The sequence below is a fragment of the Sulfurimonas sp. genome (genome assembly GCF_041583195.1).
GTDB lineage: Bacteria > Campylobacterota > Campylobacteria > Campylobacterales > Sulfurimonadaceae > Sulfurimonas.
Genome location: NZ_JBFHGL010000002.1, coordinates 288358 through 329961, shown reverse-complemented (window position 1 = coordinate 329961; position 41604 = coordinate 288358). Strand labels below are relative to the sequence as shown.

Here is a 41604-nt window from a genome sequence, read left to right as displayed (position 1 = left end):
ACAGATGTAGATACTGACACAGATACAGATTCTGACAGCGATACAGATACAGATACAGACACTGACACAGACACAGACACTGATACAGACACTGATACAGATTCTGACAGCGATACAGATACAGATACTGACACAGACACTGATACAGACACTGATACAGATTCTGACAGCGATACAGATACAGATACAGACACTGACACAGATACTGACACAGATACTGATGCGGATTCAGATACTGACACTGACAGCGACACAGACACAGATACTGATGCGGATTCAGATACTGACACTGACAGCGACACAGACACAGACACTGATACAGACACTGATACAGATTCTGACAGCGACACAGACACAGATGTAGATACTGATACAGACACTGACACAGATACTGACACAGATGATGATGACACAGAAGCACCAGATAGCTCTAAATTAGAAATCACTGATATAGTAGATGAAAAAGGTAATCACAAAGAGATTACAATGCACGGTAAAGGTGCTGAACCAGGAAACACTGTAAATATCTACGATGAAGATGGTGAAGTAGTAGCGAGTGCTGAAGTTCAAGACGATGGTTCATGGTCTGCGGATATCTCAAATCTTGACGGTACACCTGTAAATGATAACGAGTTCTTTAGTGTAAGTGAAACGGATTCAGCTGGTAATGAAACAGCACAAGTTGATACTACTCACTTTAATGCATTTAACTGGAAAGATGCTGAAACAGAAAGTACTGATGACTTTAATATGGCAGGAACTGGTAAAGATACTATATCTGTAAATGACAATGATGATAACGACTTTGTTGTGATTGATGGTGGAAATGGAAAAGATACAGCTGTATTTGATGGTAACTTTGATGACTACACAATCACTAAAGACGAAGATGGAAATATCATTGTAACTGAAAATGTATCTTCAGATAGTGATGGAGACGGTATAGGTGATGTTAACGAGTTAAGAAATATTGAAACTCTTGAATTTGCTGATGGCCAATATGATGTTAAAGATCTTGACTTTGGTGATGATGTAGATGACAAGTCAGACAAATCTGACAAGTCAGACAAGTCTGATAAGTCTGATAAGTCTGATAAGTCTGATAAGTCTGATAAGTCTGATAAGTCTGATAAGTCTGATAAGTCTGATAAAGACGACAATGAAAATGCACCAAGCAAAGATGAGAAAGATGATAACTCTGATGCAAACGGTAAAGGTGGAAACAAACACGACCGTGAAGACAAAGACAGTGATGCACAAGAAAATGCAGAAAACAAAAAATCAGATGATGAATCAGATGGTGATTTATGTGGACTAGCTGACCATGGTGAAGGTGGTTTCGCAGGTATGTTTGGCGGTATGATGGATGCTGCTAAAGATGCAATGTCAAATATGGGTGATAAATCTGATGGAGACGATTCTTTAGATATAGGTGGTATCTTAGATGGTGATTCTGCTGAAGATTCAGAACTTTCTTCTATGCTGGATTCTGCAACTAAGAAAGATGAGTCAAAAGATGACTCTCATGAACAAGGACATGGTAAAGGTCACCAAGTTAGAAATCAATTCAAACTAGGTGATTTTGATCCTGAAGAAAGCTCATCTAGCGATAGTTGTGATAAAGACTACGAAAGAGGTGATAGCGGTACTGATATGATGGATGAACACAATATAGATCCAGATATCTGTTAGATTTAAGTCTGCTTTTTTAGCAGGCTTTTAAAACAAAGTTGCATATATGATAAAATGGTTTATAGAAAATTATTCGGAATATGTAACTCAAATGAGAGAATGTTCTTATCATTCAAATAACTACACAAACCTGCATCATCTAGAAGGTGATGTTTGGTCTCACACAATGCTTTCTTTTTCAAAGGGTTTAAACTTTGAAGTATCAAAAGTTATTTTATTGTCATTGTTTTTTCATGATATAGGTAGAATAAAAACTCGTCATATCAATAAAGATGGTTCGCTTTCGTTTGGCGATTTTGAAGGTGTGTCTTGTTTTATTGCAGTTGAAATGTTAAATAAACTAGATTTATCGGAGAATGAAAAAGTAAAGATACTAAAGATAATAATGTATCAGTACAATGTAATTGATTTTGTAAAATATGATGATATATCATGGGAAAAGTTTGTTGAAAAATATAAGTATGATGAAGAGTTAGTTAAGGACTTGTTTTCTTATGTAAAATGCGATTTGTTTGGTCGTTTTATAGATAAAAGTAAGGCGAAGTATTATAATCTTAACAAAATTCTTACATATGAAAAAAAAGCTTCTAGTTTAAATATTCAGATTCCACAAAAAGATATTGCTAAAAAAGATGTTTATATACTTGTAGGTTTACCGTGTGCAGGAAAAAGTACATGGATAGAGCAAAATTTTCCAAACTCTCATGTAATTAGCAGGGATGATACTGTAAGTGAAATAGGAAAAAGACACAATGTTTATACTTATGATGAATCTTCGTACCTTGAAGATACAAATGAAGATATTTCAAGAGAAGTAGATGCTCTTTATAATCAACTTATAAAAGAAAGTTTTGAAATAAATCTACCTGTAATAATAGATAATACAAGTGTTACAATAAGCAAGCGTAAAAAATGGATAGATAAGTATAAAGATACACATAATGTATATGCAGTAGTTTTTTTGAAGTCTTACCAACAAGTTATAGATTGTAACACAAAACGTACTAAATCTGAAAATAAAACAGTAGATCATGAAACTATTTTAAAACAGATGATTAATTTTAGAATTCCAATGTTAAATGAAGGCTTCTGTGAAGTAAAATATGTTTTTAATTAGTCAATAAGTTTATAGAAATCAAGAATCTCTTTGTTATTACTTGGACATGTTTTTGTCATAGTATTCTGTAAAGCTTTAAAAATAAAAGGGTTATTCTTAGGACTTTTTTGATCTTTTTCAAGCCAGTTCATTTTTTTATAATTAAATTTTTTCTCAATCTTTTCATCTTGTAAAGAGAGCTCTTTTAAAAATACTTTAATAAAATTATCTTTTTTGCAAATCTCATCAAAACGTTTAAAGTATGAGGCATTTTTATATTTTTGTAAGAGCATAACATTTAATTCATAAGTATTAGAAGGTAACCTAATGCTCTTTGTTGTTTTATTTCGCATTAATTCTTCTAAAAGCCTCGCAATTCCCTCTGTAACCCATCTATTTTTTATTTTTGTGTATCCGTTTTGATATATATGAATTAATTCGTGTAAAGGTGTTAGATTTGTTTTTGATAACTTATTAGACAGTGACATGCTTATAGAAGAAGAGTTGTTTTTAAAAAATTTGTAGTCATATTTTATTATTGCGTCACCTGCAAGTCCATTATTGTTTAAACTAAGAATATGTACATCTATATAGCTTGCTTTATTTTTGTAGTTTTTGTTTAGCAATGGTTCAATGAAGTTTTTTTCATTTACAAGCATTTTATTTCCAGTACTTAATTGATCAGCTATATTATCAATATAATCAGGCACATTATTGTTATTGAGATCTCTATAATGTATAAGTTTATTTTTCCCTGATAAAGAATAAAAGATTCTAAAAGGCTTTTCAATGTAGAAATGTTCTAAACTTTCTCTATCAGTTTTCCAGTTTGCGTAAAGAAAGCTAGAAAGTAAAGAAATGATAATAAGATATTTCATTTTATATGACTTTATATAGCCTAGAAAAAAAACAAGCCGCATGTTGGACAGAATCAACTCTAACCCACTGACGTGTCAGTTTAAATCTAAAGCTGTGAAGTGCTTTGTTCGGCTCTATATGCGCATAGGTTGAAACTTCATCATGAAAAGTTTTCATAAGCCCTTTTGCACTTAAGTGCATGTTATCCATAACCCATTTTGCTTTGTTTTCATCTTTTAAATATTTGGCTAAATAGTATGCACTTACAACACCCTCGCATCTGGAAGCATCATGATATACATGATCACCGTATTCATAAAAGAAACCACCTATGTAGTCTTTGTTGTTAGCAAGTGTATTTTGTTCTGTATACATATGATCAAACATAGCTTTTGTATCGTTAAAAACGAAGTCAATATAGCTTTGCTTTTTAAGTCCTTCAACTTTAACCCATTCTTCGATCGCTTGCATAAGCCATGCATCTGCTGGAAGCGGATCAAACATATAGTCGTATTTTATAGGGCGTATATCTACTAAAAAATCTAGTGCCATTTCAGATTTTTTTCGAATATCTTCTTGAAGTTTATTATCTATATCTTTTATATGAAGATAATACAATGCAAGACCAAGAAGAGCTTCACCTGGATAGTAAAAAGAGAAGAGCTCTTTTTTATCATCTTCACTTACTTTTGTAAGAGCTTTAGAGTTATTAAATTTTGGATGTATATAGTATCCGATCATCTCTCCATCAGGCTCTATACGGCTTAATATATGTCTTACCAGTCCATCGATCTCTTTGCGGTACACTTCACTACCTGTATGGATATAATAATGCATTAGTGCAACAAGTCCTATACCTGCACCGCCAAGCTTAGATTTTTTGTTAAAAAAAGGGTAGCAGGCATATTGCTTTTTATATTTGTGTTCTCTAAATGTTGAGATTAAAAAACCTAAAGAATCTTTTGCTTTGTCTAAATAAAGTTGCTTTTTTGTAAGCTCATAACCTCTAAGAAGAGATATAGTACCACCACTATGGCGTAAAATATTATTGTAAAGCGGATCTATCATATTTGGGTGCATATCATCTATTATTGTATTTTTATATGGGTCATAGTAGTATAAAAAACTCCCATCATCATTCATGTTTTCTACTAGCCAGTCTATACTTTTTAAGGTTTTATCCAAAATAATGTCTTTACTAAATTCAACGGGAGTAGGGTACCCTCTTTCTAATAGATAAACATTTTTAGAGTCACTTAAATATGCAAGAGATTCTATAAGAGTGTAATCAATATTCTCTCTACGCATAATATGCACACGCTCACTTATTTTATTTGTTCTTTTTGATATTCCACATTGCTTTGAGAGATAATTTAAAAGTTGTTTTACGCTCATAATTGATTTAGTATAACCATCAGTCGGCATAAAAAAACGTGTTTGTCCTTCATAAATATACTTTAAACCGTTAACACCAGGTTCAAATCTATTTGGAGATTTCATACGCATAGTTGTAAGGTTTCTAATATTGCATGGGTACTCTTTAGTTACAATCTCAAAAAGTATGAAACAACTACTTAAATCGAAGTTTTTTATATATGGGTTAAGTTTTAGTTTACTGACAATTCTTTGTATTGTTAGGCTCAGTGTATCTCTTCTTGAACCCCACCTTATTGATTTGTTACCATCTTGAAAAAGTGTAATATATATTTGAGTATAATTTTTGTCATATTCAAAAGGCAGTGTGATGTTTTCTACATCTATAGCAGAATTTGTTAAAAAAGAATCTCTAATCTGCTCTAAAAGAGTTAGAATATTTTTATCCATTTATTTTAATAAAAGCACCAAAGAAATTCTGTCGTTTACGTGAAGTTTTGAAAATATTGAACTGATATGAGCTTTAACAGTTCTTGTAGTGATGTCTAATTCATTCGCTATTGCATCATTTGTAAAACCATCAAGAACTAATAAGACTACATCTTTTTCTTTATCTGTAAGTCTTGAATCTATAAGCTCTTGAGCATCTTTATTAAGTGGAGCTTTTCTTGTTGACTTTACTAAAGCTGCCGTAAGATCTGGGTATGTCCAGGTATTGTCATTTGAGACCGTATCTATTAACTGAGTAAAGTGTTTAGCAAGCATTTTAGAATTACCATACGCTCTAATACCGTTTTTAATAAGGATTTTACCTGTAGCAATAGCAGGTGATCTCTCTAAAACAACCGTATAGTTAGGTAGCTTTTTTGAAGATATGAGAGTATTTAAACTATTAGCTACACTATCATAGTCACATACTAATATAAACTTCTCTAGATTAGAAATTTCATTTTCATAAGACTCTAAATCATAACACTCTGATGCTGCATCTAAGCTGTATTTTTCAATCCATTCATTTATAGTATTAGTATCTGAGCTAAATAAAATTATCTTCATCATTTACCTTTCAGAAAAAACATATTGTTTAGACTTTAATATCGGCTTTAAAATATATTGCATAACAGTTTTCTTACCAGTTACAATATCTACATTTACAGTCATACCCGGAATAATTTTCATAGGGTTTTCTTTAGTTCCTAAATAATTTTTTTCCGTTTCTATATATATAAGATAAAAAGTATTGTCTTCTTTATCTGTAATAGTATCAGGAGAAATATTTACAACTTTTCCAATTAGACCACCGTGAATTGCATAATCGTAAGCTGAGATTTTAACTTTTGCTTCTGCTCCAGGGTGAATAAATGCTATGTCACTAGGCTTTATTTTAACCTCTAAATAAAGTTTTTCGTTTGTCGGTACTATTTCTACCAGATCTGCACCAGGTTTTATAACACCGCCTAAAGTGTTTACATATAGTTTTTGAACAATACCGTCTACCGGTGAAGTAACAATAGTTCTTTGTACCTCGTCACTATATGCAACTTGTTGAGTTTTTAACCTTAACAGTTCAGCACTAACTTCGTTAAGCTCTTTTTTAGCGGTATTTATAAACAGCTGCTTATTTTCTATTCGTTTTTGTCTAGCTTCTCTAATGGCAGCTTTTAGTCTTGGCAGTGAAAGTTTGGCAGCTTCAATATCATTTTCAATTCCGTTGGCTTCACGTTTTAGTTTTAAAAAGTCAACTTTACTTTTAACACCTTGTCTTACCATTGGTGCTGTCATCTCTATTTCTTGAGATACATATTCTAAAGATTTAGATAGTGACTTGATATTTGCTGCGGCTTCTTTGTATTCTTGCTTTTTTTGTTCAACTTGTTGTAAAAGAGCATTGTCTTTTGCCATAAACTCTATTTTGTTTGATCTATATAGATCTTTGGCCATTTTTATATGTTTTACAAGCTCCGGATTGTCAGTTTCTTCACTTATAAACTCAGTTTGATTCGCTTGAGCTTCTAGGCGGTATTTTTTAGCTAAAAGTTCTTCATATTTAATTTTATTTGTTTCTGATTTTGAGATCGATTGGGCATTGTTGATCTTTAAAATCACATCACCTTTTTTGATCATCTGGCCCTCATGAACTAAGATTGATTCAACTATACCACCTTCAAGGTTTTGTATTTTTTGGTTTTGTCCATAAGGTACTACGTCTCCATCGCCACGTGTAATTTCATCTATCTCTGCCAAAGATGCCCAAATAACTGCAAGCAGTATGGTTACCAACCATATTTTTATAACACGACTTACTTTTGTCGGGGTCTGTTCAAGTATAGCAGAGCTAAGACTCTGCATAAATTCAAAGTCTTTATTGTTGTACTCTATAGGTTGTTTATTATTTCTGCTCAACTTTTTTACCTCCCCCTTGTAGTTTTAGTAATGCTTCCTCTTTTGGAGCATCGATAAAGAGCTTACCTTCATTCATAACTATTACTCTTTCTACAATTCTAAGTAGTGCCATTTTTTGTGTAACTAAAATTGATGTTTTCTCTTTAAGGTTTTCTTCTAATTTGTCAAGTAATTTTGCTTCTGTAATTTGGTCCATAGCATTACTAGGCTCATCCATAAGCATAATCGGTGCATCAAGTAAAAATGCACGGGCAATACCTATACTTTGTCTTTGTCCACCTGAGAGACCTTGTCCACGCTCACCAACTGGCATCTCATAACCTTGAGGGTGTTTTTTTATAAACTCTGATGTTCCACTTATCTCAGCTGCTCTAATCATGGATACATCACTAGCATGTGATGCTCTAAAAATAATATTGTCTTTAACAGTACCACGAAATAGCATTACATCTTGAGATACATAACCCATATTTTTTCTAAGATCAGCCGGATCAATCTGTTTTATATCTATACCATCTATTAATATTTGACCAGAATCAGGCTCATAGAGTCCAAGTAATAGTTTTTGAATAGTACTTTTACCACTACCGATACGACCAATGAAGGCAACTTTTTCACCAGGCTGAATCTCAAATGAAACGTTTTTAAGTGCAGGAATCTCAGTATGAGGGTATGTAAACGTTACATCTACGAACTCAATATGACCACTGAATTCAGGTCTCTCAACAAATTTTTTACCGCTTGGACGCTCAGCAGGTTTTGATAAAATTTCATTTAGTGTCTCATAAGATGTTTTAGTATCTTCATAGTTTGTTAAAAGTGCTGCCACTTGTCCCATTGGTGCCAGTGTACGTGATGTTAAAATTACAATTGCAATCAATCCACCCATAGATAGTTCAAAATCTTGTATTAGATAAACACCGTATATAATGATCATGACCGTATTTAACTGAATTAGAAGCTGAGTGATCGTCGGAATAGACGATGATAAAAGACGTGATCTTAGACTTCTTTGTGCTATCTCACCAGTAGACTCTTCCCATTTGTACTGAACTTGGTTTAAAGTACCTAGTGTTTTGAGGGTCTCTATATTGTTTAAAGTCTCAATTAGTATGGAGTTCTTTTTAGCACTAGCCTCATGTGTACTTTCAATACTCTTTTTTAGAGGGTTTTTAATTAAAAATGCATATAGTAAAATAAGTCCCATAGTAAGCATAGGTATTAAAACTATACTCCCTCCAATATATAAAATAACAAGTAAAAATATAATTGTAAATGGTAGATCGACAACAGCTGCCATAGTGGCATTTGTTAAAAAGCTTCTGATAGAATCAAAATCTTTTAAGTTAGATGAAAATGAACCAACCGAAGCAGGGTGGTGAGCCATTTTTAAATCTAATACTTTTTCAAATATAATAGAGGACATAATTATGTCACTCTTTTTAGCAGCACTCTCTAGTAAGAAGGAACGTGTAAATTTGAGTGAAGTGTCTATAATATATACTATTGCCACACCGATAGCAAAAACCCATAAAGTTTCAATTGCATTATTTGGTATAACTCTGTCGTAAACATTCATCGTAAATAAAGGTGCCGCAAGTACAAACATATTGATTAGTAAAGAAGCATACAGTACATCTTTATATATTGGAAGTGAAAGTTTTAACGTGCTCCAAAACCAATGCTTTTGTGTTAAATGAAGGGTCCGGGAATTATCATCTGTATATTCATATGCTTTTTTTACCATAAAACCAAAGCCGATATACTCATCCTCAAGTACATCTATATCTACCCATTGCTCAACAGCATCTTCACCCGGCATAATAATTTTTGCCTGCTCATCATCCTCGCTGAATTTTTCTAAAATACATGCAGTTTGGTTTGAGAGCAAAATGATCATTGGTAACTGTAAAGGTGAAATCTGTGATAGAGGACGGTTGGTTAGTGATGACTTTAGTCCTGCACGTTCAGCTGCACGAGAGAATAAACCTTTTGCATTATTAATGGAAAAAAGTTCAGGTGTCTCATGCCCAGGTTCTGTTGGAAGCCCAGCCGATAGGGCTTCAGCTGAAAATGGTTTATGATAGAGTTTTGTAAATAGTACTAAACAATCTAAGAGGGAATCCATTCTTAGATTTTCAGCTTCTGCTATTAGCATTATTTTCCTTTAGTAACTTATTGCTTGTGTAGTTTTTTAACTACTATATCAGCACGATTGTTTTTATCAATTGATTCGTCTGACTCTCTACTATACATAGGTGCTTTATCAGAGTTTGCATGAATAGTTATGTTTTCCTCTTTTGCACCAGCTTGGATCAACATATCTCTTACATATATCGCTCTTTGTTTTGAAAGCTCAAGTTTGTCAACATCACTCATCTCTTCATCATCAACATTACCCATAACATCAAATTTTAGATAGCTAAACCCATATGGTGTTAATTGTTTAACAAGCCCATCTAGTTTTAAAGAACCTTCTTCACTTAGTGAAGCGGCGTTGTCACTATCGGTATCATTGAAGTAAAAACCTGAATATCTCTCAATCTTAGCAGTGTCTTCAAATGTGAATTTACATCCGTAAATATTTCTCATCTCATTTTTTAAAGAGTTGCTACATAGATCGTATTCATCAACTACTAAATCTAAATCTTTGTCATAATGTACAGGTAGCGTATCCATATTTTCAGGTGCCTGACCTAACAGTCCAACTTTAGAATATACTATATCAGTATCTCCAAGAACAGTTTGAACAAGTGTTCCCATAGCATCTAGAATTCTATATTTTGCAAATAACATTGCATATTCTGTATTTATTATTTGTTGTTTTGCACTTATAAAATCACTTTGAGCAGAAAGCAGATCAAGTAATGAACGACGACCTAAATCATATTCTTTTGAATAAAGTGTTAATGTTTTAAGTGCGAACTTTTTATATTCATTCAGATGTTCTAGCTGATCACCTAGTTTTTCATTAGCAGCCCAAGAAAGGTTCATCCCCTCTAAGACTTGTCTTCTCAGATCATTTTTACTTTCAATCTCTTGATGTATCTTTGAAACGTTTTGTTGGATCGATGCTTTGTCTGAAAAACCGTTAAAGAAGTTATATTTGAGATAAGCCATAGCGCTAAGTCTTTCATCTTTACCCTCTGTACCTGAAAGATTTTTATTCATTTGCTGAGATATTTCAATATCTAATGATGGATAGTATGAAGATTTTGACTCTTTATATTGAGACTGTGCCATTTTAACATTATAAGCAGCTACCAAAAGGGAAGGGTTGTTTTTTAAAGCATATTGTGCAGCATCTTCTAATGATCCTGGAAGAGCCACGTTTAGTACAGGTTTACTCATTTTTTCAACATCTAAATAACGTCCCAATACCCTTTGCATATTATATGTAACATCTAAAAGAGTGTTTTCCTGAACTACATAGTTAGACTTTGCCAAAGATAATGATGATTCTATTTTATTTACTTCAGATAATGTTGTTAAACCAGCATCATATAGTTTTTGAACTTTTTTAAATATCTCTTCATTAATGTCTACATTTGCCTGTGCATTTTCAAGAAGATCTCGATTACGCATAACTTGCAGATAAGTGTCTACCATTTTAAAAGCCATATCATTTGCATTTTCTATATAGCTATATGCTGCAGATACAGTAGCATGTTCTTGTGTATCAATTTGGTGTGTTGTAGAAAAGCCGTTAAAAATATTCTGAGTGTATGTAAGTGAATTTTGATATACACTAAAACTTGTACTATCTTTAAGATTACCACTTTCTCTTAATGTAGTTGTTCCTGCATAATCAGTTCTTTTTTGGTTTTTCTCAATACCGATACCAATAGAAAGATCTAGTGTCGGATAATATCCTGCTTTTGCTATAGCTATATCTTCTTTAGTAACGTTATAGTTTTTTAAACGCTCAAGTACAGTTGGGTTTGTCTCTATTACTTCTGCTACACTCGTTTTCATATCTTGTGCTAAAAGTGTAGAAGCTACACCTAAAGCTAAGAAGATTGATTTTTTATTCATTGCTTCCCTTTCCTTGTTATTGAAGAAGTTCAACTTCTATGCGGCGGTTTAGTGCACGGCCTTCTTTAGTTGCATTGTCACCTATTGGATTTAACTCACCTTTACCTATAGCAGTAAGTCTGGTTTCACTAATGCCATAACGTGTTAGTGCTTCTTTTACAGAGTTCGCTCTGTTTTGAGATAAAGTTTTATTTGCTGCTGCTTTTCCTAAACTGTCAGTATATCCATATATAATTACATCGTAACCTTTGTTTTCTTTTAGGAACAACGCAAAATTTTGAAGATCATCAATCAGTTTTTGATCTATATCCCATCTTCCTGATTTAAAAGTAACGTTAATAGTTGCTGTTTGAGGACATCCGTAACCATCAACCACAAAATCTTTAGATGTATCAGGACACTGATCTTTTGAATCAGGTATACCATCATCATCACTATCTAACTCACAACCTCTGTAGTCTACTTTTTGTCCTTCAAGGGTATTTGGACATTTATCATCAGCATCAGGTACACCGTCTTTATCTGCATCAGGTTTGATCAGACAACCAAATTCATCAACTTCTTCACCGTCTTTAGTATTAGGACATCTGTCAACTTCATCCAAAACACCGTCACCGTCTTTATCAGTAGATTCAAGTTCAGCGATTTTTTCAACAGGTGCTTCTTCAATTGCAATAGGTTTAACAAATTGGTATTCACTTACGACTTCATTTGCTTGTGTTATCTCCTCTGCAGTTAAAGGCAGAGTTAATAATAAAGCGATTAAAAAGCTTGCTTTAGTTTTCATATTTTTAATTTCCCTATTAATTATTTTTTTTAAGTTAAAGATGGTTAAATTATATCTATAATCGGCGAAATTGCAAAGCTTTTTATGTTATAATCGCGAAATTTGTATAGAAAATGCATAACAAAAATGTGATATAAATGGTTAATTTTTTTAAGTTTTTATAAAATTACTTAAATATGATTTTTTATCACAAAAATGTAATAAATGGGCAAAATAGACAATGAAGCATTCAGAAGTTGAAAAAATTTTAAATAATAAAGATAATTTGTTAACTCAGACATATTTTGAACTTCAAGAATTTTTTGAAAATAAATATGGCACAGATACTGTAGTATTTATGGAGATTGGTACTTTTTTTGAAGTATATGAAGTAAATAACGACGATGTACAGATCGGTAAAGCAAAAGAGATAGCTGAACTTCTAAATATTCAACTTACCAAAAAAAATAAAAACATAGTAGAAAACTCTGAAAAAAATCCACTTTTAGCCGGTGTGCCTGCTGTTTCATTTGAAAGGTATTTATCCCGCCTAATAAGTGAGCAAAAATATACGATTATAGTTGTAAAACAAAAGGGAAATCCACCTAAAATATCTCGTTATATTTCACAAATAGTATCACCTGGGACTAATTTTGATTATATTGTAGATAATGATGATAACTATATAGTATCGCTTTTAATTGATAAACATCGTGATATATATACGGTTGGTTATTCAGCTATAGACGTAACAACCGGAAAAACATGGCTGTATGAAACACACGGTACCAGTGAAGACCCGTCTTATGCATTAGATGAGATATTTAACCTTTTGAATGTATATAGAACAAGTGAGATTGTTATAACATTTTTAGATGGTATAGATGATCAGCGCCATGTTATGCAGTACCTGGAGATCTCTGAACATTACCACTATAGTGTAAACAACAATAGGGTTAAAATAGATTTTCAAAATGAACTTTTTAAAGAGGTTTATCAGATACAGTCTCTTTTATCACCAATCGAGCATTTAGATCTAGAACGCTCACCAATGATTACAGAGTCTTTGGCTATTTTAATTAACTTTGTAATAGAGCATGATTATCATATAGTTCAAAAACTATCAATGCCAAAAACTATTGACAACCGACGTTTTATGTATCTTGGAAATAATGCGCTTGAGCAGATGGGGATCATCTCTAAAGATAGACGTGAGTTTACACTTCTAAAGATGATGGACAAAAGCTCAACGGCAATAGGGCGACGTCTGTTAAAAGAGAGACTACTAAATCCTATAATGGAGCGTGAAGAGTTAGAACGTAGATATAATTTGATCGACAGAGTAAATTCACATGTGAGATTTTTGGATGAAACTATGCGTGGAATATATGATCTTGAAAGGCTTGCAAGAAGACTAAATCTAAGTAGACTTCACCCTTTTGAGATGAACCATATATATGATTCTGTTTTATGTGTAAAAGAGTTGATGGCTTATGTTAAAAAGCATAAGATTCAAAAAACACCTTTTTCCGAATTTGAGATAGATGAGTTCTTACGAGATATTGAAAAAAGTATAGATTTGGACGTATCACGCCGTTTTACAAATGCAACGGTAGATGAGAATTTTTTAATGAACGGAGTTGATGAAGCGATCGACACGCTCGTAAAAGAAAATTCTGTAATGCTTATAGCTTTTGATGATATTATGTCTAAAATAGAGGGGATGTTAAAAGAAGCAAATGCATCTAGTTCAAATCGTCTTGTAACTTTGGGACTTTTAGAGAAAGAGGGTTATTATATTTCACTCTCAAAAACACGTTTTTCTATGATCGAGACTGAATTTAAAAAAGATGAAGAGTTTAGTAAATTTAATGTAAAAAAACTTACAAATAATGTAAAAATAAGTTCTGAATTTACAGATAACTTATCTGACCAGATAATGAAAAACAGACGTAAGATTATCTCTCTTGTAAAAGAAAGATACATTCAGCTTCAAAGTTTGTATGAGCGCCGTTATGCACTTTTATTTGATCGTATAATATCGTATGTAGCTGACTTGGATGTTGGTGTGAGTTCATCAAAAGTAGCACAAGATTATAACCATGCCCGCCCTATGATAGTAGATGTAAAGGATGATGAGAATTTTATGCAGTTAATGCAGCTTCGTCACCCACTTATTGAGCTTCAAGAAAGAGGCGGACTTTATGTGCCAAACGATGTAGTTATGGGAAATAGGGATTATTTGGATCTTCCACACCCGACAACGGTTATGCTTGACGTGAGTGTACACGACGGACATGATGTTAACGGTGTACTGTTATACGGTATAAACTCTAGCGGTAAAAGTTCATTGATGAAAAGTATAGGTATTGCTGTACTTATGGCTCAAAGCGGATTTTTTGTCTCGGCTTCAGTAATGAAGTTTTCTTTGTTTGATTCACTTTTCACGCGTATAGTATCTAAGGATAATTTGGCAAAGGGACTTTCAACTTTTGCGGTAGAGATGCTTGAGATGAAAAACATATTTAATCGTGCAACACTGCGATCACTTGTTTTGGGTGATGAGATTAGTCACGGTACAGAGACACTATCAGGTGTATCTATAGTAGCGTCTGCAATAATGAAGCTGGCTAAAATCCGCTCACTTTTCTTATTTGCAACACACCTTCATCAACTCTCAACCATGAAAGAGATTACTTCACTTGATAATGTAGTAGATCTGCATCTGAGTGTGGAATATGATGAAGAAAAAGATGCCCTTGTATTTAACAGGGTATTGCAGTCTGGAAGCGGTAGCAGTATATACGGACTTGAATTTGCAAAATCTTTACATATGGATGATGAGTTCTTAGATACTGCAAATAAGATCAGAAAACGTCTTGCAAAAGATTTTGACGAGCTTGAACTTCTTGTAAAGAAAAAAACATCTAAATACAATAAAGATTTATACGTTACTAAGTGTGTAATCTGTGGAGCCATGGCAGAAGACGTTCATCATATTAATAACCAAAGTCTTGCAAATCAGGCCGGATTTATCGATCACTTTCATAAAGATTCAAAACATAACTTGGTTCCACTTTGTAAAGATCATCACAGAGAGATACATGATGGAAAAATCCGTGTTGATGGTTTTGTTATGACATCAAACGGACTCGCACTAAAATATGAAGAGCAGATGAAAAAGCCTCTACAGAAGAAAGTTGACGATCCTGAAATAAATGAAAACCAAAAGGTAGAAAAAAAGGAAAACACAGAACCTAAAGGTTTTGTACTAGATGATTGGGATTAAGATTCATTATTTAACGGTATTGATATAGTAAAACAACAACCGTCATTTGTATTTTTAACCCAGATATTACCTTTCATTCTTGACTCTATAATATTTTTTGCTATATATAAACCTATGCCTGTTCCGTTTGCATTGTGCTTGGTTGAAAAATAAGGGTTGAAAATTGACTCAATAATATCACTTTCTATCCCGCCTCCATTATCACAGATTTTTATTATCCCGAAGTTATTTTGAGATGTAATTTGAATATTTATTCTTCCCTCAAAATCATGTTGTTGTTTTCGTTGTAATTTTATCGCATCTTTTGAGTTGTTTAATAAAATTATAATTACCTGTTTAAACTCGTTTTCAACACCTTTAAAATGTATTTTGCTTCCATTGTTAAGAATATATTTAATATTATAATTTTTTAATTGCGCGTCTAATATACCCAAAACATCTTCTATACTGTTTGTAGCTTCAAAGTTGCTCATTGTTTTTTTAGGGTTTAAAAAATCTCTGAAATCATCAATTGTATCTGACATATAGTTTATATTTTTTGAAATAACATCCATTTTTTCATGAAAGTTTTTATCATCAATTTGTCCAAGTGCATATTGAGTTTCCAGATTAACAGTAGCAAGTCCAATTATATTTAAAGGTTGTCTCCATTGATGTGCAATAGACTCAATCATCTCTCCCATTGCAGCTTGACGTGATTGATGGATCATCATTTTTTCTTGGTTTTGCTGTTTTTCTATCTCTTCTTTAACTCTTTTTTCAAGTTTGATATTAAAAGATTCTAATTGCTTTAGATACTCCGCTATATTGATAAACATCTCATTTGCAACATTTGCTATTGTTGAGATCTCGATACTTCTACTAGATTGTAATATTTTTTTCGTAGTTTTTGTTTTTGAATATTCCTTTAGTGCATTGGCTATATTTTTTAGAGCTACCAAATCGTAACGTATATAGAAGAAGACCAGTAAAAAAACTAGAAGAGAAGATAGAAAAGTAGTTGCTAAAATAATTACTATTCTATCATTGAAATGTTGCATATGTTTGTTTGAATAGTAAATATATAGATCAGCTACTTTTGTATTAGAAATAGTATCTAGAATTGTAGTTTTGTGTTCTGATAGTTTATTAAGGCAAATATCGTCTAGACTTTTATTAAAAAGTTCATCTCCGTTTTTAGACAAAAGTTTTATAGACTTAATATCATCGTGTTCAAACATATTGTTTAAAAGTTCATGTAGTTGTTTCTTCTGATCTAAAAAAATATGTATTGAAATTATAGGTTTAAGTGTTTTTAGTGTAATTGTTATTTTTTCTTGTTCAGATTTTTTTATAATCTCTTTAAACTGATAATTACTAAAATAATATATAGGTACGGTGACAATAAAGAAAAAAAGCCAAAAGAAAAATATAAATTTTCCTATAAATGATTTGAACATAAAACTACTCACTTATTTTTAAAAGTTATATGATAACAATTTTTTCCTTGTTTAATATAATTAAATATTTATATTAAATAATTGTATGTATAATGCTACTCTTTAAGAAGGAAATATTATGAAAAAAATTTTTATTTTAACTACTTTATCTTTTGCATTATTTTTTAGCGGGTGTACTCAAGAAACTCAAAATAAAATTGGACGTTCTATCCAAAACTGGACTGGTACAAACGGTGTATTGGATATATATATGGGTGGTAAACTCGTACAAAGATTTATAAAAATAGACAAACTATCAACTGCACAGTCTACTCAAGGAGATGTAGCAAGAAATTATCGTTACGGATATGGAGTGTTGGATGAAAACCAAAACTTTAAAGTAGATCCGGGTGAGAAAAAACTATATTTTGAGATCAGCGATTATGCTACGCCATATATATTTTACGACAATCCAAGAGGTTAATTTTTTATGCAAATATTAGATCTTTTTAAAAAACTTGTAGAATCAAAAAGTGAAACACCGGATGATGGAGGACTTTTAGATTTTATAGAATCTTATCTACCTGGCTTTACTGCAAAAAGAATCGATATAGAGGATACTAAAAATTTATTTATATATAAAAAGTTTGGTGAAGGTGATCATCTATGTTTTGCAGGACATGTAGATGTAGTACCTGCAGGTGAGGGCTGGGATAGTGATCCATATACCTTGACAGAGAAAGACGGTTATCTTTACGGCCGCGGTACTCAAGATATGAAAAGCGGAGTTGCTGCATTTGTACAAGCTGTAAGTGAAACAAAAGAGTTTAACGGGACTCTATCGCTTTTACTAACAAGTGATGAAGAGGGTGAAGCTACATATGGAACTATCAAAGTTCTTGAATATCTTAAAGAGATAGATTTTCTGCCTAATTCTGTAGTAGTAGCAGAACCAACTTGTGAAGATGAATTTGGAGATGCGATCAAAGTTGGACGCCGCGGTTCTATAAACGGATACATTACACTAAAAGGTAAGCAGGGTCATGCGGCATATCCTGAAAAAGCTATTAATCCTATTCATAACATAGCTTCTGTACTACATAATTTAGCAGGTGTAAACATTGATGAGGGTGATGAGTTCTTCAGCCCCTCAAAGTTTGTAGTAACAGACATAAGAAGCGGTATGCAGGTTACAAATGTAACTCCTAATGAGCTTAAAATGATGTTTAATGTACGCAACACTACACTCACTACTCAAAAAGAGGTTCGTGAATTTGTAGATGCACAGCTTAAAGAATTTGATTATGAACTAAAGCTGACACAAGGCTCATACCCTTTTTGTACAGATACAGATACAAAGATTGTAAAAAATATAGGTAATGCTATTAAAGAAGTAACTGGAATTAATCCTAAACACTCAACTGCAGGCGGAACAAGTGATGCCCGCTTTGTCGCTCAGTTTGGCGTAGATGTTATAGAGTTTGGGGTAAAAAATGATACTATACACGCAGTAAATGAAAGAACCTCGGCTAAAGAAGTTGAAGGTTTATACAGAGTGTTTAAAAAACTTATAGAGAATTGGGAGTAAGATGAAAAATATATTAATAGTTTTGTTGTTTGTAAGTTCACTTTTTGCTGAACAGATTGGCGACTTAAATTTTTCAAATGACTATAAAAAGATTATGGCTCAGGCAAAAAAGGAAAACAGGCGTGTATATATGCTTATAACTAGCAGTTCTTGCGGTTGGTGTAGAAAGTTTGAAAATGAAACTCTTACTGACTGGACAGTAGCTGAAAAACTTGAAGACTATCTTCTTTTACATTTAGACAGAGATAAAGATTACCTGCCTTCAACGTATAAATCAAAAAGAGTACCTAGACATTATATATTAACACCTGATGCTCAAGTGATCTATACATTTTTAGGTTATTGGAATGTAGAAGATTTTACTTCTTATTTAAATGATGTAGATTGGCAATATATTGATAAAAAGAAAAAAGGATTAATAAAATGATGAAATTAACTCAAACAGAGAAAGCACCATCAGCAATAGGACCATACTCTCAAGCAGTAGTTGTAAATGGTATGGTATATACTTCAGGTCAAATAGCATTATTACCAGATGGTAGTGAAGATCTTTTAAAAGACGGAGTTGCTCCACAAACAAAACAGGTTTTAGAAAATTTAAAAGCTGTTTTAGAAGCTTCAGGCAGTTCAATGGATAAGGTAATTAAGACTACTATATTTTTATCATGTATGGATGATTTTACAACTGTGAATGGTATGTATGCTGAAGCTTTTGGAGAACATAAGCCTGCTCGCTCAACCGTAGCTGTAAAAACTTTACCAAAAAATGCACTCGTAGAAATTGACGCAATTGCAATAGTGTAATTTTTATAAAACCATAATCTCAATGTTTCAATTTTGTAACATAGTATAAACATAAGTTATATTAAAGTTTTATTGTCTTAAAATCACTTTAAAGATTATTCTAGTTTAGGATAGTTAAAAAATCTGAAAGGGTGGATTATGGTTGAAAGAAGAGAAGCTTTAGCAAAAATGTTTACAGCTAAGGGATCTAAAGTTAATACTAACCGTGGGGCTGAGTATTATGATTCTTTATTTGATACAATGACTAAAAGACTTAATGAACTTGAACAAACTGAGGTTGCTACTAAAAATTCAATAGCGAATGTTTTAGAAGCAGAGGGTCTTACTAGAAGAGATTTTATGAAATGGGCAAGTGCTACCTGTGCAGCATTAATGCTTCCTTCTAACTTTACTCCACTTGTAGCAAAAGCAGCGGAACTTATGAACCGTGTTCCTGTTATTTGGCTTGAACTTCAAGATTGTGCCGGAAACTCCGAAGCAATTCTAAGAAGTGATGCACCTACTATCGATGAACTTATCCTAGAAGTAATTTCACTAGAATTTAACGAAACAATTATGGTTGCAGCCGGTCATCAGGCTGAAGAGCATTTAGAAGAAGCTATGAAAACATTTAAGGGTAGATACTTATGTGTTGTTGAAGGTTCTATTCCTGTAGGTCCAGGACGTGAGTGGTGTACAATTGGAGCTAAAGGTGAAACTTTTGAAGAACATTTAAAACATGTGTCTCATAATGCTGCTGCATTAGTTGCAGTTGGTACTTGTGCTACATTCGGTGGTGTTCCGGCAGCTGCTCCAAACCCAACTGGTGCTGTTGGTGTTCAAGATGTAATTACAGGTAAACCTGTAATTAATATCCCTGCATGTCCTGCAAACCCTGCAAACATTACTGGTACTATCTTACACTTTGTATTAACTGGTCAAATTCCTGAACTTGATCATCTAAACCGTCCAAAATTTGCATTTGGATACAGAATTCATGATAACTGTGAAAGACGTGCTCACTTTGATGCAGGTGAATTTGTTGAAGAGTGGGGTGATATAGGTGCTCAAAACAATTTCTGTTTATATAAAATGGGATGTAAAGGTCCTATGACGTTTAACAACTGTTCTATAGTTAGATACAACGAGGGTGTTAACTGGCCGATTGGTGCAGGGCATGGTTGTATCGGATGTTCTGAGCCTCAGTTCTGGGATAAATATGCATATGAGCGTCCAATGGCAGATGCAAATATCAAAGCACCAACTGGTGGAGTTGAAAAAACAGTAGATGAATTTGGTCTTGGTTTATTAACAGCAGCAGGTGTTGGTATAGGTATTCATGCAGTTGCTAGTGCAGTTGGTGGTAAAAAAGAAGAATGTAAAGAAGGAGCTGAGTAATGTCAAAACAACATATAATAGTTGATCCTATTACTAGGATTGAAGGACACTTAAGAGTTGAAGCTGTAATTGATGAGAACAATATTATTACAGATGCATACGCATCTTCTACAATGTTTAGAGGGATTGAGACAATTTTAAAAGGTCGTGATCCACGTGACGCTGGTCTTTTAGCTATGCGTATTTGTGGTGTTTGTACAGGTACACACTATCAAAGAAGTATAGAAGCCGTTGAAGATGCTTTTGATATTACTATTCCTAAAAATGCTAGACTTGTAAGAAACCTGATCCAGGGTGCTCTTTATATCCATGACCACGTTGTACACTTTTATCACCTTCATGGTCTTGACTGGGTTGATTTAGTTGATGCACTAAAAGGTGACCCTAAAAAAGCACAAGAAGAGTCTTTTAAATGGTGTAAAACTCCATACGGTGTTAGTGAATCAGACCTAATTCAAGTAAAAGAGCGTTTAACTAAGTTTGTAAAACAAGGTCGTTTAGGGATTTTCTCAAACGCATATTGGGGAAGCAAAGCTTATAAACTAACACCTGAGCAAAACCTTATTGCAACTGCTCACTACCTTCAGGCACTTGATCTTCAACGTGATGCTGCAAAACTTATGGCGATTTTCGGTGGTAAGATGCCTCACCCACAGTCACTTGTAGTTGGTGGTGTAACTTGTGTTCAAGATATTCAAAACCCTGCTCGTATAGCTCAGTTTAAAACTCTTCTTAAAAAGTTTACACACTTTATTAAAACTGCATATCTACCAGATTTAGCAATGGCTGGTGTTAAGTATGTTGATGAAGCACTTGATGGTACAGGAGCTGGACTTAAAAACTTTATGACTTACGGTGACTTTAGACTTGATGATACAGGTTTTTACAATTCTAAGTTACTATTTCCTGCAGGTGTAGTTTTAAACGGTGATTTAAGTACACTTCACCCGTTTGACCAAAGTAAAGTTGCAGAAGATGTAACTCACTCTTGGTATACAGGTGATAAGCCTCTACACCCTTATGATGGTGAAACTAATCCTAACTATACTGGTTTAGAGAAAAAAGCTGATGGTTTTGCATATATAAAACCTGATGAAAAATACTCTTGGATCAAGTCTCCAATCTACGATGACAACCGTGTTGAGGTTGGACCATTAGCACGTATGGTTGTCGGTGTAGCTGCAGGTGATGAGCGTATTACTAAATACGTTACTAACTTCTTAGCACTTTTAGGTGATAAACTAGGACTTGGTAAACCAGCTCCTACTGCTGCTCTTTTCTCTACCGTAGGGCGTACAGCTGCTCGTGCTATTGAGACTGAGCTTATGGCTGATGTTATGATTGAATGGGTAGATGAATTAGCTGCAAATGTTGCTTCAGGTGATTTAAGTACTTGGACAGAGTTTGATTTTGACAAAGTAAGTAAAGATGCTAAAGGTCACGGTTTAGCTGAGGCTCCACGTGGAGGTCTTGGTCACTGGGTGAAAATCAAAGATGGTAAGATTGAGAACTATCAAGCGGTAGTTCCTTCAACTTGGAATGCGGCACCAAGAGATCATAAAAACAGAATGGGTGCATATGAAGCAGCACTAATCGGTACTAAAGTTGCAGATGTAAATCAACCGATTGAGATTTTAAAAACTGTACACAGTTTTGATCCATGTATAGCATGTGCAGTTCATATAGTAGATACAAAAGGTAAAGAGCTTAGCAAGTTCAAAGTAAATACAAGCTGTTCTATTTAAGGGGTCAGTTATGAGTTATAAAAGAATAAGACGTATGACGATATGGATGCGTTGGAACCATTGGCTAAATGTTTTTTGTATGATTGCAGCAATTGCAACGGGGCTATACATAGCTCATCCTTACTATCAAACATTTATAGCTGATCCTGCGGTAGACAAGTATGTTATGGCTTGGAACAGATGGGGTCACCTTATGGTGGCTATCATATTTGATGTTAGTAGTATAGTGATTGCGTATCTTTATTATTTTTCAAGATTTGATAAAGCATATAAAAAAGTTATACCAAACCAGCAAAATATAAAAGAGTTTTTTGAAGTTTTTAAGAATTTAATTACATTAAATCGTACTAAAAACTTTAGTTCAGAACATGCAGACAGTTATAACTCTGTGTTCTTTTTAATATTCCATCTATTGTTAATTTGGATGTTACTTACAGGACTGCAGTTATATGTACATGGATTAGCGCATGGACAAAGTTCTATTGGTACTTGGTGGCCGTGGTTACTACACTTTGCTACTGACTGGACAGTTGTTGTAACTGGCGGTACATATATGGATGTGAGAATATCTCACCACCAAACGATGTATTTATTAATCGGTTGGGTTATGTTTCATGTGTACTATCAAATATGGCGTACAATGTTCTGGCAAGAGGGTGATATTAATATCGTAGTTGGCGGAAGTAAGTTTGTGAAAGAAGACAAATAATGAGAGTTGCCATTGTAGGTGCCGGTACAATCATCTTTAAAGATGAAGGTGTCGGTGTTTATGCTCAAAAATATATTGATAATAATTATGAGTTTGAAAGCGATGTAACTCTAGTTGATGGCGGAGTTCTAGGATTTCAGCTTATGACATATTATCAAGACTATGATAAAGTCTTGATTCTTGACACTATTACCATGGAAGATGAAGTAGGTTCTATATACAATCTTCCCGCAAATGAGATGCTTGGTCTTGGAAGTTACAAACAAACAGCCCATGAGGTTGAGATCGTTGAGATGCTTGAGATCTGTTCAGTTCTTGAAAAGATGGCAGAAGTTAATATTATAGGTATTATTCCAGAAGACATAATAAGTGTTCATATAGGTTTGAGTGATAAAATGAAAGAGAAGTTTTTTCAGTTTGTAGATGCAGCTATGGCAGAACTAGATCGAGCAGGAATAAAATACAAAAGAAAAGATGAAGAGTATCCTTTAGAAGATATCATATTATCTTATTCAAATCCGCAAAGTGAGTACAAAAATGGCCATCAAGCAAACTATCAATTATAACTCAGATTCTGAGTATTTTGCAGGTTTTTTACAACATATTATAGATATAAGTGAACTTGACGCATATGTTAGTATTGGAAAGAATAATCTGACACTAATGTTGGATGATTCAGATTTAGAAGCACTTGAGAGATTTTCTCAAAATACCCAAAAGTATTTACCTCATTCAATATTTTTAGGTGATATAGATACTCAAAGTGTAGATGATATAGTTCAAAAAAAAACATTAAAATCTAAAAGCTACAAAATATCGCTGTGTCCACAGTGCTTGAATAATCTTACTAATCCTTCAAGCCAGTCCTATTTGGATGATTCTATAGTTTGTGATCATTATTCCAATGAAGATACTCTAAAAATAGAAGACAATCATACATATTCAGCTAACTACAGTGAAGGCGATGCGGTTTTAGTAGTAGACAGTTCAAAAATAAATAAACTTTTTTTAGTAACAGAAGATGAGATAAAAGCACTTCTATCTATTGAAAAACCTACAATAAAAGTAACTATTAAAGATGAAGAGTTAAAAAATATAACTGGTAAAAACTTTATAAACATAAAATCTCCAAGTAGTATGAAAGCTACATTAAGCGCTTTAAATGCAAAAGAGAGTGGGTTAGAATATCTATTTTTCAAAGAAGAAGAAAGTTTTAAAGTAAGTACTATTCAAAATCAAATTCTAATTATAAAAGATACTCTAAACATATCTAATATATTAGACGAACTACATCAAGACAGAGTTAAAAACAGGTTCCTAAACATAGCAAAAGAAGCAGGTATAAGTAGAGCTATAGGCGTTAACCTAAGTGTAGATAACGGTATTACATTTTTAGCTACAGATAAAGGTGAGACATCAACTGTTTTAAGACTTGGTTTTTTTATACTTGGAGATGTATTAAAGAGTATGAAAAATGATGCTAAGAAGCAAAAACTTTTAGAAAACTTTCAAAAAGCATATCCTGATATTATAAAAGAGTTTGAAGAAAATCCAGAGTATACGCTTTTTGAATCTCTCTCGGTTATACTGCAACTAAATGGTAGAAGTTATCAGAGTGTGAGTGATAAGTCCTTAGAGTTTCATGGAAACGGCGGACTTACAATAGATACCTTTTTTAAAGAAGACGGATTTGATTATATGTCATTTTTAGGTTCTGTTATGAGTTTTAAATTAGCTGGTGCTGAGGATCATTATATTGCATATTCTATATTTGAAGCACTTGGTGATATGAGTATCTCTGTAATGAATCAGTTAAAAGACAAACACAAAATAAGTAACTTTATTATGATGGGTAGTATGTTTGAGAACTCAGTATTACATAGTCGTATAATGTCAAAATTTTCACAATCTAATCCATACTTCTCTAAGGCTTTTGCTTTAGATGATTAGAAAAAGGTATTTTATAGAGGGTGTGATCCAAGGTGTTGGATTTCGACCTTTTGTATATAAAATAGCTGTATCCTTAGGACTTGCAGGTTTTGTCAAAAACACTCCTAAAGGGGTTGAGATTGAACTTCAAGGCTGTATAGAAACTATTAAGGAATTTGATAAAATATTTTTAGAAAATTTTCCACCTCTAGCCCATGTAGATAAGATAGAATCTTTACATATAAAAACTATACAAAATAATAAAGAATTTGAAATTATTCAAAGTGAAAATAACGAGCAAATAACAACACTTATTTCTCCTGATATAGCTGTATGTGATGATTGTTTAGATGATCTTAAACATGGTAGATTTAGAGATTATTTTGCTACAAATTGTACAAACTGCGGACCTAGATACTCCATAATAAATACACTTCCATATGATAGACAAAATACATCAATGAGTGAATTTAAAATGTGTGATGAGTGTGAAAAAGATTACAACGATCCTTTAAATAGACGCTATCATGCACAACCAATTTCATGTAAAAATTGCGGTCCACAACTTAGTGAAACAATAGAAGATACAATCAAGCATATAAAAGCCGGAAATATCATAGCTATTAAAGGTATAGGCGGTTTTCATATAGTTTGTGATGCAAGTAATTTTGAGGCTGTAAGTAAACTTCGTCAATTTAAGAATCGTCCTTCAAAACCTTTTGCCATTATGTGTAAAGATTTAGAGCAAATTGAAAGTTTAGCTTTTGTAAGTAATAAGGAAAGAGAACTGTTAGAGTCTAACAAGAGACCAATTATAGTTTTAAACAAAAAGAAAAATACACTGGTATCTGAGAGTATAGCTCCAAATATAGACAGAATAGGATGTATGTTGCCTTATACACCTTTGCATTATGTATTATTTGAACATCTAGACTCTCCAATAGTAGCTACAAGTGCAAATCTTGGAGGAGAACCCATAATCACTACAAAGGAGATTATAGAAGAGAAACTCCCATTTATAGATTTTATATTGGATTTCAACAGGGAAATTGTAAATGCTGTAGATGATTCTGTTATTCAAGTTGTAGATGATTATGAGCAAATTTTAAGGCTTGCTCGCTCTTACGCACCAAAAGTTATAAAATTACCATTCAAAGTAAATAAAAAGATTTTGGCAGTAGGGGCAAATCAAAAAAGTACGATATCGATTTGTTTTGATGATACTATTATTGTATCTGCACATATTGGAGATTTAGACTCTTTAATGAGTTTAGAATATTTCAATAGAACAATAGAAACATTTAAGCGTTTTTACGATTTTAAACCTGATATTATAATTCATGATAAACACCCGTCTTATGAGAGTACAAAATGGGCTAAACAGCAAGGTATAGAGCTTGTTGAAGCATCCCATCATCTATCACATATATATGCTGCAAAGGCAGAGTTTGGATTAGATGAAGAGTATTTAGGATTTAGTTTTGACGGAACAGGTTTTGGAGACGACAGAAACCTTTGGGGTGGGGAGATTTTTGTAGGTGATCTGAGAAAGTATTATTTTAAACCGATAAAACTTTTAGGCGGTGAAAAAGCTGTTAAAGAACCTAGACGCATCGCATTGAGTTTGCTTTTCCAGAAGTATGATTTGGATGAAGTTCTAGAATTAGATTTAGCATGTGTTAAAGAATTTTCGTCATCAAATATTAAAATGCTTCATCAAAGTTATGTAAAAAATTTAAATGCACCGACTAGTTCATCTGTAGGAAGGTTGTTTGACGGGCTCGCTTCTTTGGCTGATCTGATTCAAGTTCAGTCATATGAGGGTGAAGCAGGACTTATATGTGAGATGAATTATGATCAAAATGTAGATGAAAGTTTTAAATACAATATAGATGATAATGGTGCAATTGAGATTGAGTATGATTTTTTTGATGAAAATCTCGTTTCAAAATTTATAAATACACTTGTAAAAATTGTGATAGATATATCTAAAAAAGAAAAATTAGATGTAATATTAAGCGGTGGAGTATTTCAAAATAAAACATTATTAGAACTAATAATTAAGGGGCTTAAAAAAGAAAAAATAAAATATTATTATCAACAAGATACACCTATCAATGATGGAGGTATATCACTAGGACAAATATATTATTATATTTTAAAGTTAATTTAATTATAATTTACAAAAATTAATAAGGATAGTTGTTTGAAAATATATATTGTTATATGTTTATTTATCACAAACTTATTAATTGCACAAGATATAGACGTTCTTCTTCAAGAATATGAAACTACTACGAAAAAATCTCTAAATACAGTTGATGAAAAGCTTGGAAACGTAACCATATATTCCCAAAAAGAGATTCAATTTATGCAATATACGACTTTAAGCGATCTGCTTAAAGAGATCCCTATTAGTAATCTAAATAAAAATAGATTCGGTGTATCGAACTTGTCACTACCGGGAAGTAAAACAGATGTAAGCGGTTTTTTCAGAATATTTATAAATGGACATGAATTAAGTTCAAACTATACAATGAGTCCATCTGCTCCATGGATGGAGTTTCCTATGGATATTGTAGATTATGTGGAGATTTATAGAGGAAACAGCTCTTTTTCTTTAGGTAGCGGAAACGGTATATTTTTTATAAGGATTTATACTAAAAAAGGTTCAAAAGAAAATTCTTCCAAGCTCTTTGCACATGTTACAGATAAAGGATCTAATGCAGAGGCTGTAGCTCATTCAGATATTTTAGAAAATGGCTGGTCATACTTAGCCTATGCTAGTAATGTAAAGGTAAACGATGATAGAAATTACAATTTTAAAAAATTTAAAAACGATTCAGATTCCAAATATCTTTATGTAAATTTAGAGAAAGAAAGTACAGCATTAAATATAGGATACGGATATGTTGATAAAGATAATTTTGCAGGTATGTCTTTAGATGCAAATCCTGATGATGCAAAGTATCTATCTGAAGATATGTTTGTAGATTTTTCAAGTTCTTTTTTAGATGATAATTCACTAAAGTTAAATCTATCATATGATTTAAACAGGCTAAATTACGATGAACTTAACAATGAAGGTTTAGCATTAATACCTGTAATTGACTTTGCCAATGCAGGTTTAACAATACCAAAAGAGTATCATAGTGATATTAAAGTGAATAAAAGCAGTGCTTTAGTTTCAAAGAGTTTTTCTACACAAAACAATAATCTTCTTATTGGATTAAATACACAATACAAAAAATATAGTCTAGATAACAGTTATAGTGTAAACTTTTTAAACAACATAAATTATATAGATAAATTATCAAATTTCAAATCTGAGAAAAGATACAGTGCATTTCTGCAGGACGATTATAGAATAGCTGATAATTTTTTAGTTGTGTTAAATTTAAAACGTGATAAATATGATAGAGATAGTAATTTAGTAAAATTAAAAAATGAACACTATAGAGTTGGCGCTATATATACTGCAAATGATAATATAGGTTTTAAAACTTTTTATACAAAAACAAGTATTATGCCTTCTTTTTATAATGTGGATTTTTCAAGTAAATCTGCGCCTGAATTAAAAAATCAAAAATATAAGTATTACTATATTGAAAGTGTGTATGCAGATGATGACCTAAGGTTAAGTGTACTTTTTAACAATATAAAAATAGAAGACTTTATATATTATACCCCTATCGGTTTTATAAATGTAAACCATACAATAGAAGTAGATAACTGGGTTTTTGATCTAAAATATGATTTTTTTGACAAACACACACTGCATCTTAATTATTTTACAACTAATCTTACTGAGCACCTTAATAATTCAAATAAAGGTGGTTTTGTAAAAGTTACAGGTGAATATGATAAATTTGAGTATTTTTCATCGTTAATTTATAGAAACTCTTACGAATACTACAATGAATATGTGGATGGTAGTTATAACTTAAATGTCGGAGTAACTTATAAGGTTACTAAAGATATTTCTGTAAGTGTAAAAGCTGAAAACATTTTGGATGATTCTACAAAGTCTTTATATAAAGAAGGTATTAATGCTGATGCTAGCATAGGTAACTTTACTCTAGAAGACAATGAACCAGAGATAACTCTTAGCACAGAGTGGGTATTTTGATGAAGATACTTATATCGCTTCTAATGCTTTGTTCACTAATGTATTCTAAACAGAATGTATTTATGCTGGATAAATACGATAAAGAAGTAGAATTAGAAGCCAAAATAGTGTCAAAAATAGCTAGTGATTCGCTAGGTGAAAAACCAAATATTTACATACCTGACATATCTGCAAAAGAGAAAGCGATCTATTCTAAATACTGTAATGTAAGCAATAACTGTAAAAGTGCAAATTTTATTTTCGATAAAAAAGGTTTAGATGGAAATGATTGTGGTTTAAAGCAAAAAGTTTATTTTACGAATAATTATAAGAAACTTGTATCAAATTCTAGGTATATCGGTGCATTTTTTTGGAATAAAAGCAGACCTAATATAGTATTTGTAAAACGTAGATTAAAACAAAACGGTGTTAATCTGTCTAACGAATACAATCAGTATATAGAAGATTTCAATGATTAAAAATATATTAAAACACAGATTCTTTTTAAGCATATTTGGCTCTGTTATAGTATTTTCTTTAGTATTTTTACTAATACTTATTTTTAGATATGAAGAAAATATAGAAGAAGATATTTTTAAAATATCGACTACCGATATCTTTCAAATAACTCAGCATAAAGCATCATACATAAAAACTATTTTAGGTTCTAGCCAGAGCTATATAGATGAAGTGAAATCTGATTCTGCTCTTAGAAAACAACTTGAAGAAAATGTAAAAAATCTTTTAACGGACAATATAAAATATGCATATATACTATACAAAGATAAAAACGATGTTTTCAGATTTTTGATAGACGGTTCAGAGGATGATGAAAAATCTTTTTTAGGTCAAAAATTCGATATTGCAAATAACGGTTGGTTTGATGTATATACAACAAAAGAGCCTGTGGTTATAAAACATAATATTTTGCAAAAATTATCTATAAGCTACTTAGTACCGATTATAAATAAACAAAACGTTGAACTTATATTAGCCATAGATTTTTCCGTAGATAAGATATCAGACATTAACAATATAATAGTTATGATGAAAACAGCTGTAGTTTTAATTCTTCTGATAATTTTTCTGAGTTTACTTACTTTAGTTTTTCAGTTATTTAGATATAAGCATATGAAAAAATCATCTTTTACCGACAGGCTGACAAATATTTATAATAGAAACTATTTACACGAGATAGAAAATAGCTTAGAACTTTCAGAATATATTTTATTAGTACTCGATATCGATCATTTTAAAGGTATAAATGATAAGTACGGACATGATGCAGGAGATAAGATTTTAAAAGAGTTAGGTCTGATTTTTACTAATATATTACGTTTAGATGATGATTTGGCAATACGTTACGGTGGTGAAGAGTTTGTACTTTTAATAAAAACTAAATCTGAAAATTCAGAAATTGCCATTCGTATAGTTGAACGTATTTTTGAAACGATTCAAAATCATAAGTTCTATATAGATGAAGAAGAATATATACAAGTTACGACATCTATCGGTGTAAATAAAAGACCTGATGAGCAAGAAAGTTTTGCAGATGCTTTTAAGGTTGCCGATCTGGCTTTATATGAAGCAAAAAATAGCGGTAGAGACAAAATAATATATTCACTTTAAACTCATTTTTAATATAAAGTTATAAAATGTAAAAGATTGTTTATTTAAAGGATCCGCATTATGGAAACATATGGTTTGGCTATTATATTTTGGTACGGAATTCTACATGCCTTTGGGCCTGATCATTTAACAGCTATAGCTGATTTCTCAATCGGTAAATCAAAGAAAAAAACAATGACCGTAACTACGCTTTTCGCTATAGGGCATGGGCTTACACTCTTTTTATTTGCAAAAATACTTCAAACATATAATATTAGTGATGCAGTTCTTGGATATGGAGATACAATCTCCTCTATTGTAATATTAAGTATGGGTGTATATCTTATCTATATGGTATTTGCGGATAAGATACATTTGAAAAAACACGTGCACGACAATAAAGAGCATATTCACATATGGTTTGGACATAAACATAAGCACGATTCAAAAGACAGTGCAAGTGCATTTAGTATTGGGATTCTTATGGGTATTGGCGGAGTCCGCGGAATGCTTATTACTTTAGGTGTCGTTGAGAGCCAAAATGTAGACTTTATGTTAGTTGGAGCTTTTACTTTAGGTGTAATGGTTATTTTTGTAGGATTTGGTGGTATTATTCTTTATATAAATAAGAACTTACTAAATTCAAAACAAAATATAAGAAGAGTATTTGCAACCGCAGGAGTTATATCCTTAGTGGTTGGTTCAAACATGATTTTAAGTTAGCGTGAACATTATGGAACTTTTAATTTTTCTACCTTTATTGCTGGCACTTATAGTCCCGGTATCGGGAATTAAAATTAGAAACCTGATTGTCATATCTTTTGTTGTTCTTTTATCTTTGTTTTCTATATCCACTTTTTTAGACGATCGTCTGTATTCTCTGACTTTATCACATGATATACATACTTTTTTATGTGTTGCAGATATTGTTTTACTAGTATATTTTTTAGCTCAGGGTATTAAATATAGAAGTAAATTAGTATATGCATTGGCTTTTGTTCAACTTATTTTATATCTTGGTATTATATACTTGGCACCTTCTATGCATGGTATAGATCTGTTAAGTGATGAACTCTCACGTGTTATGTACCTTGTTATAAATGTAGTCGGCGGAGCTATTATAATATACGCTCTTGAATATATTGAAGCGGAAAATTTTTCACGTTTGAAAAAGAACTCGTTTATAGCACTTTTACTCTTCTTTTTAGGTGTTATGAATGCCATTGTAAGTACAAACAATATAGAGATCTTCTTCTTATTATTTGAATTAACTACACTTTGTTCATATCTTTTAATCCGTTATCGCGGTGATGATATAGCAGTTAAAAACTCTTTAAAAGCTTTATGGATGAACCAAGTCGGAGGTGTAGCAATACTTCTGGCTTTAGTATTCTCAATAAGCACATACAATACTGTCTATTTTTCTGAACTTTTAAAAGTAGTAGATGATAGCTTTTTAATACCAATAATTTTTTTAGTTATAGCTGCTTATGTAAAAGGTGCGGCATTTCCGTTTCAAAACTGGTTGCTTGGGGCTATGGTGGCTCCAACACCAGTGAGTGCTATACTGCATAGTGCTACTATGGTGAAAATAGCTCCTTTTATCGTATTGAAATTATCGACTGCTTTTAGTCCAAGTTTAAGTGTTATGGTGTCTATATTTGCAAGTTTTGTTTTTGTAGGTGCATCTATAATGGCACTAAATCGTGATTTTTTTAAAGAGATTTTGGGTTTATCAACAATAGCTCTATTATCTCTTATGATGGCACTTGCTTCTCTACCAAGTGAAGAAGCTAGATACACAGCTATACTTCTTTTAGTTTTTCATGCTATATCAAAAGCACTTCTATTTTTACAGGCTGGAATTTTAGAAAAAGTTTATCATCTAAAATATATAAGCGATATAGACAACCTGGTTGACCATGCCCCTAGAACGGTATTTTTTATTATTATAGGTTTCGCTTCACTAACACTTCCTCCTTTTGGTGCATTTATAGGAAAATTTTTAGGTATTGAAGCTATAACTCAAGCCATCTCACAAAACCCTCTTTATATATTTACTCTTTTGGGACTTATTGTTGGTAGTGTATTTTTAGTAATTTTATATTTTAAAATTATTACGAAGCTTTTAACTAAAGAGCCGTTTAAAAATATTCTAAAAGAAAAATTAGCTTTTAAATACAAACTAGGCTCAAATATATTATTTATATCACTATTTATAGGTATATTTTTAGTTAGTGCCCTTAATGTAGTTGAGGTATTGATACCTGTGATTCTGATCTTCATAAGTCCGTTTTTACTTAAGTACTTTAGTTTTAAAAGTGCACCTAGGGTAAAAGAGTATAACTGCGGTGAAAAAGGTGATTTTGAAGTCGGTGTATATAATTATGCTCTAAGCTCAAATGTAATCCAAAAAATGATGTATATATCTATTTTTATGATTGTTCTGCATCTGGCAATAGGGGGGGGTATATTAAAATGATCGAATATATTTTAATAGTTCTGGCTCCTGTATTTGGAGGAGTGCTTTACGGTTTTGAAAGAGTTGTACGCGCACGTATGCAAAACCGTCAAGGTCCACCTGTTCTGCAACCGTTTTACGACATGTATAAACTTATAGATAAAAATTCATCAATAGTGCATCCAATGCATATAGTGCTGGCAATACTTCACTTTATAACTTTGTGGGCTGTAGTGGCATTAATGATTTTAGGGTATAACTTTTTATATGTCATATTCTTACATCTTTTAGCTACTATATTTATAATTCTAGCAGGGTTTAGCGTTCGCTCAGTTTACTCACATGTAGGTTCTAACCGTGAACTTTTAGCTATGCTCGCATATGAGCCTATTTTTATACTCATAGCTACCGGGTTTTATATGATAAACGGCTCTTACGATATATCTTTAATTCGTCAAGAAGATACTCAGATATTATCTATGATACTTTTGTTTGCAGCATTCTTACTTACGGTGCCGCTTAAACTTAAAAAATCGCCTTTTGATGCTTGTGAAGCTCACCAAGAGATAGTGGGTGGTGTAGAGATAGAGTACAGTGGAATATATTTTGAATTTTTATATATGGCTAAATGGATTGAGTATGTTTTTGTATATATGATCCTTTTACTTTTTGCAGGAAACAATATACTCTTAGGTGTTTTCTTGGCTATTGCTGTTTTTTTAATTGTAAACTTAGTTGATAATTCAACTTCAAGGGTAAATATTGTACAAACTATAAAGATAATAATGGGTATTGGATTAACACTTTCGTGTTTAAATATTCTAGGACTTAGTTATGTTTGATCTAAAAAAATACAGAAAAAAATCTCCTTGGATACTTCATTACAATGCAGGTAGCTGTAATGGATGTGATATCGAAATTCTTGCAGCACTATCACCAAAATACGACCTTGAGAGATTCGGGGTTATAAATACCGGAAATCCAAAACAATCAGATATATTTTTAGTAACCGGACCGGTTACTTATCGCTCGCGTGAGAGACTTGTAGAGCTCTACACTCAGATGCCCTCACCTAAAGTTGTTGTTGCAGTCGGATCTTGTACATGTACAGGTGGTGTTTTTCGTGAGATGTATAATGTAGAAGACGGCATAGACAGATATATACCGGTAGATGTTTACATACCAGGATGTGCTGTTACTCCAGAGCTGATCATAGACGGAGTTGTACAGGCTTTAGATATTTTAGAGAATAAAACTAAGGAGCTTGAAGATGCGAAAAAACTGTATAAAAAACCTACAGAAAAAGAGGGTGTATTAAACCTTAGAGATAGTGCATTAAAGGTTGGTGAAGATGAAGAAGATTGAAGTAACACTAAAAAATGTAGTCAATGTAATACGTGAGTTTTACAAGCCTGAGAAACATCACTTCTTAACATTAAACGGTCTTGCCATAGATGAAAAAACTACAGAGATTCAGTGGATCTTTTCAGAATATGGTAAACAAGACGAGATCATAGTGTTTTATGTGGATGTAACTGAAGATGATGTAATTCCATCAATAGTTGAGGTTATTCCTTCAGCCATTATATCTCAGCGTGAAATTGTAGATATGTTTGGTCTCAAAGTTGAAGATAGTGAGAGGGGATTATATCTTGATGAAGATTCTCTGCAAAAACCACTAAGTTTTGGATGTGCGTTATGAGTAAAAAAACTGTAAATATCCCTCTTGGTTCACAACATATTTCACTGCTAGAACCTATCCGTTTTAAGTTTACGTGTGAGAATGAAAAGATAATAGGTATTGACAGCGATGTAGGCTTTGTACATCGCGGGGTTGAAAAGGCGTGTGCAAGTAAGTTTAAATTTGATGCAATCGGCTATGTAGTAGCCAGAATATGCGGGCTTTGTGCAATAACACATTCACTCTCTTATACTATGGCTGTTGAGTCAATGTTAGAAGGTGAAGTTAGTAAAAGGGCACAATATTTAAGAGTGCTTATGGTTGAGCTTGATCGTTTACATTCACATATGTTGTGTCTATCTCATGTTAGTGAAAATGCAGGTTTTGAAGCAATGTTTATGCGTATAATGGGTGATCGTGAGCCAGTAATGGATCTGCAAGAAGCCCTCAGTGGAAATCGTGTGCAGTTTGATTATGTAAGTATCGGAGGAGTTAATCGCGATATAGAGAGCGATGTTGCAGTTAAAGTCAAAGAGACTCTCAAAGAACTGCGTTTAAAAGTAGAGGATTATATATCTGAATTTGAAAACAACTGGAGTTTATCACTAAGATACAAAGGGATTGGTGCACTAAGCCAAGAAGATGCATATAGGTTTAATACTATCGGTCCACTAGCACGTGCAACTGGGATAAAAACAGATGTAAGGGCTGAGAGCTCAATGCTGCCTTATGGTGATATAGGTTTTGAGATGGTAACAAAAGATGGCGGTGACATATATGCTAGAAACATGGTGCGTTTATATGAGATGTTAAATTCAATAAGCATGTGTGAAAATATTATAGATGCTATGCCTGAGGGTGAAATATTTACAAAACTAAAAGGTAAGCCTAGCGGTGAGATCGTAACTCGTCTTGAAGCCCCTCGCGGAGAATTGATGTATTATGTTAAAGGCAGTGGTAAGCCGATACTCGATAGAGTTAGAATAAAAACACCGACATTTTCATCAATACCAGCTTTTATGCACATATTTGAAGGTCAGGAATATGCAGACGCTCCGGCAATTCTTGCTTCTTTTGATCCGTGTATGTCGTGTACGGCTAAATAAAGGTATAATATGTTCGAGTCATTGAAAAAAGCATTTACAAATCTTTTTAAAAAACCTCAAACTATATCTTATCCTGTAAGTGAGATTAAAAAGCCAAAAAATTATCGTGGTTTAATTGAATACTCAGAGCCAGATTGTATCTATTGTTTAAAATGTGAAAAAGCTTGTCCACCAGGTGCAATACTTTTTGTTCCTACAGATAATCCAAGTGATAATGAGAAAAATAAAAAGTCTCAAAAATATGAGTACAATCCATGGCTTTGCATATATTGTGGAGAGTGTGTAAGAGCTTGCCCAAAACCGAGCGAGGCTCTTTGGCAAAGTGAAAATAAAGCAAACATAGCTACAAAGGAAGATAGAGTGAACGATAATTGGTTTGAAATAGAAAATTTGAAAAAAGGAAATAATTAATGTGTGCAGATTGTGGTTGTAGTATAACAGATTCGGGAGTAGCGGTAGCTCATACTCATGGTAGCAGTGAGGAGCATCAGCATGCTCATGCACATTTACATGATAACCCACAACTAAATGATAAAAAAACTATAGATGTTATTACAAAAATTTTAGATAAGAATGATCACGAGGCTTCTCATAACAGAGCCCATTTTGACAAAAACAATGTACTTAGTATAAATCTAATGAGCTCTCCGGGAAGTGGAAAAACAACACTTTTAGAGCATTTAGCAGATGTAGTTGATTTTAAATTCGGCGTAGTTGAAGGTGATCTGGAGACTAGTCGTGACGCAGATAGATTAAAAGCCAAAGGAATTGAAGCTCATCAAATTCAAACAGGTTCAGCTTGTCATTTGGATGCGTTTATGGTTCATAAAGCTCTTCACCATATGGATCTTGAAAAGATCGATGTGTGTTTTGTTGAAAATGTAGGAAACCTAGTATGTCCAGCTTCATACGATGTTGGAAGCCATCTAAATATTGTTTTAGTATCAGTACCTGAGGGTGAAGATAAAATTGCAAAATACCCTGTAATGTTTCGTAAGGCTGACTTGATTTTATTTACTAAAACAGATCTCCTTCCTTACTTTGAATACGATATTGAGAAAGAGAAAGAAGTAGCCAGAAAACTAAAACCAAATGTAGATATTTTAGAAGTTAGTACTAAAGATGAAGACTCACTTAAAAAAGTTGCATCTTGGATCAAGTTCAAAATGGAGATGAGATAATGTGTCTTTCAATTCCATCTAAAGTTGTTGAAATAGATAAAGAACAAAATGTTGCAACTGTAGATACTATGGGTATTAAACGTGATGCATCACTTGATCTTATGGAAGATGGCGATGTAAAAATAGGTGATTATGTACTGCTTCATATCGGTTTTATTATGAATAAAATAGATGAAGAGGACGCACTTGCATCTATAGATACCTATAAAGAGATAATAAGTCTTATGGATGAAGAGGAAAAACAAAAAGCTATACTTGAAGCTGATGAGTGTGAAAATAGGACTTTGTAATGGGATTAGAGCTAAAAAATCTATATGATGACTTTCGCAATGCAGATACAATAAAAGCTTATCAGAAGATCATCAACGAAGATGCAAAGGGGCTCACAAAACCTATAAACATTATGGAAGTTTGTGGTGGACATACCCACACGATTATGAAATATGGCATACCGCAGCTTTTACCTAATAACATAAATTTTATACACGGTCCTGGTTGTCCAGTTTGTATAATGCCAAAAGAGAGGATTGATCATGCATATATGCTCTCAATGGAAGAAGATGTAATACTTGTAACACTAGGTGATATGATCAAAGTTCCCGGAAGTAACGGCAGCCTTCAAGATGCTAGAAGTAAAGGGGCGGATGTAAGATTTGTATACTCTCCGATGGAGTGTTTAAAAATAGCAAGTGAAAATCAAGATAAAAAAATTATATTTTTTGCTATTGGTTTTGAAACTACGACACCAATGACTGCTGCTTTACTAGATGTTGTTGTAAAGAAGGGCATAAAAAACATATTTTTTCATATAAATCATGTAACTGTTCCTGAAGCTATGTCTCTTTTAATCTCGGATGAAAATTCCAAGATAGATGCTTTTTTAGGACCATCTCACGTAAGTGTAATAAGCGGTAGTAAAATATATGAAGAGTTTCCAAGAGATTATAATAAGCCTGTAGTAGTATCAGGTTTTGAACCAGTTGATGTTATGCAGTCTATAAGCATGATCGTTAAACAGTTTATAGAGAACAGATGTGAACTAGAGATAGAGTATAACAGGCTTGTAAGTCATGATGGGAATATAAAAGCGCAAAATCTAAATGAAAAATATTTTGAACAACGTTCACACTTTAGATGGCGAGGACTTGGAGATATTCCAAAATCTGCTTTAAAATTAAAGGATGAATATAAAGAGTATGATGCTGAGGTCATCTACAAAGAAATACTGCTTTCAGAGACAATAGATGATCATAAGCTTTGTATATGTGGTGATATTTTAAAAGGGCTTGCAAATCCTCCTGAATGTAGTATCTTTGGAACTGCATGTAAACCTTCAAGTCCGGTTGGAAGTTGTATGGTAAGTAGTGAAGGTGCCTGTGCGGCATATTATAAATATGGGAACCTAATATAGGCTAGTATTATGGATACTGTGTCTCTAAGAGATAAACTGAAAAAGTATAAAAAGTTTGTCAAAGAGTTTACGCTGCAAAATAAAAATGGCGTTGAAGATATACATAAGCTCAGATTAAAAAGCAGGGAACTATTTTCACTAATAGACCATGAAGATCCTTTTTTTAAACGTATTAAAAAAGTTATTAAACTTAGTAATAAAGTAAGGGATCTTGATGTGTTTTATGAAGAATATATTCAGTCACTACCAAAAAAACTAATTAAAAAACTTGATTTGAAAACTATTGAGAGATACAATAATTTAATAAGAGTAGAAAATATAGAGAAACTTCATACTTACTTGAAAATGTTTTTAGATATTCCAGAGAGTGTAAATTTCAAATATGAAGAAAAAGAGTTTGATAAGTCTAAAATAGATGATCTAGAATTCAATCCAAAAGAGTTGCATAAGTACAGGATCTATATAAAGAAAAGACTCTTTAAAGAGAAAAATAGCTATCCGCTAAATAAAAAGAAGATAAAGCTTTTAACCGATATAAAAGATATTTTAGGAAATATAAACGATAATAGTAACGGCTTTAAGAGGTTACAAACATATAATATAGATGAGAGTGTTTTAGAAGATATAGATATATATACAAAAAAGCAAAATGGTATACTTTTTGATAAGTTTAAAACTTTTAACAAGGAAGTAGAGTGATGAAGCGATTATATATCATAAGACATGCTAAATCATCTTGGAGTGATATGGGAATTGATGATTTTGACAGAGGTTTAAACAAACGCGGTCGTTTAGATGCACCTATGATGGCATTACGCCTTAAAGATAGAGGCGTTATACCTGATGTTATTTTATCAAGTAGTGCGAAGCGTGCTAAAAAAACTGCAAAGATTATTGCTGATGTAATAGGGTTTTCTAAAAAGGTAAAATTTGAAGATTCTTTATACGATGTACTGCCAAGCAAACTACACTCAAAAATAAAAAAAATAAAGAATAAGCATAACACTGCTTTTGTTATAGGTCATAATCCAGAATTAAATATGCTTGCATCAGATTATATAGGTTTTAATGAAAATATAGTTACATGTGGAATTTTAGAGATAGAGTTTGAGTGTGACAAGTGGGGCGAGATCGGTAGCGAGAATGCCAAGTTTGTCTCGTATGATTATCCTAAAAAAAGTTGATTTTGTGAAAAAGTTGATTTTGCTATTAGTTTTAATGTTTCAGGTTGTTTATGCAAACGATAACAATTCAACAATAACAGATACTTCAGAGTTTTCAAAAGAAGAAAAAGCAGTCATGTTAAACAGTGCCGTAGGCTTAGGTATTATTACGTGGGGTGTTCTTCATTGGGATTATAGTATAGATAACGATATGCACACTGAATCTGAGGGTTGGTTTCAACATGATACGGATGAGGGAGGTTCTGATAAGTTTGGGCATATGTATATAAGTTATGGACTTACACATCTGTTTTCATATTTTTATAAAGAGATCGGATATGAAGGTGATGATGTGCCTTTATACGGAGCGTTCTCATCTTTGTTTTTAACTGGACTAATGGAAGTAGGGGATTCTTTTAGTGATTATGGTTTCTCATATGAAGATATGACAGCAAACGTATTAGGGACTTTTTTAGGATATGTAACATACAAGTATCCTAGTATTGGCAGAAAAATAGACTATAGAACAGAATATAAAATAGACAAGAGTGAACTTAGCGGAGACTTTGTAACAGATTATGAAAATATGAAATATTTACTGGCATTTAAAGCAGACGGATTTGATATATTCGAAGATTATGAATATTTAAAATATTTAGAACTTTATGTTGGGTATTATTCAAGAGGTTATGCTAAGATCGGTGCTAAAAAAGAGAGAAATACATTTGTCGGTTTTGGAATTAACCTCTCAAAAGTATTTGATACAAAAATTTTCAAATATTATCAGGTTCCTGATATATATTTAAGAAACAGATAAGGTCAAAAAACAGATGCAGTATAGATATATAGGAAAAACAGGTTTAAGAGTAACGCCAATCTGTCTTGGAACTATGAGCTTTGGTTCATGGAGTGATGAGAAAGAATCTTACAAAATCATGGATAAAGCAGTAGATTTTGGTATAAATTTTTTCGATACGGCAGAACTTTATCCTATACCTCCAAAGGCAGAATATGCAGGTGAGACTGAACATATAATAGGAAAATGGTTAAAGGGTAAAAAAAGAGAAAATCTTATCATAGCTTCAAAAGTAGCAGGAGCTGCAAACGGATGGTTTGTCCCGCCTATTCGTAACGGTATGACTGCAATTGATTCTTTTCATATAAAAACTGCAATTGAAGGAAGTCTTAAACGTTTAGGAACTGATTATATAGATCTCTATCAGATGCACTGGCCCGATACCGTAGTACCAATTGAGGAGTCTTTAAAAGCTTTTGACGAGTTAGTTAAAGAGGGAAAAGTTAGATATCTTGGTACATCTAATGACACGGCATACGGTCTTACAAAAGCAAACGAGACTTCAAAAAGACTTGGGATTGCAAGATTTGAATCTATTCAAAACAATTTTTCTTTAAACAATCCTAGGTTTTTAGATGAGCTTGCAAATGTATGTAGAAAAGAAAATATATCACTTTTACCTTACTCTCCAATAGCAGGAGGAGTTTTAAGCGGTAAGTATAATGGCGAGTTTTTGCCAAGTGTAGCAAGGTTTTCTGATTATTTAAAAAGCAGTAATTCTCGCATAAAGGCTCAGGGTACGAGATTTGTGAATGAAAAAACATTAGCAGCTACAGCAAAATATATGGAGCTTGCAAAAAAACTTGAAATCTCGCCAGTAACTTTGGCTGTAGCTTACTCAAAACAGTTTGATTTTGTGGCATCTACTATAATAGGGGCTAGAACTGCTTCACAGTTGGACGAATCATTTGCAGCAATAGATATGCACTTAAGTGAAGAAACGATG

Annotated in this window: 37 protein-coding genes and 1 pseudogene (1 of these 38 only partly in view); 30 read left to right on the top strand and 8 right to left on the bottom strand. The window is 32.6% G+C overall.

Annotated features, from left to right (window positions below; all coding sequences use genetic code 11):
- Positions 1 to 1692, top strand: a pseudogene (locus tag ABZA65_RS03490) (cell shape-determining protein MreD); the annotation flags it as partial.
- A gap of 46 nt (positions 1693 to 1738) precedes the next feature.
- A complete protein-coding gene (locus tag ABZA65_RS03485; protein WP_373070632.1) occupies positions 1739 to 2809 on the top strand; it encodes an AAA family ATPase in 1071 nt (356 codons plus the stop codon).
- Here the strand turns inward: ABZA65_RS03485 and ABZA65_RS03480 are convergent.
- The 7 genes from ABZA65_RS03480 to ABZA65_RS03450 all read right to left on the bottom strand — a co-directional run bounded on the left by ABZA65_RS03480 (position 2806) and on the right by ABZA65_RS03450 (position 12245).
- On the bottom strand, positions 2806 to 3498 hold the full coding sequence (locus tag ABZA65_RS03480) for a hypothetical protein (protein WP_373070630.1): 693 nt from the start codon (positions 3496 to 3498) through the stop codon (positions 2806 to 2808). The two genes, ABZA65_RS03485 and ABZA65_RS03480, sit on opposite strands and share 4 nt — an antisense overlap.
- 169 nt (positions 3499 to 3667) lie before the next feature.
- Positions 3668 to 5470 (bottom strand): protein containing Six-hairpin glycosidase-like domain protein, encoded by a 1803-nt coding sequence (locus ABZA65_RS03475; RefSeq protein ID WP_373070628.1) that lies wholly within the window; start codon positions 5468 to 5470, stop codon positions 3668 to 3670.
- A complete protein-coding gene (locus tag ABZA65_RS03470) occupies positions 5471 to 6076 on the bottom strand; it encodes a response regulator transcription factor (protein ID WP_373070626.1) in 606 nt (201 codons plus the stop codon).
- A 3-nt stretch (positions 6077 to 6079) separates the two neighbouring features.
- Positions 6080 to 7423: an HlyD family type I secretion periplasmic adaptor subunit gene (locus tag ABZA65_RS03465; protein WP_373070624.1), complete on the bottom strand. Its 1344-nt coding sequence runs from the start codon at positions 7421 to 7423 to the stop codon at positions 6080 to 6082.
- A complete protein-coding gene (locus tag ABZA65_RS03460) occupies positions 7410 to 9581 on the bottom strand; it encodes a type I secretion system permease/ATPase (protein WP_373070622.1) in 2172 nt (723 codons plus the stop codon). Before ABZA65_RS03460 ends, ABZA65_RS03465 begins: the two co-directional genes overlap by 14 nt.
- 17 nt (positions 9582 to 9598) lie before the next feature.
- A complete protein-coding gene (locus tag ABZA65_RS03455) occupies positions 9599 to 11458 on the bottom strand; it encodes a TolC family outer membrane protein (protein ID WP_373070620.1) in 1860 nt (619 codons plus the stop codon).
- 16 nt (positions 11459 to 11474) lie between these two features.
- Complete coding sequence (locus tag ABZA65_RS03450; RefSeq protein ID WP_373070618.1) at positions 11475 to 12245, bottom strand: OmpA family protein; 771 nt, start codon at positions 12243 to 12245, stop codon at positions 11475 to 11477.
- 220 nt (positions 12246 to 12465) lie between these two features.
- On the opposite strand from ABZA65_RS03450, the gene ABZA65_RS03445 reads away from it, so the two are divergent.
- The gene (locus tag ABZA65_RS03445) at positions 12466 to 15513 is read left to right on the top strand and encodes an HNH endonuclease (RefSeq protein WP_373070616.1); all 3048 of its coding nucleotides are present in this window, start codon (positions 12466 to 12468) and stop codon (positions 15511 to 15513) included.
- Here ABZA65_RS03445 and ABZA65_RS03440 read toward each other — a convergent pair.
- Positions 15510 to 16952, bottom strand: a complete 1443-nt coding sequence (locus ABZA65_RS03440) for a sensor histidine kinase (protein WP_373070614.1) — start codon at positions 16950 to 16952, stop codon at positions 15510 to 15512. The genes ABZA65_RS03445 and ABZA65_RS03440 overlap by 4 nt on opposite strands.
- A 118-nt stretch (positions 16953 to 17070) precedes the next feature.
- Here ABZA65_RS03440 and ABZA65_RS03435 point away from each other — a divergent pair, with 118 nt between their 5' ends.
- The 27 genes from ABZA65_RS03435 to ABZA65_RS03305 all read left to right on the top strand — a co-directional run.
- Positions 17071 to 17415 (top strand): hypothetical protein, encoded by a 345-nt coding sequence (locus ABZA65_RS03435; RefSeq protein ID WP_373070612.1) that lies wholly within the window; start codon positions 17071 to 17073, stop codon positions 17413 to 17415.
- Between the two features lie 6 nt (positions 17416 to 17421).
- Complete coding sequence (dapE, locus tag ABZA65_RS03430; protein WP_373070610.1) at positions 17422 to 18519, top strand: succinyl-diaminopimelate desuccinylase; 1098 nt, start codon at positions 17422 to 17424, stop codon at positions 18517 to 18519.
- 1 nt (position 18520) lies between these two features.
- Positions 18521 to 18946: a thioredoxin family protein gene (locus ABZA65_RS03425; RefSeq protein WP_373070608.1), complete on the top strand. Its 426-nt coding sequence runs from the start codon at positions 18521 to 18523 to the stop codon at positions 18944 to 18946.
- A complete protein-coding gene (locus ABZA65_RS03420; RefSeq protein WP_373070646.1) occupies positions 18946 to 19323 on the top strand; it encodes a RidA family protein in 378 nt (125 codons plus the stop codon). The genes ABZA65_RS03425 and ABZA65_RS03420 overlap by 1 nt, the downstream gene beginning before the upstream one ends.
- 138 nt (positions 19324 to 19461) lie before the next feature.
- A complete protein-coding gene (locus ABZA65_RS03415) occupies positions 19462 to 20700 on the top strand; it encodes a hydrogenase small subunit (RefSeq protein ID WP_373070606.1) in 1239 nt (412 codons plus the stop codon).
- Entirely contained in the window at positions 20700 to 22445 is a 1746-nt protein-coding gene (locus ABZA65_RS03410; RefSeq protein ID WP_373070604.1) for a nickel-dependent hydrogenase large subunit, read from the top strand. The genes ABZA65_RS03415 and ABZA65_RS03410 overlap by 1 nt, the downstream gene beginning before the upstream one ends.
- 10 nt (positions 22446 to 22455) lie before the next feature.
- Positions 22456 to 23154: a cytochrome b/b6 domain-containing protein gene (locus ABZA65_RS03405; protein ID WP_373070602.1), complete on the top strand. Its 699-nt coding sequence runs from the start codon at positions 22456 to 22458 to the stop codon at positions 23152 to 23154.
- Entirely contained in the window at positions 23154 to 23720 is a 567-nt protein-coding gene (locus tag ABZA65_RS03400) for a hydrogenase maturation protease (protein WP_373070600.1), read from the top strand. The genes ABZA65_RS03405 and ABZA65_RS03400 overlap by 1 nt, the downstream gene beginning before the upstream one ends.
- Complete coding sequence (locus ABZA65_RS03395; RefSeq protein ID WP_373070598.1) at positions 23680 to 25104, top strand: hydrogenase; 1425 nt, start codon at positions 23680 to 23682, stop codon at positions 25102 to 25104. Before ABZA65_RS03400 ends, ABZA65_RS03395 begins: the two co-directional genes overlap by 41 nt.
- The gene (hypF, locus tag ABZA65_RS03390; protein WP_373070596.1) at positions 25097 to 27256 is read left to right on the top strand and encodes a carbamoyltransferase HypF; all 2160 of its coding nucleotides are present in this window, start codon (positions 25097 to 25099) and stop codon (positions 27254 to 27256) included. Before ABZA65_RS03395 ends, hypF begins: the two co-directional genes overlap by 8 nt.
- Before the next feature lie 33 nt (positions 27257 to 27289).
- Complete coding sequence (locus ABZA65_RS03385) at positions 27290 to 29212, top strand: TonB-dependent receptor plug domain-containing protein (protein WP_373070594.1); 1923 nt, start codon at positions 27290 to 27292, stop codon at positions 29210 to 29212.
- Complete coding sequence (locus ABZA65_RS03380) at positions 29212 to 29670, top strand: hypothetical protein (RefSeq protein WP_373070592.1); 459 nt, start codon at positions 29212 to 29214, stop codon at positions 29668 to 29670. The genes ABZA65_RS03385 and ABZA65_RS03380 overlap by 1 nt, the downstream gene beginning before the upstream one ends.
- Positions 29663 to 30820, top strand: a complete 1158-nt coding sequence (locus ABZA65_RS03375) for a GGDEF domain-containing protein (RefSeq protein ID WP_373070590.1) — start codon at positions 29663 to 29665, stop codon at positions 30818 to 30820. Before ABZA65_RS03380 ends, ABZA65_RS03375 begins: the two co-directional genes overlap by 8 nt.
- Before the next feature lie 60 nt (positions 30821 to 30880).
- Positions 30881 to 31522: a hypothetical protein gene (locus ABZA65_RS03370; protein WP_373070588.1), complete on the top strand. Its 642-nt coding sequence runs from the start codon at positions 30881 to 30883 to the stop codon at positions 31520 to 31522.
- A gap of 10 nt (positions 31523 to 31532) precedes the next feature.
- On the top strand, positions 31533 to 33281 hold the full coding sequence (locus tag ABZA65_RS03365; protein WP_373070586.1) for a proton-conducting transporter membrane subunit: 1749 nt from the start codon (positions 31533 to 31535) through the stop codon (positions 33279 to 33281).
- The gene (locus tag ABZA65_RS03360) at positions 33278 to 34102 is read left to right on the top strand and encodes an NADH-quinone oxidoreductase subunit H (protein WP_373070584.1); all 825 of its coding nucleotides are present in this window, start codon (positions 33278 to 33280) and stop codon (positions 34100 to 34102) included. The genes ABZA65_RS03365 and ABZA65_RS03360 overlap by 4 nt, the downstream gene beginning before the upstream one ends.
- Positions 34095 to 34625 (top strand): NADH-quinone oxidoreductase subunit B family protein, encoded by a 531-nt coding sequence (locus ABZA65_RS03355; RefSeq protein ID WP_373070582.1) that lies wholly within the window; start codon positions 34095 to 34097, stop codon positions 34623 to 34625. The genes ABZA65_RS03360 and ABZA65_RS03355 overlap by 8 nt, the downstream gene beginning before the upstream one ends.
- Positions 34612 to 34962 carry an NADH-quinone oxidoreductase subunit C gene (locus ABZA65_RS03350; RefSeq protein WP_373070580.1) on the top strand — a complete coding sequence of 117 codons (351 nt, stop codon included), beginning with the start codon at positions 34612 to 34614 and terminating at the stop codon, positions 34960 to 34962. The genes ABZA65_RS03355 and ABZA65_RS03350 overlap by 14 nt, the downstream gene beginning before the upstream one ends.
- A complete protein-coding gene (locus tag ABZA65_RS03345; protein ID WP_373070578.1) occupies positions 34959 to 36047 on the top strand; it encodes a nickel-dependent hydrogenase large subunit in 1089 nt (362 codons plus the stop codon). The genes ABZA65_RS03350 and ABZA65_RS03345 overlap by 4 nt, the downstream gene beginning before the upstream one ends.
- A gap of 9 nt (positions 36048 to 36056) precedes the next feature.
- A complete protein-coding gene (locus tag ABZA65_RS03340) occupies positions 36057 to 36458 on the top strand; it encodes a 4Fe-4S dicluster domain-containing protein (RefSeq protein ID WP_373070576.1) in 402 nt (133 codons plus the stop codon).
- Entirely contained in the window at positions 36458 to 37228 is a 771-nt protein-coding gene (hypB, locus tag ABZA65_RS03335; protein WP_373070574.1) for a hydrogenase nickel incorporation protein HypB, read from the top strand. The genes ABZA65_RS03340 and hypB overlap by 1 nt, the downstream gene beginning before the upstream one ends.
- Positions 37228 to 37518 carry a HypC/HybG/HupF family hydrogenase formation chaperone gene (locus ABZA65_RS03330; RefSeq protein WP_373070644.1) on the top strand — a complete coding sequence of 97 codons (291 nt, stop codon included), beginning with the start codon at positions 37228 to 37230 and terminating at the stop codon, positions 37516 to 37518. The genes hypB and ABZA65_RS03330 overlap by 1 nt, the downstream gene beginning before the upstream one ends.
- On the top strand, positions 37518 to 38639 hold the full coding sequence (gene hypD, locus ABZA65_RS03325; RefSeq protein WP_373070572.1) for a hydrogenase formation protein HypD: 1122 nt from the start codon (positions 37518 to 37520) through the stop codon (positions 38637 to 38639). Before ABZA65_RS03330 ends, hypD begins: the two co-directional genes overlap by 1 nt.
- 9 nt (positions 38640 to 38648) lie before the next feature.
- Complete coding sequence (locus ABZA65_RS03320) at positions 38649 to 39338, top strand: hypothetical protein (RefSeq protein WP_373070570.1); 690 nt, start codon at positions 38649 to 38651, stop codon at positions 39336 to 39338.
- Entirely contained in the window at positions 39338 to 39823 is a 486-nt protein-coding gene (locus ABZA65_RS03315) for a histidine phosphatase family protein (protein ID WP_373070568.1), read from the top strand. Before ABZA65_RS03320 ends, ABZA65_RS03315 begins: the two co-directional genes overlap by 1 nt.
- The gene (locus ABZA65_RS03310; protein WP_373070566.1) at positions 39783 to 40619 is read left to right on the top strand and encodes a DUF2279 domain-containing protein; all 837 of its coding nucleotides are present in this window, start codon (positions 39783 to 39785) and stop codon (positions 40617 to 40619) included. Before ABZA65_RS03315 ends, ABZA65_RS03310 begins: the two co-directional genes overlap by 41 nt.
- Positions 40620 to 40632: 13 nt before the next feature.
- A protein-coding gene (locus ABZA65_RS03305) for an aldo/keto reductase (protein ID WP_373070564.1) crosses the window boundary here: on the top strand, positions 40633 to 41604 show its 5' portion. Its footprint extends 48 nt past the window's final position; 972 of the gene's 1020 nt are visible here — the first part of the coding sequence; the start codon lies at positions 40633 to 40635; its stop codon lies beyond the right edge, outside the window.

Excerpts from the sequence above, each read along its gene's own strand:
- ABZA65_RS03445 (WP_373070616.1), top strand. The coding sequence starts at position 12,466 with ATGAAGCATTCAGAAGTTGAAAAAATTTTAAATAATAAAGATAATTTG.
- ABZA65_RS03435 (WP_373070612.1), top strand. The coding sequence starts at position 17,071 with ATGAAAAAAATTTTTATTTTAACTACTTTATCTTTTGCATTATTTTTT.
- ABZA65_RS03315 (WP_373070568.1), top strand. The coding sequence starts at position 39,338 with ATGAAGCGATTATATATCATAAGACATGCTAAATCATCTTGGAGTGAT.
- ABZA65_RS03375 (WP_373070590.1), top strand. The coding sequence starts at position 29,663 with ATGATTAAAAATATATTAAAACACAGATTCTTTTTAAGCATATTTGGC.
- ABZA65_RS03455 (WP_373070620.1), bottom strand. The coding sequence starts at position 11,458 with ATGAATAAAAAATCAATCTTCTTAGCTTTAGGTGTAGCTTCTACACTT.
- ABZA65_RS03420 (WP_373070646.1), top strand. The coding sequence starts at position 18,946 with ATGAAATTAACTCAAACAGAGAAAGCACCATCAGCAATAGGACCATAC.
- ABZA65_RS03470 (WP_373070626.1), bottom strand. The coding sequence starts at position 6,076 with ATGAAGATAATTTTATTTAGCTCAGATACTAATACTATAAATGAATGG.
- dapE (WP_373070610.1), top strand. The coding sequence starts at position 17,422 with ATGCAAATATTAGATCTTTTTAAAAAACTTGTAGAATCAAAAAGTGAA.
- ABZA65_RS03345 (WP_373070578.1), top strand. The coding sequence starts at position 34,959 with ATGAGTAAAAAAACTGTAAATATCCCTCTTGGTTCACAACATATTTCA.
- ABZA65_RS03310 (WP_373070566.1), top strand. The coding sequence starts at position 39,783 with ATGCCAAGTTTGTCTCGTATGATTATCCTAAAAAAAGTTGATTTTGTG.
- ABZA65_RS03460 (WP_373070622.1), bottom strand. The coding sequence starts at position 9,581 with ATGCTAATAGCAGAAGCTGAAAATCTAAGAATGGATTCCCTCTTAGAT.
- ABZA65_RS03350 (WP_373070580.1), top strand. The coding sequence starts at position 34,612 with ATGAAGAAGATTGAAGTAACACTAAAAAATGTAGTCAATGTAATACGT.
- ABZA65_RS03440 (WP_373070614.1), bottom strand. The coding sequence starts at position 16,952 with ATGTTCAAATCATTTATAGGAAAATTTATATTTTTCTTTTGGCTTTTT.
- ABZA65_RS03330 (WP_373070644.1), top strand. The coding sequence starts at position 37,228 with ATGTGTCTTTCAATTCCATCTAAAGTTGTTGAAATAGATAAAGAACAA.
- ABZA65_RS03370 (WP_373070588.1), top strand. The coding sequence starts at position 30,881 with ATGGAAACATATGGTTTGGCTATTATATTTTGGTACGGAATTCTACAT.
- ABZA65_RS03360 (WP_373070584.1), top strand. The coding sequence starts at position 33,278 with ATGATCGAATATATTTTAATAGTTCTGGCTCCTGTATTTGGAGGAGTG.
- ABZA65_RS03475 (WP_373070628.1), bottom strand. The coding sequence starts at position 5,470 with ATGGATAAAAATATTCTAACTCTTTTAGAGCAGATTAGAGATTCTTTT.
- ABZA65_RS03340 (WP_373070576.1), top strand. The coding sequence starts at position 36,057 with ATGTTCGAGTCATTGAAAAAAGCATTTACAAATCTTTTTAAAAAACCT.
- ABZA65_RS03410 (WP_373070604.1), top strand. The coding sequence starts at position 20,700 with ATGTCAAAACAACATATAATAGTTGATCCTATTACTAGGATTGAAGGA.
- ABZA65_RS03380 (WP_373070592.1), top strand. The coding sequence starts at position 29,212 with ATGAAGATACTTATATCGCTTCTAATGCTTTGTTCACTAATGTATTCT.
- ABZA65_RS03320 (WP_373070570.1), top strand. The coding sequence starts at position 38,649 with ATGGATACTGTGTCTCTAAGAGATAAACTGAAAAAGTATAAAAAGTTT.
- ABZA65_RS03450 (WP_373070618.1), bottom strand. The coding sequence starts at position 12,245 with ATGAAAACTAAAGCAAGCTTTTTAATCGCTTTATTATTAACTCTGCCT.
- ABZA65_RS03355 (WP_373070582.1), top strand. The coding sequence starts at position 34,095 with ATGTTTGATCTAAAAAAATACAGAAAAAAATCTCCTTGGATACTTCAT.
- ABZA65_RS03425 (WP_373070608.1), top strand. The coding sequence starts at position 18,521 with ATGAAAAATATATTAATAGTTTTGTTGTTTGTAAGTTCACTTTTTGCT.
- hypB (WP_373070574.1), top strand. The coding sequence starts at position 36,458 with ATGTGTGCAGATTGTGGTTGTAGTATAACAGATTCGGGAGTAGCGGTA.
- ABZA65_RS03485 (WP_373070632.1), top strand. The coding sequence starts at position 1,739 with ATGATAAAATGGTTTATAGAAAATTATTCGGAATATGTAACTCAAATG.
- ABZA65_RS03365 (WP_373070586.1), top strand. The coding sequence starts at position 31,533 with ATGGAACTTTTAATTTTTCTACCTTTATTGCTGGCACTTATAGTCCCG.
- ABZA65_RS03400 (WP_373070600.1), top strand. The coding sequence starts at position 23,154 with ATGAGAGTTGCCATTGTAGGTGCCGGTACAATCATCTTTAAAGATGAA.
- hypD (WP_373070572.1), top strand. The coding sequence starts at position 37,518 with ATGGGATTAGAGCTAAAAAATCTATATGATGACTTTCGCAATGCAGAT.
- ABZA65_RS03415 (WP_373070606.1), top strand. The coding sequence starts at position 19,462 with ATGGTTGAAAGAAGAGAAGCTTTAGCAAAAATGTTTACAGCTAAGGGA.
- hypF (WP_373070596.1), top strand. The coding sequence starts at position 25,097 with ATGATTAGAAAAAGGTATTTTATAGAGGGTGTGATCCAAGGTGTTGGA.
- ABZA65_RS03405 (WP_373070602.1), top strand. The coding sequence starts at position 22,456 with ATGAGTTATAAAAGAATAAGACGTATGACGATATGGATGCGTTGGAAC.